The following is a 55,361-nucleotide window of genomic DNA, read 5'->3' on the forward strand; positions in this document are numbered from 1 at the left end:
CATACCGGGTCGCCGACGCCGCGGAAATTGTTTGTTGGTATTCAATCAATTCAGTTGGGTCGACGCCGCCGCGCTGTTGCACGGATGCCGCGGCGTCATATCTCAGCAGATTCGCGGCAGCTGTTCACCAGCCAACCAGTCGACGATGCGACCGCCGCCGAAGCCGGTGGTCATTTGCACGAAGTGCTGGTCGTCCTCCACCGTCTCCCCGATGATGGCCGCATCTACGCCAAGCGGGTGGGCCCGCATTGCTTCCACCAGTCCTTCAGCCGCCTCGACCGCCACGACGGCGACGAGCTTGCCCTCGTTGGCGACGTTCAGTGGGTCAAGCCCCAGGAGCTCGCAGGCGGCGGCTACCTGACGCTTGATCGGAATGCGATCCTCGACAATGCGGAAGCCGACGTCCGACTGGTGAGCCAACTCATTGAGGGTGGCGGCGAGTCCGCCGCGCGTCGGGTCGCGCATCAGCCTGAGGTGAGGACCGGCAGCCGCGACCATTGCCTCGACGAGACCGTTGAGTGCCGCGCTGTCCGACAGGATTTCCGTTTCGAACGTAAGGTTCTCGCGGCTCGACATGATGGCGACGCCATGATCGCCCATCGAGCCGGACACGATCACCTTGTCGCCGGGTCTTGCCTTGTCGCCTGACAATGAGAGACCGTCGGGCACCACGCCGACGCCGGCCGTCGAGATGAAAACGCCGTCCGCCTTGCCGCGCTCCACCACCTTGGTGTCGCCGGTCACGATCGTCACGCCGGCCGCCTTGGCCGCCGCGCCCATGGACTCGGCAATGCGTTTCAGATCGCCGAGCGGGAAGCCTTCCTCGATGATGTAGCTTGCCGACAGGTAGAGCGGCTTCGCGCCGGCCATGGCGAGATCGTTGACCGTACCGTGCACGGCGAGCGATCCGATGTCGCCCCCGGGGAAGAAGATCGGCGACACCACATAGCCATCGGTCGTCATCACCATGCGACCGCCGGTCGGGGTCGGAAAACTCGCCTGATCGTTGCCTTGATCGAGCAACTCATTGCCGAAGGCATCCTTGAATATCGAGGAAATCAGTTCGGCCATGGCTCGGCCGCCGGCACCGTGGCTCATGTCGACCCGCCCGTTCTTCAGGTCGAGTTTGCGGCGGAAGGTCTTGCTCATGCGCGTCTCCGGAGGTCCGCATCGCTCTGGCGAGTGCGGAAGCGGCCATAGGTCCAATGGGCGGCGCAGGCGCCTTCCGACGACACCATGCAGGCGCCCGTCGGCGTTTCCGGTGTGCAGACGGTACCGAACAGGCGACAGTCCGCCGGCTTTTTCTGACCGCGCAGAATGGCGCCGCACTCGCAAGCGGGATTGTCCTCGGCCGGCTGCGTCTCGATGGTGAAACGTTTCTCGGCATCGTAGAAGGCGAAGGCCTCGCGAAGCTTCAGTGCGCTTCTTGGCACAGCGCCGAGCCCTCGCCATTCGAAGCTGTCGCGCAGCTCGAACACCTCGTCGCACAGATCGATGGCGACCGGGTTGCCTTCCGTCCGGACAGCGCGGATGTACTGGTTCTCCACCTCGGCCCGCTGTTCGTTGACCTGACGCACCAGCATCAGGATGGCGTACATGACGTCGAGCGGCTCGAAGCCGGCGATGACCACCGGTTTGCGATAATCGCGGGCGAATATCTCGTAGGGTTCCATGCCGATGATGGTCGAGACGTGGGACGGTCCGACGAAGCCCTCAATGGCGATCGGCGGTTCGTCCGGCGTTGGCGGCATGTCGAGAATGGCGCGCATCGCGACCGGTGTCAGCACATGGTTGCAGAAGATGGAGAAGTTCTTGAGTCCCTTGGCCTCGGCCGCCTTCAGCGCCACGGCCGTCGGCGGCGTGGTCGTCTCGAAACCGATGGCGAAGAACACCACCTGCCGTTCGGGATTGACCTCGGCGATGCGGATGGCATCGAGCGAGGAATAGACCATGCGGATGTCGGCGCCCGCTGCCTTCGCCTTCATCAGGCTGAGGCCGCCCGAAGCCGGCACGCGCATCAGGTCGGCATAGGTGCAGAGCGTCACCTCCGGCCGCCTCGCGAGACGAATGGCGTCGTCGATGCGGCCGATCGGCAGCACGCAGACGGGACAGCCGGGACCATGGATCATGCGCACGTTCGCCGGCAGCAGATCCTCGATGCCGTAGCGGGAGATGGCATGCGTGTGACCGCCGCAGAACTCCATGAAGGCGTAGGAGCGGTCGGGCCGCACTTCGGCGGCGATGGCGGCGGCGATATCGCGCGCCTTGTCGCCGTCGCGATACTCATCGACATATTTCATCGAGCGCCTCCGGCGGCGAGCGGCACGCCGCGCGCTTCGTCCAGTAGATCCAGGGTGCGTCTTGCCTCATCCGGATCGACCTTGGACAACGCGTAGCCGACGTGGACGATGACATAATCGCCGACGGCGACGTTCTTCACCAGCGCGGTAGAGATGGTCATCGATACCCCGTCAAGACTGATCTTGGCCATGTTGTCGGGCAAGAGCTCGGTGACGAGGGCGGGAACGGCAAGGCACATGGGTCATGTCTCCGAGAAGGCTCGGCGGGCGAGGACGGCCTGCCCGAAGGAAAGGCCGCCATCGTTGGCCGGCAGGCGCCGGGCGAGGAGGGGGGTGAGGTTGGATTGGACGAGCGCCGCCGAAAGCCCTTCGGCCAAAACTCGGTTCATCAGACAGCCACCGCCGAGCGCAATCGCCGTGAGGCCTGTGGCGGTTGCACCATGGCGGGCGAGGGCGGCAAAACCTTCGATCAGAGTGCCGTGGAACAGCGATGCGCCGGTACGGGCATCGGGACGGGCGAGGGCAAAGTGGGCGAGCAATGGTGCGAAGGAGAGGACGCCATCGTCAAGAACGAAGCCACCAGAGAAAGCGACCGGCTGATCGACGAGCGCCTCCAGCTCCATCGCCGCCTGTCCTTCGTAATCTTGAACGGTGCGAACGCCGAGCAGCGCCGCCGCCGCATCGAACAGCCGCCCGAGCGAGGTCGTGGAGAGGCGGTCGGCGCCTGAGACGATACGCTCCGCAATGGGGCCGGCCAGCGTTCGGTCGGGAAAAAGCACTGGCGCGAGGTCGGCCCGTCCGAGAGCGGCGAGCGCACCAACCCCCATACGCCACGGCTCGCGAGCGGCTCGGTCGCCTCCCGGCAGCGGCAACGACGCCAGGTGCCCGATGCGCCGATGCTTCGCTCCGTCGACTGCGAGCAGTTCGCCGCCCCAGGCGCCACCGTCGTCGCCAAGGCCATGGCCGTCGAGGGCAAGGCCGAGCGCCGGACCGTCAAGCCCGACTTCGGCTGCCACCGCTGCCACATGTGCCGCATGGTGCTGTACGCGGACGACAGGCAAGCCGAACTCGTCGGCCATCTGGCTGGATCGATAGTCGGGGTGGAGGTCCGAGGCGATCAGCTCGGGTTGTACGCCGACGATATCGATGAGATGCGCGATGGTCTCGCGATAGAACTTCAGCGTTTCGGCGGTGTCGAGGTCGCCAACATGCTGCGAAACGAAGGCTTCGCGTCCGCGTGTAAGCGTCACGGTGGACTTCAGGTGCGCGCCGAGGGCCAGGGTTGCGGGGCCGTCTTCGGCGAATGCGATCGGTTCGGGAACGTAGCCACGCGCCCGGCGCAGGAATGACGGTGCGCCGGCAATGATCTGGGCAACGCTGTCGTCGGCACGCACGACGATGGCACGATCATGCGTGACGATCAGGTCGGCAATGCCGGCAAGACGTCGCATAGCGTCCTCGTCGTCCACCACCAGGGGCTCGCCGCCCGGGTTGGCCGAGGTGGCGACCAGAACGAAGTCGTTGGGGGTATGCGGATCGTGACCGGCGAAGTCATGGTTGGCGAGCGCGGCGAACAGCAGATGGTGTACCGGCGCATAGGCCAGCATGACCCCCACGCGGGATAGTCCAGGCGAGACGGCGGGCGCCAGTACTCCGGGTTTTGCCTGCATCAACACGATGGGTCGGGCAGTCGACGAACAGAGGTTCAGCTCCTCCGAAGACGCGTCGGCTACTTCCGAGATTGAAGCGGCGTTAGCGACCATCAACGCGAAGGGCTTGAACTCGCGGGCCTTCCGCGCCCGAAGCTCCGAGACAGCACCGGCGTTGCGACCGTCGCAGACCAGATGAAAGCCGCCGATTCCCTTCAGCGCCACGATGCACCCACTTCGTATTGCCGTGGCGATCTCGGCGATAGGGTGGCTCAGCTGCGGTCCGCAGGCGGGGCAGGCGACCGGCTCGGCATGGAAGCGCCGGTCGCGCACGTCCGTGTAGGCCTCCGCGCAGTCGGGACACATGGGGAAAGAGGCCATCGACGTCTGCCGACGGTCATAGGGCAGACGGCGGGTGATGGTGTAGCGCGGCCCGCAGTGGGTGCAGTTGACGAAGGGGTAGGAGAAATAGCGGCTCGTTGGGTCGAACAGTTCGGCAAGGCAGGCGTTGCAGGTGGCCGCGTCGGCCACGATACGCGTCATGGTCTCGCCGTCGAGGCTCTCCCTGATGACGAACTCGGTGTCGCCAGTCACCGGCATGTTCTCACGAAGGATCGTGTCGATGCGGGCGAGAGGTGGGGCTTCCGAGTTCAGGCGTCGCGCAAACTCCTCGACGCGTACGCCTTCCACTTCGATGGTGACGCCGTCCGCTCCGTTTCGGACATAACCGGTCAGGCCGCAATCCGTCGCGAGCCTATGTACGAAAGGCCGCATGCCCACGCCTTGCACGGCGCCATTCACCTTGAGGAAAAGGCGCGCCGCAGGGGCGAAGGTGTCGGGAGTGGGCACGACGGTCATCGTTTCGTCAGGCCCGAACGACGGCAGCGGCGCGGGAAAGCGCTGCGCGCGCCTCGACCCAGGCATAGAAGGCGGCCATGCCCTCTCCGGTTTCGGCGGAGACCACAAGCGTCTGGAGGTGCGGATTGACCGTGAGCGCCGCCGCGAGACACTTGCCGACGTCGAACTTCAGATGGGGCAGAAGGTCGGCCTTGTTGAGGAGCAGAAGATCGGCCACCGCGAACATGTCGGGATACTTCAGCGGCTTGTCCTCTCCTTCGGTAACCGAGAGCACCACTACCTTGTGCGCCTCCCCGAGGTCGAATCCGGCCGGACAGACAAGGTTGCCGACATTCTCGATGAACAGGAGCCCGCCGGGCTCTGCCTTGATGTCGTCGAGCGCGGCGCCAACCATGCTCGCTTCGAGATGGCATCCTTTGCCGGTGTTGATCTGGACGGCGCGGGCGCCGGTCGCCCGGATGCGTTCCGCGTCGTTCTCGGTCTGCTGGTCGCCTTCTATGACGGCGATCGGGAACTTTGCCTTCAGGTCTTCGATGGCACGTACCAAAAGGGTCGTTTTGCCCGAGCCAGGAGACGACATGAGGTTGAGCGCGAGCGTGCCGGTAGCCGCGAGGCGGGCACGGTTTTGCCGTGCGGCATCGTTGTTCTTGGCGAGGATGTCGCGCTCGATGCGGATTACCCGTTCGCTGTCGATGCCGGCTTGGTGCACGGCTGCAAGCGGTGCGGCATGAACATGATGAGAGTGCTCATGATCATGCGAGTGATCGTGGTCGTGAGAGTGGTGGTCGTGATGGTGATCATGGCCGTGAGAATGGGCATGATCGTGTAGGTGATCATGGTCGTGATGGTGATGTTCGTGGCCATGCTCATGATCGTGAGGATGATCGTGCGAGTGGCCATGGAGCTCCGCCGGCGTCTTGCCGTTGATCCTGTAGCCTGTGCCGCCTGAGCCGCAACCGCAATCCTTGCACATCACTCCACCTCCAGTTCGCGCAGCCTGAGCTCGTCGCCGCTGCTCATCTGCACGTGTCGGCGTCCGCATTCCGGACAGGCGCCGAAGCGTTCGGTCATCGGCACGGTCTTAGCACAATCGAGACACCAGCCACTGCCAGGAATGCGCTCGATGACCAGCCTTGCGTTCTCCGCAAGGGTACCGTGGCTGACGGCCGAAAAGCAGAAAGCCAGGGCGTCGGGGTCGACATAACCGAGCGCGCCCACCTCCAGAACCAGCGACCGGATACGCTGGGCACCATTTTTCTTCGCCTCGTCGACGGCGATCTCGACCACCGCCTCGCAAAGCGACATCTCATGCATCGGCGGCCCCTTCCGGGACGACATCGACAGCAACACAGGGAGAAAACTGCGCCGCCAGCCTCGCGATCGCTATTACGACATCGCCTTCCGGCCGGAATCCCACGACGGCGCGCGCAAACGGTCCGTCAGGATGGAAGTTCCATTCCGTGGGAGCGACGACGCGGGCGTCTCGGAGCCGTCCATCTCCTTGCACCACTACAGAATAATATAACCTGCCGCGTGGACTTTCCACTGAGGCGTATCCCGTATGGTTCTGCGTCCGATTTGCAGTAAGCCAGCCGCCGAAGTCTCCCTCGTTGCTGGCGCCGCCGAGAAGAATGCCGAGCGCTTCCTCCGCCTCGACGAGACGGGCGGCGTCCGTCGCGCCTCGAACCGAAGCAGACCAGCCGAGGCGGGCTGCCGGACCAGTTTCGGGGTGTCGGTCGGGGAGGGCGGGGAGGGATGGGAACTCGGCATCGGTTTCCAACGCGGCGATGACGGCGTCGTCGTCGGCTGATGTCAGCGCGTCCGGCAAGGCAGGGTGATCCGGTAACGTCGGCAACCAATCGGGTACGAGACCGAAGACCGCATTGATGGCGCGGATGTCGTCACCTGCTGTTCCTGTCCGCGCCGCCTTGCGAGCGGCCTCAAGGGCGTCGCGCACAATGGGGAAGGCTGCAACAGGCGCAAGACGAACCAACTCGCGCAGGTGCTCGGCAACCCGCTCCGCCGCCAACCGAACGCGCCAACGCTCCGTCATTTCCCTCGGAATCACGCGTTGCCCGGCCATCGCGGCGGCGAATGTCAGCGCGGCGGCGTGCGACACCCCGCAGACAGCGTTGACGAGACCAACCGCCTCGACCGCCTGCTCGATCGGTCGGCCTGCAAAGCGCGACGCCAGCGACAACGGTCGTGCCGAACGGATCGACGTCGCGGCAACCACGCCGTTCGCCATGGAAAAGCCAACCGTTACCTTGCCCGGATCGAAGCCGCTCATGATCCCGCGTCCGGCGTAGCGCGCCCGAAACCCAGAAGGCGTCGACGATCCAGGGGGATGGAGAGGGACTCGATTTCCGACGGCTCAACCTCGCGTAACAGCTCATCCATGGCGGCCAAGGCAACCTCTTCGGCTATCACCTGGTCATCGAACTCATCCATCGGCGAGAATAGCGAAGCGGTGCCATAGCGACCGCCGTCGTCCATTGATGCCACCACGAAGTCGACCTCGCCGGCCGGCAGCTCAAGCCGTAGCGTGACACCCTCTGGCGGCAACTTGATACCGCTGTCAGGTACGGCGACAATGGTCATGCACCAGGGCGTGACGACGACCGCGAAGCGGAAGCGGCCGAAGCGCCGGATCGGCGTCACCATGACGGCGAGCGCGGGATTGTGAACGGGAAGGGCCGACATGCGGTTGTCGGCCGCTCGCCAGAAGTCTCCGAGGCGGCAGACAAGTTTCTCGTCGTCGAGGTCGGACAGGAGCGCATCAGCGATCATCGTCGATCCTCATGAACCTGAGCTTGGATCCATCGCAGTTCGGGCAGTGCCAGTCCTCCGGCAATGCCTGAAAGGGTGTTCCGGGAGGCACCTGCGCCACGTCATCACCCTCGGCCGGATCATACACCGTCCAGCAGACGCCGCACTCCCAACGATCTTCCGGGGGAAAAGTCATTGGAAGTAAGCCTCGCCGATCTCGCGAAGACGAACGGCAGAGTCGCGAAAGTCCTCCACGGCCGCCTGCGCTGCGGTCGGCACATCTCCGATCTCGATGGTATCGAGCAGGATGGCGTCCATGGCATTGAAGAACTGCACCGACCAGACGTTGTGTATGGCCGTTGCCTGGACGCGACAGCTGCCATATCCGCGCGACACGATTTTTATCGGACCGGTTCCTAGCCGATCGACCAGGAGGTCCAGATCCTCCGCCAGCATCGGCATCAGCGTCAGGGAAATGACGTGGTTGGGCTCGCCCGGCCGGTAGGCTTCGGCCCGGTCGGCGATTTCCGCCAACACCGCCGGCGCATTCATCACCCCGGCCGGCAGGGTCCCGAGATCGAGGTTCGGCAGTGTCATCGCCGCGGCGCGGCGAACCGCCTGCGGCACGGCTGATACCTCAGCATAATCGGCGATCATCGTGTGATCGGCGCCCAGGAAACGGACGCGCCAGAGGCCGGCAAAGACGCTCTCAACAATCTCGGCCACTACTCCGTCCGGAAGCGCTACCGTGGCCGCTACTTCGCCCTCGCCGAGAATCTCATTGAGCAGCAGCTTTTCGTCGTCGTTCAGAGGAGCGAAGTCGAACAGCAGGCCTGGCGCCGCCGCGGTCTGCCGTTCGAGTGCGGCGGCCATGTCCGGAAGAAGACGTGCGACACTAGGGCAGCGGGCAATCAGTGCCTCGGCGTCGGACGTCGCCAGGAAGGCGAGGGTACCGGTACCCGTGGTTCGGCCAGTTGTCGGGAGATCCGTCGTCATGCCTCGTCCCTCCGGGCATTCGTAGTCATCACGATGCGGTTTGGAGCGGCAAATGCCGGGGCATCCTCCCTGAGCGCCGCTCCGAGGCGGTCGAGATATTCGCCCCAGTCGCGAATGCGAGGCAACACGTCGAGCACCGTTTGACCACGCAATACGACCAACGAGGGAAGGACCTCGACCCGACAGCGCGCCTTCAGTGCCGCTTCGGCCGAAGAGGCGATCACGCCCGCGCGGAAGCGACCTTGGAAGGCGGACAGCAGCTCCGGCAGCACCACGGCAACGTCTCCGCTGTCGCTCCGCTGGTTGGGATCGCCGGTAAAGAACAACAGCGTGTGCTCCGGTTCGCCGGTGGCGGGTGCCAAGAAGGCGTCGAACGTATCGGCGTCGATGGTCGGCAAGCCGTGGCGGCTTGAGAGTGCGGCGATCAATGCGGACATGACTTTGACCTCACAGCCCCTTCAATCGAGCGACGACGTAGCGACCGAGGCCACGTGCCTGACGCCATGGCGTCAGGAGGTAGTTCTCGGCTGCGATTCCAAGGTCGCTTTCACCTTCGGTGTTGCGAAGCGTCGAAATCGTGGGAAAAAGGTCGGCCAAGGACTCAAGACGAACCCGCGTCCCCTTGATCCGGTTGGAAACGTTGCCCCCGTGGACGACCTGAAGCCAGGCCGGGCGCCCTTCGAGTTGCCGCACCGGCGCCAGTCGGGCGATGTTGACGTGAATTTCGCCCCAAATGGTCCGGGCGTCGAGCGCCATTGGCTCCAGGAGCGAGGCGAAGGGATTTTTACGGTCGACGATCCGATAGAGACGCGGTGTGGTGCTGGCTGCCGAAAGGATCGCGCCATTTGGAAAGTTGAACACCTGGGCCGCGCCGGCTCGCGCCGCTTCGCGGAGCCGGGCGACATGGTCGACGGCCAGGATGTCGTCACTGTCGAGCCGAGTGGACAACAGCCAGTCGCTGTCGGCATATCGAGGCAGAACGCCGGGTATGATCTCCGGCATCATGAAGCGATCGGTGAACTCGGCGTGAAATGGGAAAACCTTCTGAAGATCGCCGATGACCTGCTTGAATTCGGCTGGCGTCTCTCGATCGAAAAAGATCACCCAGTCGAAATCCGTTTCCGTCTGCTGTGCGACGCTCGGCAGGCAATAGTCGCGGAACAGGCGAACCCGATCGGCCAACCATCCCGGTTGCGAGCGGAGGTAGAGTTCCCGGCCTGGCGAAGGCACATTGAAGCGTGTTAGGAAAACATGCTTGATCCTGGCACTCATACTGGCTCGTCCTCGGTGCTTTACGGATACTGGACGGGAAGACTTGCCCGGCCGGCGCCCCTTGCTATCGTATGATTCCTGAGCTGAGCGCTCTCATTTCCTGAGATGCGCTGGCAGTTCCGGTTCGCGATCCATGAGATCGGCGAAAAGATGCTCGAAGGGACGCCCCTCCGCCGCTGCCGCGAGACCGTCGAGCGCACGACCGATCGTCTCTGCCTCTGCGTCGTCAAGCACGCGGATGGCGCTGTCGAGGTGTATGAGCAATCGGGCTCCAGGCGCCTGCCTGCCGACCAGCAGCGTCGAAACCCGCCGCGTCTCACCGTGCCACTCGCAGAGAGCGGAAAAATCGTCGCCATCGACGACGGTCATTGGCAGACCAAGGCACATGGTTCGGCTCCCTCAGCCTGCGGCACGTGGCCGCTCATAGGCGGCCCGATCGATGTCGTTGGCAAGCAGGCCGCCCTCCGGAGGAAGGGAAACCGCGCGCCGAACTGGCGAAACGCCCCAGCCCGAGAGCATGTCGACCGCGAGAGCAATCGCCGGCTCGATGCTGGCGGCGACTGGAGCAGTCAATGGCCCGCCCCAATCTTCGAGGTCGAGCGGTTGGCAGCCGATCAGGGCGATGTCGCCGGGATAGTGCCCCATGAGATCTGCGGCGGAAAGAACTTCCTGAAAGCCGGTCTGATGCAGGCTCATCTTCTTGGCGCCGGTGAACTTCGGCACTTCATCGCCTCTCACCACCTTTAGCGTGCCGGGCTCAAGGCCATAATCGATGGCATCGAACACCAGCAGGCGCTCGGCCTCTGCCACATGATTGACGAGGTAGAGACCCTGCGTACCGCCGTCGAGCAAATCGACGCCATCGGCCATGGCGTAGAGCCGATGAAAGGCCTCGACGGCGCGTACGCCAAAGCCCTCGTCGGCCCATAGGATGTTGCCGATTCCCAGTACCAATACGGTCATGCCACTCAGCCCTCGCGCTCGTCGCGGAACTGCCGCTCGCCGGAGATCATGGTGGAGATCATGGTCTGGCGGCTCATGATGTCCTCTCGCACTGCGGCGTAGATATGGATCACGGCAAAAATGACGATGACCCACATGCCGAGATGATGCAGCGTGTGAACGTCCTGAGAGTTCGGCCAGATGTCGAATACCCAGCCGAAGACCTTGGCCTGCCAGCTGTCGCGACCGGTGCCTTCGGAGTAGAGCGCGAACCCGGTGATGATCATGCCAAGGTTGAACAGCGTGAACATCGCAAACATGGCCGTGTGGGCCAGCGGGTTGTGGCCAATATACTTGTAGGGTTCCTTTTCGAGGAACAGGTACCAGCGCGCCTCGCGGACGACGCCCTTCCACCACGCCTTCTCCCAGACCGGCAAATAGAAGATCTGGCGGGAGTATTTGTTGCCCCAGAAGGACCAGAGGATGCGGGCAAGGAAGGCGACGGTCAGCACCTGCCCGGCGGCGAAATGGGCGAAACGGATATAGCCGAACAGGAAGCTGCCAGAAGCTTCGCCCGGCATGGTCGGCGGTGGCGAACCTATGAAATAGCCGGTCACCGCCAGAATGGTGATGCAGAGGGCGTTGCCCCAATGCCACAGGCGCACCGGCGCCTCGTAGACATAGATGGACGGGCCGGCGACGATGACGTCGTCGGTGGCGTCCATCACGCCGGTGAGCATCTTCGCGTCATGTGCCATCGCGTTGCCCTCAGCGGACGGTGACGGTTGCCATGTCCTGGCCATCTTCGCTCATCACATGGGTCGAGCAGGCGAGGCATGGGTCGAAGGAGTGCAGCGTCCTCAGGATTTCAAGCGGCTTTTCGGGATCGGCCATCGGCGTGTCGAGCAGGGCCGCCTCGAAGGCGCCGATGTTCCCCTCGGGGTCGCGCGGCGAGCCGTTCCAGGTGGTGGGAACAACGGCCTGGTAGTTGTCGATCTTGCCGTCCTTGATCTTGATCCAATGGCCGAGCGCGCCACGAGGCGCTTCGGTAAAGCCGACGCCCTTCGCTTCCTTCGGCCAGGTGTCCGGCGTCCACTTGTCGGTGTTGGCGGTAGAAAGGTCGCCGGCTTTGATCGTGGCGACCAGCTTGTCCTGGAAGTAGCGCAGTTCGCGAGCCGCCCATTGGCACTCAAGCGCGCGCGCCGCCGTGCGGCCTAGGGTCGAGAACAGTGCGGTGAGCGGCAGGCCGAGGTCGGTGAGCAGCTTGTCGACCGGCTCCTTGAACTCGGCCTTTCCCTGGGCGTAACCGATGACATAGCGAGCGAGCGGACCCACTTCGACGGCGTGGCCCTTCCATCGGGGCGATTTGATGAAGGAGTATTTCGCTGCCTCGTCCAGCGCCTCGATGTTGGTCTTGGTCCCGCGTGCGTTGGGGCCGAGCTCGAAGTGCGGCTCGGTGACGCCGTCCCAGGGATGCAGACCCTTGGTCTCGTCGGGGTATTTGTACCAGGAGTGGGTGACGAACTCCTGCACCTCGTCCGGATTGCCAAGGTCGATCGGATGGATTTCGTCGAGCTTGCCGTTGAGAATGACGCCGCGCGGCAGCTTCAGCGAGGCTTCGGAATAGTCGTTGGCGTGCTCGGGGATGTCACCGTAGCTCATTACCGACGTCGACGACAGGCCTCCGCCGTGCAGCCAGTCCTTGTAGAAGGAACCAATGGCCTTGAGGTCCGGCAAGTAGACCTGTTCGGTGAAGGCGATCGCCTGATCGATGATCGATGAGACGAGGTTGAGCCGCTCCATGTTGATGGCGCCGACGGCACCTGTGCCGTCCACGTTGATCGGCGACGGAACGCCGCCCACCAGCCAGTTGGGGTGAGGGTTCTTGCCGCCGTAGATGGTGTGGATCTTGACGATTTCCTTCTGGAAATCGAGCGCTTCCAGGTAGTGGGCGACGGCCATCAGGTTGGCCTCGGGCGGCAGCTTGTAGGCGGCGTGCCCCCAGTAGCCGTTCTTGAACGGTCCGAGCTGCCCACTTTCCACGAACTTCTTGAGGCGCCCCTGCAGGTCGCGGAAATAGCCGGGCGAAGAAAGCGGCCAATCGGAAATCGATTGGGCAAGCGCGCTAGTCGCCTTGGGGTCGGCCGATAGCGCCGACACCACGTCCACCCAGTCGAGGGCGTGCAGATGGTAGAAGTGGACGAGGTGATCGTGCACCTGCAGCGTCAGCTGCATGATGTTGCGGATGGAGTTGGCGTTCTCGGGGATGGCGATGCCAAGCGCGTCTTCGACGGCCCGTACCGATGTCAGGGCATGCGTACCCGTGCAGACGCCACAGATGCGCTCCGTGAAGGCCCAGGCATCGCGTGGATCCCGGCCCTTCAGGATAACCTCGATGCCCCGCCACATGGTGCCGGTGGAAACCGCGTTGCGGATGACGTTGTCGGCGTCGACGTTCACCTCGACGCGCATGTGGCCCTCGATGCGCGTCACCGGATCGACGACGATGCGACGGCCGGCATTATCGAGCTTGAAGCCGTTGGGGGTTTCGATACCCATGGAAAAGTGTCCCGTTCGTGAGAGGGCCGGCGGGGCGCTGGGCGCCCACGCGCCGGGCTGTTACTGCTGATCGTTGCGACGATGGGGATCGTGCTTGCTGGTGAGGCGTTTCACAGCCGTCGCGGCCGTGTGGACGGCGACGCCGCCGATCACCGCACCGGCCGCCAGCATCCCGATCTGATCGGCGGTCGCCTCGACGCCGAACTGCCGGATGGTGGTCAGTCGGTCGTAGAACGAGCCCTTGTCCCAGAAGCCGTCTTCCGAGCAGCCGATGCAGCCGTGACCCGACTGGATGGGGAAGGAGACCCCACCGTTCCAGCGGACTGTCGAGCAGGCGTTGTAGGTGGTCGGGCCCTTGCAGCCCACCTTGTAGAGGCAGTAGCCCTTGCGGGCGCTCTCGTCGTCCCAGCTTTCCACGAACTGGCCGGCATCGAAATGCGGCCGGCGGTAGCATTTGTCGTGAATGCGCTGCGAATAGAACATCTTCGGCCGCCCCTGGCGGTCGAGCTCGGGCATTTTCCCGAAAGTCAGGATGTAGCTGATGACACCGGTCATCACCTCCGCGATCGGCGGACAGCCGGGCACCTTGATGATCGGCTTGTCGCGGATCACCTTGTCGATCGGCACCGCCTGTGTCGGATTGGGCTTGGCCGCCTGCACGCAGCCCCAGGACGCACAGGCGCCCCAGGCGATTACCGCCATGGCGTCGCCGGCCATCTCCTTCAGCTTCTCGACAAACGGGCGGCCGCCGTCGATGCAGTACATGCCGTCTTCGTTGAGGGGCGGGTTGCCTTCCACGGCCAGGATATAGCCGCCTTTGTATTTCTCGCGGGTTTCCTGAAGGATCGCGTCGGCCTGATGTCCGGCAGCTGCCATCAGCGTGTCGTCATAGTCGAGCGAGATCATCGACAGGATGACGTCCTTGGCCAGCGGGTGCGCGGACCGAATGAAGCTTTCCGAGCAACAGGTGCATTCGAGGCCGTGCATCCAGATGACCGGTATGCGCGGCTTGGTCTCCAGCGCATGCGCCATCTGGGAGGCTGCTACCGGGCCAAGCCCGAGGCTGGCTGCGGTCAGATTGCAGAACTTGACAAAGCTCCGCCGCGTGATCCCCTGCCTCCGGATCACGTCGTAAAAGGTCTCGGTCGCCGAACCCATGCTGTTCCCCCGAAAAGCGAACCAATGCGCACGAACGGCCGCTCAAGCTCTGGAAAAGACAGCTTGCATCGCGACTCGAGAACATTAGCAATCGCTCACGCAGCCTAGTCTTCAGTTCAGAATCGGTCCAGATCACAAATCGTAGTGATGGCAACGCGAGCCGGGTTTTCGTCGTTGGAATAAAGAGATAGTCTGGGTGCGGTGAGAAGGGGTAGGTGTCTTCGCGTATGAGGCCATACCCGCCATCGGCTCTAGAAAGACGAGCCGAGTGCAACCAAGAGGTAGAGCGATGCCCATTACCGTCTATGGAATCAAGAACTGCGACACCATGAAAAAGGCGTTTGCCTGGCTCGATCAGCACGGCATCGCCTACAGCTTCCACGACTACAAAAAGGCAGGCATCGCTGCCGACAAGGTCTCGGACTGGATGTCGCGTGCCGGGGGATGGGAGCACGTCGTCAACAAGAGCGGGCTCACGTTTCGCGGGCTGCCGGAAACCACCAAGGCTAGCCTCGACGATGAGCGCGCCATCGCCTTGATGGTCGAGAAGCCGACCATGATCCGCCGCCCGATCATCGAGGCCGATGGTGGCAAGCTGATCATCGGCTTTTCGGAAGAGTCCTTTACGGCGAGCTTCGACCCGTCCAACCCTACGCCGTAAGGAGCAAACCGGCAGTCACGTGCCGCAGAATGTCGCCATCACGCGGTCTTCCGGGCGCGGCGGAACGGCCAGATCGGCATCCTCGGGGCGTTCTTCGAAGGGGTTGGTCACCGCCTGAAGCAGGCGGACATAGGCCGAGCCATCATTCCTGTCGATGATCGCATCGAGCGCCTTCTCCACTTGATGGTTGCGCGGAATGAGCGCCGGGTTGATCGCCTGCATGCCCGCCGCGGACTCGGTCGGGGACCGACTGCCCGCTGCAAGGCGCGCCCTCCAGGCCGTCAGCCAGGGTTCGATATCGGCTTCCTCGCCGAACAACGACAGGAATGCCCCGGTGTCCGCATCGTGGGCGATCAGATCGGCAAGGCGGCGAAAGGCAAGGGTGAAGTCGGCCTTTCCCGCCTGCATCTGCGAGAGCAGCCCCGTAACCAGCTCGCGATCTCCCTTGCGTTCTTCGACAAGGCCAATCTTTGCGAGAAAGCGTTCGAAATAGGCTGCCTCGAACTGGCCGGCGAAATCGCTCAGGCGCTCCACGACAATCTCGACTGCCTTGTCCCGATCATCGGAGAGAAGCGGCAACAGGCACTCTCCGAGCCGGGCGAGGTTCCATTGCGCGATTTGCGCTTGCCGCCCATAGGCATAGCGCCCTTGCCTGTCGATTGAGCTTAGCGCCAGGTCTGGTTCGTAGGCGTCCAGGAAAGCGCATGGACCGTAATCTATGGTCTCGCCGGAGATCGCCATGTTGTCGGTGTTCATCACGCCGTGGATGAACCCGACCGACAGCCAAAGCGCGATCAGACAGGCTTGCCTGTGAACGACCCTTTCAAAGAGCGCGGCGTAAGGCGCTTCGCTTCCTGCAATGTCGGGATAAAGTCGTTCGATGACGTAATCGGCAAGGCGGCGGGCGCCGTCCACGTCGGAGCGATGGGCAAAATACTGGAAGGTTCCAACCCGGACATGACTGGCTGCGACACGCGTCAGCACGGCGCCAGGCATCGGTCTCTCGCGCAAGACCGTTTCGCCCGTGGCGACCGCGGCCAAAGACCGTGTCGTGGGGATGCCGAACGCGGCCATCGCCTCGCTGATCAGGTACTCCCTGAGAACCGGCCCCACCGCTGCTTTCCCGTCGCCGCGTCGCGAGAAGACCGTGCGACCGGAGCCCTTCAGTTGCAAGTCCAGACGTCGGCCATCGCTGGCGATCAGTTCGCCGAGCAGGACGGCCCTTCCATCACCGAGCGCCGGTACGAAATGGCCGAACTGATGGCCCGCATAGGCGAGGGCGATCGGATCGGCTCCCTCCGGTACGGACGCGCCCGACAACGCGGCGACACCATCGGGCGCTGCAAGCGCCTTGGCATCGAGGCCGAGCTCCGCTGCGAGAGTCGTGTTAAGCACCAGCAACCCCGGTGACGGGGCGGGCTCTGGACGTACGCGCTCGTAAAAGCGGGACGGCAGTCGGGCGTAACTGTTGTCGAAGACGATGGCGAGCGGCAAGAACGGCTCCTCGAATCCTAACCGTCGCTGACGGCCTTGGTAACGTGGGGCGGACCCGGCAACTGGCCGGCTCATGGGCATTCTACGTAGAGTTCCGAGCGGCGCACTGCAAGGGGTAGCGGTGTTTCCAACTGTTCGGCGGGCGATGGGGTGGACAACAAGAGAGTGAAATAAAATCAGATTGTTAGGAAAAAAATGTCAACCAAAGTGTCTGAAAATCTTGCAGATCCTGGGTTCATTTTTAGGTTTAGAAAATACAATCAATATATTGAATTCATTATATAAATACTTTGTAAGTGTGTCCTGCATGGAAGGCTTTGGTCTTCTTGCCCCAGCGCGGTGCTCCGGCAAACTCTCTCACCAGATCATCGGCGACCGATTCTGTTCTCAGCAGAAATGCTCCTGACTGGACTTCCAAAAAGAGGCTGGGCGGGAATCGCCGCTCTATGGTTGGGTATGTCCTGATGCAGACCGTCGATCAGACTTAAGGCTCGGGTCCGAAAGGTTACGCGATTGCGCAAAGCCACGGTCTTGGGGTAGCGACTGCTGTGTTGAATCCGCAACACGACCATCAAACTCGCGAAAACAGAAATCGTTAGGCATAAATTGCCCCTATTCAGCCATAAACGAACCTGACCTTGTCGCTGTAAAACAAGCGTGGGAAAGCGCGAACGGCAGCCCTTGCCGAGTGTCTTTGTCCTACGGAGGTTCGTGGATGGTGCGGTGCTTCGGCATCGCTGGCCGGAAAGCGGGCGGGGCGGAACGCCGAGAGTGAACATGTCGGGTGTCTGTGTCAGAAACGTCTGCAAGGTTTCCGTCGCCCTGGTATCGGGGGTGATGCTCGGCTCGCAGGCCTTGGCCTTCGATCCGCAGTCCGCCGCAAGGCAGGATGCGTGTTGCGATGCCGCTACAATGTCCACGCTTCGCGAGGCGACCCGGGCTTATTACTCGGGCGACAAGCGCGAGGCGGTTACCGGCCTTCTCGCCGCCGCCCAAAGTGGCCATCCCGCCGCGCAGTGGAAGCTTGGCCGCATGTACGCCAAGGGTGACGGTGTCGCCGAAGACGACATGAAGGCCTTCGAGTTCTTCAGCCAGTTGATTTCGGCTCACGGCGAAGACTCCCCGTCCTCCCCGGATGCGCCCTTCGTCTCAAGCGCCTTCGTCGAGGTGGGCTCCTACTATCTGACGGGCATAGCCGACACGGCCATCGTGCCCAACGTCAATCGTGCCCGCGAGATCTTCACATATGCCGCGTCCTATTTCGGTGACGCGCTGGCTCAGCTGAAGCTCGGATCCATGTATCTCGACGGTGTCGGCGTGGATCAGGATCCTCGTCAGGCCGCCAGATGGTTCTTGCTTGCCGCGCGCAAGGGGCAGGTGGACGCTCAGGCCAAGCTCGGCGAAATGCTGGTCAAGGGCGACCAGATCGAGCCTAATCCGGTGCATGGCCTGATGTGGCTGACCATTGCCCTGAAACGCGCCGAACTCATGCATCACGACGATACCGCGATCCGTGCCGCGCATGAAGAGGCCTTCTCGCTGGCGAGCGAGGATGAGCGCCGCAAGGCCATTGCGCTAGCCGATCAGTGGCTGATGGACAACGACTCTGCCTTCGCGCAGGCCTATTCCGCTCCGTCGGAGCGCCCCATCGAAGCCTCCGCAACACGCTGAGCCACCGGCTCTTCGCGCGTTTTTCGTATGGCTCCCGTCGGTCATCCGGCAGCGCAGCCGTCTTTGGCCGAGCCGCCCTTTCTCGTCGGTGTGCCATCTTTCCCTTTGCTTCAGATCCTGAGTTCGACGACGACCGGGACATGGTCCGATGGTTTGTCCCAATCGCGAACTTCGTCCTCGATCTCAACGCCCGCGATCCGATCGGCCGCCTGGGGAGAAGCCAGGATATGGTCGATTCTTATTCCCCAGTTTCTTTGGCGGGCGCCAGCCTGATAGTCCCAGAACGTATAGCGGCCGTCCCGGTCGTCAACGGCGCGTAGGGCATCCGTCCAGCCGAGGTTGGTGATCGCTCTGAAAGCAGCGCGACTCTCGGGCAGGAACAGTGCATCTCCGGCCCAGACCGCCGGGTCGTGGCAATCGCGAGGCTCGGGGATGATGTTGTAGTCTCCGCAGAGAAGGGTGCGTTCCTCAAGTGCTAGAAGTCCGGCAGCGTGACGCCGGAGGCGCTCCATCCAGGCGAGCTTGTAGACATACTTGTCGGTGTCAGGCGGATTGCCGTTCGGAAGGTAGATGGACGCTACGCGCAAACTGCCTTCTGGCACGGACACCACCGCCTCGACATAGCGCGACTGCGGGTCACCGTCGTCTCCGGGCAGTCCGCGCCGAACCTCATCGAGTGGCAGGAGAGACAGGAGGGCGACACCGTTGAACCCCTTCTGACCGTGAATGGCAAGATTGTAGCCAAGCCGCTCGAATGCCTCGGCGGGAAAGGCCTCGTCGACGCACTTTATCTCCTGGAGGCAGACGATATCGGGTCTGCTCTTCTCCAACCATTTCGTCGCGGTCTCGATACGCGCCCGAACGCCGTTGATGTTCCAAGTGGCAACGCGCATGCAAACTCCTCCGTCCGTCGTTTCGACGCGGCCGACTCCCTCGCTTCATCGTTAGGACCCATCTCATACGGTTGGGAACGTTACAAGAACTATTGTATTTTGATCTAGGTTAAGGGCATGCTTGACACATGAACAAAGATAGAACATTATGAGCTCTAACGCGGAACATGGAGGCGGGGATGACTGTGATAAGTGCCAGGGTTTCCATCGGCGAAATCGACTGTGTGGTTGGGATTCGATACAATCAATCGTTGTTTATTGGGAACAAAAAGGGTTCAATTTCGCCGCCCGGCTCGGTTTTGTCCGGGTTTTCGCGGGAAGAGGTGCCGACGGTTCGCGATTTCACGCTGTCACCACGAGAGCGCCTTGCCTCGGCGATCGCTTCTGCGACAATCGTTCGTGATGTGGCAGCGCTCGGAGCTCTCGTGCTGTTCGGTACCATGCTTATCCTGGTACTGAGTTCCGCCGACATGCTGGTTTGAGGCTTCGGACGGGTCGGCAGTTGTCCACAAGCGGTCCTGCTCGCCTCGAAAAGGCTCCGAACGCCCGCCCGGATGGAGTAGCCTATCGTCTTAATCGATCGGCTGCGGCGGTCGACCTCCAACCGGAACTTGACGATGATCGGCGACGTCGGATTCATTCACCTGCGCGTGCATAGCGCCTATTCGTTGCTCGAAGGGGCGCTTCCGCTTGTCAAGGCACTCAAGTTGGCCTTGGCCGACAATCAGCCGGCACTTGCCATTACCGATACCGGCAATCTTTTCTGCGCGCTGGAGTTTTCCGAGAAGGCCATCGAGAAGGGGCTGCAGCCGATCATCGGCTGCCAGATGGCTGTTGATTTCGGTGACGACAGTCCCGACCGCCGTCGCCCGGGTGGATTGCCGCAGGCCTTGCCATCCATTGTCTTGATCGCAGCGACGTCGGAGGGCTTTGCCAACCTGACGGTTCTGATGTCGCGTTCCTTCTTGGAGTCGGAGCCGGGCGCACCCGCCAATCTTCCGATCGACCGGCTCGAGGGGCTGACCGGCGGCATCATCGCGTTGACGGGCGGCCCCGGCGGACCGGTGGACAAGGCCATCGCCGCCGGCCTGATGCCTCAGGCCGAAAGCCGGCTCGCTCGACTGGAAGAGTTGTTCGGCGACCACCTTTATGTCGAGCTGCAGCGACATGGCACGCCTGAAGAGATCATGGTCGAGCCGCAACTCGTCGAGCTCGCCTATGCCCGCGGTCTGCCTCTCGTTGCCACCAATGAGTGCTATTTCCCATCGCGTGCCGACTATGAGGCGCACGACGCCCTGATTGCCATTTCCGAAGGGCGCATGGTCGCCGAGGATGATCGCCGGCGTTTGACTGAGGAGCACTATTTCAAGTCGCGCGCCGAAATGCAGACGCTGTTCGCCGATCTGCCGGAAGCGCTGGAGAACACCATTGAGATCGCCCGCCGTTGCACGGTCCGGGCCCCGAAGCGCAAGCCTCTTTTGCCTCGCTTCGCTGGTGCCGATGTCGATGACGTTGCTGCGGCCGAAGCGGCCGAGGTGGCCGAGCTGGAGCGTCAGGCCTGGGAAGGACTCGCCAGACGCATCGAAAGCCATGGCCTCGCGCCTGGACTGACGCTGGAGGACTATCACAAGCGCCTGGAGTTCGAACTCGGCATCATCACTCGCATGAAGTTTCCTGGCTACTTCTTGATCGTGGCGGACTTCATCAAATGGGCCAAGGAGCACGGAATCCCTGTCGGACCAGGACGAGGTTCGGGCGCCGGTTCGTTGGTCGCCTTCTCGCTCACCATCACCGACCTCGACCCCCTTCGGTTCGCCCTTCTTTTCGAGCGCTTCCTCAATCCCGAGCGCGTGTCGATGCCGGACTTCGACATCGACTTCTGCCAGGACCGCCGCGAAGAGGTGATCCGCTACGTTCAGAGAAAGTATGGCCGCGCTCAGGTGGCCCAGATCATCACCTTCGGTTCGCTGCAGGCGCGCGCCGTGCTGCGTGACGTCGGTCGCGTTTTGCAGATGTCCTATGGTCAGGTCGACAAGCTCTGCAAGTTGGTGCCGCAAAATCCCGCCCACCCGGTGACGCTGGTACAAGCGCTTGAGGACGAGCCAAGGCTCAAGGAGGCGCGCGAGGACCCGGTCGTTGATCGCCTGATCGACATTTCGATCAAGCTGGAGGGGCTTTACCGGCATGCGTCGACGCACGCCGCCGGCATTGTCATCGGCGACCGCCCTCTCGACCAGCTGGTGCCGCTCTATCGAGACCCGCGCTCGGACATGCCGGTCACCCAGTACAACATGAAGTGGGTGGAAAGTACCGGCCTCATCAAGTTCGACTTCCTCGGCCTCAAGACGCTGACGGTCCTGAGGCGTGCCGTCGATCTCATCGAGCGCAAGGGCGTGAAGATCGATCTGTCGGCGCTGCCGCTCGACGATCCGAAGACCTACGAGTTGCTGACCCATGGCGAGACGGTCGGCGTGTTCCAGCTGGAAAGCATGGGCATGCGCAAGGCCATCTCAGATATCAAGCCGGACCGCTTCGAGGACATCATCGCGCTCGTCGCGCTCTATCGTCCGGGTCCCATGGCCAACATTCCCGTTTATGGCGCTCGCAAGTTCGGCCTCGAGAAGCCCGATTATCTCCATGATTCCATCGAGCCCGTGCTGAAGGAAACCTACGGCATCATCGTCTATCAGGAACAGGTGATGCAGATCGCCCAGATCCTTTCGGGCTATTCGCTCGGCGAAGCCGACCTGTTGCGCCGCGCCATGGGCAAGAAGATCAAGGCGGAGATGGACAAGCAGCGGGTTCGCTTCGTTGATGGTGCCGTGGAGCGCGGTATCGACAAGGCACTCGCCGATACCATCTTCGATCTGTTGGCAAAGTTCGCCGACTACGGCTTCAACAAGAGCCATGCCGCCGCCTACGCGCTGGTTGCCTACCAGACGGCCTATCTCAAGGCCAACCATCCCGTCGAGTTCATGGCGGCGTCGATGACGCTCGAACTGACCAACACCGACAAGCTCAATGATTTCCGCCGCGAGGCAATCCGGCTCGGCATCACTGTGGAGCCGCCGTCCGTCAACCGGTCCGATGTGGTGTTCGAGGTGGATGGCAAGCACATTCTGTACGCGCTTGCTGCCGTCAAGGGCGTCGGCCAGGCTGCGGTTGAGCATATTGTCGAGCAGCGGGGTGACAAGCCCTTCCGATCGATCTCCGATTTTGCCAGTCGCATCAACCCCAAGGCGATGAACAAGCGCATCCTTGAGGCGCTCACCTCGGCCGGCGCCTTCGATTGTCTGGAGCCGAACAGGAACCGGGTGTTCCAGGGGCTCGATTCCGTAATGGCCACCGCCGCCCATAGGCTTGAACAGCAGCAAAGCGGACAGAACGAGCTTTTTGGTGGCGGAGGAGAGCCGGAGCCGGTCCGTTTGCCTTCGGTTCCCAACTGGCTGCCTGAAGAGAAGCTACAGCGCGAGCATACGGCCATCGGTTTCTACCTGTCCGCCCATCCGCTCGACGCCTACGAGGCGCTGCTCGGCCGTCTGAGGGTGCAGACGTGGGCTCAGTTCTCGTCGTCGGTCAAGCGGGGTGCATCGGCCGGGCGGCTCGCCGGCACCATCGTTGCCAAGCAGGAACGCAAGACTCGCACTGGCAACAAGATGGGCATCATCGGCATTTCCGATCCCACCGGCCAGTATGAGGCGGTCATTTTCTCGGAGGGGCTAGCCCATTTCCGCAGCTTGCTGGAGCCAGGTCAGTCCGTGATCTTGCTGGTCAATGCCGAGGATAAGCCCGAGGGCATCTCGGTACGTATCGACTCCGTGGAGCCCCTCGACCAGGCGGCTGGCAAGCTGCAGAACGCGCTTCGCATTTTCCTTCGCGGCGCGGAGCCGCTGCCGGCTCTCCGTGATGTGCTGAAACCAGGCGGGGAGGGGGATGTGTCGCTGATCGTTCTGGGTGACGGTGGGCGCGGGGAGGTGGAGGTGAAGCTGCCGGGCGGATACCGGGTGTCGCCTCAGCTTGCAGGCGCGCTTCGGGCCGTCGATGGTATTGTCGACGTGGAGCTGGCGTAAGCTCCGGCTTTCGGAGGCCTGCCTAGCGGTTGTCGAGGTCCCTGCGTACGGCGGCGAATACGGCTCGGAACATGTCTGGCGTCAACACACCCGTGTTGGTGTTGTAGCGGGAGCAGTGATAGCTGTCGTAAAGGCGAATCCCGGGCAGGCATTCAAGCGCGTGCACCGCGCCGTGGGCGAACTTGTGACGAACAAGCGGCACCCCGAGCGTCTTCAGCAACTGGTCATGGGCGATCTTGCCCAGGGCGATGATCGCCGACAGTCGCGAGAAGCTGGTCAGTGTTGCGGCAAAAAAACGCCGGCAATTGTTGACCTCGTCATTCGTCGGCTTGTTCTCCGGCGGCACGCAGCGCACGGAGTTGCTGATGGCGGCGTCGACCAGCTCGAAACCATCATTGGGGTCGGCGCGGTAAACGCCTTTCGCAAAGCCGAACTCACCCATCGTTTCGTAAAGAAGGTCGCCGGCGTAATCGCCGGTAAAGGCGCGTCCCGTGCGGTTGGCCCCGCGGAGGCCGGGTGCGAGGCCGGCAATGAGCAGGCGAGCGTCAGAGGTTCCGAAGGTCGGCACTGGCGCGTTATGCCAATCCGGATGTGCCTTTCGCTGGGCTTCTCGAAAAGCGACGAGACGAGGGCAGAGGTCACAGTCCCTGTCGGGCTCGACCGGATGTCCCAGGAAATCGACAAGAGCCTGTCGCTTTGACATGCAACTTTCCTACGGCTTCTGGGGGAGGGCAGCAGACGTATGGCGCCTTCAAACCGGCGAAGGCAATCGCGTTCCGAAGTGCCAGTGGTCGTGGGGGGGGCTTGCAGAGAACCCGATCTGTTGCGATCTGTTCTCGTCGGACAAGCCACAAATTTGTCTGGAGTAGCCGGTGAGAAGCCGGCTACTCCAGATCGATGTCAGGCTTCGTCGGTCGCGTTGGGGCGGTCGGCTGTGCGCGCCGGACGCTCGGTCGGATCGCGGCTGATGCGCGCCGAGAGATTGGCAAGGTCAATGAAGTGGTCAGCCTGACGACGCAACTCGTCGGCAACCATCGCCGGCTGCGTCTGAAGCGTCGAGACGACCGACACCTTGCGTCCCTTGCGCTGGATGGCCTCCACCAGCGAACGGAAATCGCCATCGCCGGAGAACAGAACGATGTGGTCGACATGCTCGGAGAGCTCCATGGCATCGACCGCGAGCTCGATGTCCATTGAGCCCTTGACCTTGCGCCGGCCGGTGGAGTCGAAAAACTCCTTGGTCGGCTTGGTCACAACCTTGTATCCATTGTAATCGAGCCAGTCGATCAATGGGCGAATAGAGGAGTATTCTTGGTCTTCAGCGAGTGCAGTGTAATACAGCGCCCTCAGGAGATAGCCTTTAGCGCTGAATTCCTTTAGCAACCTACGATAGTCAATATCAAATCCGAGAGCCTTGGCAGTCGCGTAAAGATTTGCACCATCGATGAAGAGGGCTATTTTTTCGCGTTCGTCAAACATTAGTTTTTGCTTACCTCACAACCGGCGGTCGTTTATAACTCTTCGTTCTGCTGAGCTATTATCGTGCGTTCGAAGAAATTTATCACAGAGCGCGATCAGCGTGTATCGTTTCGGTCTGCTTGAATTCGCACATTAGCTCGCCTGTTAGCAAGTTTCCGCCAAACAACCAAGTTAAAATGGGTTCATTCGGGGGATTCCCACGGAAATTGGCAGAAAATGCCGCCCGTTCGACCAAGGGAGGATGCATTGGCAGGCCGGTTTTGTAACGAGAAAGATTGGATCACCGGATTTTGAGGTTGTCGTGAATGCTCGCTGCGAGAGTTGGCGGTGGATGTTGGCGCGCATCTCCGCTTGCTTTTCGTCTTCCCTCCGCATATCTACTCCTTGAGTTCGGCAGCATTATCTCGCGCCTCGCGAGGAGGTGCTGCTGGTGGCGAGATCGCGCTATCTGGACGCTTGCCGGACGGGATGCCGTTCGTGCGAGCGAATTTCGTTTCTAGATCTGGAGTTGGACTATGGCACGCGTCACGGTCGAAGATTGCATCGACAAGGTGGACAACCGCTTCGAGCTGGTGCTGTTGGCCAGCCATCGCGCCCGCATGATATCGTCCGGCTCTCCCTTGACGGTCGACCGCGACAACGACAAGAACCCGGTCGTCGCTCTGCGTGAGGTCGCGGAATCGTCCGTTTCTCCGCAGGACCTCAAAGAAGACCTGATCCATTCGCTTCAGAAGTATGTCGAGGTGGACGAGCCAGAGCAGGAGCCGGTGGCCGGTTTGCTCGGTGCGCCCGGCGACGCAGCGGACGACGACGAGATCGTCTTCGATCAGATGTCCGAGGAAGACCTGCTGCGGGGGCTCGAAAGCATGGTTCCGCCCGAGAAGGTCGAAGAGATCTGATTGCCTCTCACGGCGATTTTTCGCGGGCGGACCGGCTTCGGTTCGCCCGTTTTCGTTTGTCGGCAACGGATTGAAAAGGCTCGCGGCGCTTTTCCTCCGATGCTTGCGCGAATGAGCTACTTTCCGGGTTGGTGTTGCTATAGCTTTGTTTCGACGCTGGTCCGAAGGCCGGATTCGGGCGCCCGGCGGGAGAGAGGAGTGACCGTCCCCGATGATGCGGCAGTATGAACTCGTCGAAAGGGTGCAGCGTTACAATCCCAATTGCGACGAGGGTCTGCTCAACCGCGCCTACGTCTATGCGATGCAGAAGCACGGCACGCAGAAACGCGACTCGGGCGACCCCTACTTCTCCCATCCGCTCGAAGTTGCGGCTATCCTGACCGACCTCAAGGTGGATGACGCAACCATCGTCATCGCGCTTCTGCACGACACGATCGAGGACACTGACGCTACCCGGCAGGAGATCGACCAGCTGTTCGGCGTCGAGATCGGTCAACTCGTCGAAGGCCTTACAAAGCTCCAGAAGCTGGACCTCGTATCAAAGCGCACGGCGCAGGCGGAAAACCTCAGAAAACTGCTGCTCGCCATTGCCGAGGACCTGCGCGTCCTGCTGGTCAAGCTTGCCGATCGTCTTCACAACATGCGGACGCTGCATTTCGCACCGGAGGGAAAGCGCGGGCGCATCGCCGAGGAGACGATGGAGATCTATGCGCCGCTCGCCGGCCGCATGGGCATGCAGGACATGCGCGACGAGCTTGAGGACATCGCCTTCAAGACGCTGCATCCCGACGCATTCAGCGCCATCCAGGCTCGCCTCGACGAGATGGAGGCGTTGCAGAAAGACCTTATCGCCGACATCGAACGGGAACTTCGCGAGAACCTCGAGGCGCGCGGCATCGCGGCTACCGTCAAAGGGCGCCGCAAGCAGCCTTACTCGATCTTTCGAAAGATGATCGACAAGCAGCTTGGCTTCGAGCAACTCAGCGATATCTATGGGTTCCGCGTTCTCGTGGACGATGTCGACACGTGTTACCGGGCGCTGGGTGTCGTTCATCAGTTGTGGCGAACCGTGCCCGGTCGCTTCAAGGACTATATCTCGACGCCGAAGCCAAACGGCTACAAGTCGCTGCATACCACGGTGGTCGGTCCTCACCGCCAGCGCGTCGAACTCCAGTTCCGCACGCACGACATGCAGCAGGTGAACGAGTACGGCATTGCCGCCCACGCCCTTTACAAGGACAAGATCAGCGAAGGCGGGCATCTGCCGCAGCTTGCGGACGACACGGCGGCCTACGCTTGGCTGCGCCAAACCGTCGAGGCGCTGTCGGAGGGCGCAAGCCCCGAGGAGTTCCTGGAAAACACCAAGCTGGAACTGTTCCAGGACCAGGTGTTCTGCTTCACGCCGAAGGGCCTGCTGATCGCCTTGCCGCGGGGCGCGACCCCGATTGATTTCGCCTATGCCGTTCATACCAACATTGGCAACACTTGCGTCGGCTGCAAGATCAACGGCCGCATCACTCCCTTGGTTACCGAACTGAAGAACGGCGACGAGGTGGAGATCATCCGTTCCAAGGCGCAGGTGCCTCCTCCCACCTGGGAAACCATTGCCATCACCGGCAAGGCGCGAGCCTCCATTCGACGCGCGACGCGCGAGGCGACGCGCAAGCAGTTCGCCGCGCTCGGCCGGCAGGTGCTGGAAAGCGTTTTCTCGCGCGAGGGGCGCGAGCTCACCGACGCTTTGCTCGAACAGGCTTTGCCTCGGCTCTCGCAGCCTACGGTGCCGGATCTGCTTGCCGCCGTGGGGCGCGCCGAGGTGCCGTCGACCGATGTGCTCAAGGCATGCTTTCCGGACTATCGAGAAGAAAGGGCGGCACGGCAGACGGCCGCGCAGCGGCAGGAGGGCGGCTGGTTCTCCTTTGCCGCTCAGGCCGGCATCAAGTTTCACGGCGATTCCGACTCGATCCGTGCCCATGGCCTGCCGATCCGCACTGTGGCCGCGGACTTGCCGGTACGCTTCGCTCCCAATGGCGGCGCCGTGCCGGGCGACCGCATCGTGGGCATTGTCGAACCGGATGTCGGGATCACCATCTATCCGATCCAGTCCCCGGCGCTTGTGGCCTTTGAAGACAAGCCTGACCGCTGGCTGGACGTGCGTTGGGATATCGACAGCGAAGACCCGATCCGATTTCCGGCGCGTATCTGTATTCAGTCGTTCAACGAACCCGGCTCTCTCGCCCGTATCGCCAAGGCGATCTCCGATAGCGACGGCAATATCGACAACATCGCAATGGCGCGCCGCACTCCCGACTTCCACGAGATCGTGGTCGACCTTGAGGTCTGGGATATCAAGCATCTGACCCAGATTCTCAATGAGTTGCGCGTCTTGAACAATGTCAGCAAGGTCGACCGCGTCAACGGATAGCTCATGATCATCGGAATAGGATCGGACCTCATCGACATCCGCCGCGTCGAAAAGACGCTTGAGCGCTTCGGCGAGCGTTTCGTCCGGCGAGTCTTTACCGACATCGAACGCGAGCGGTCGGACCGTCGGGCCAACCGAGCCGCCTCATATGCCAAGCGCTTTGCCGCGAAGGAGGCCTGTTCCAAGGCCCTGGGTACCGGCATTCGCATGGGCGTCAACTGGCGCGAGATGGGGGTTGTCAATCTTCCAACCGGTCAACCAACCATGCGTCTCGAGGGCTCGGCGGCGACGCGGCTGGCGGCGCTGACGCCGAGAGGACTGGTTCCCCGCATCGACGTGACCATTACCGACGACTATCCTCTGGCTCAGGCCTTTGTGGTGATTTCGGCTTGGCCATCCGATTGGCCGACCAATGGCGGCGGGTAACGCGCCACATTTCGGCTCGCTTTTCGGCTTTTCGTTGCGTCACCGGTGCCGCTCCGATAAAAGGCCCCGAGGTCCGGGCCGCCGCGGATCGGTCGCTTTGACGCCGACACGGGACACCAGACGAGACTCCGATTGAAGGGCAGCCATATGTCGGCGACCAAACAGCGTGCGGAATCCAAGGACGGTATTTGGGAAACGGTCAAAGTGATCGTCGAGGCACTGCTTCTTGCGCTTGTTGTGCGCACCTTCCTGTTTCAGCCCTTCTCGATCCCGTCAGGGTCGATGATGCACACCTTGCTCATCGGGGACTACCTGTTCGTCTCGAAATACTCCTATGGCTACAGCAAGTACTCCTTCCCGTTCGGTCTCGGCCCCTTCGAGGGACGAATCTGGGCAAGCGCGCCCAAGGCCGGAGACATCGTCGTCTTCAAGCTGCCGGCGGACCACTCGACCGACTATATCAAGCGCGTCATCGGGCTGCCGGGCGACAAGATTCAGATGAAGGGCGGCGTTCTCTTCATCAACGGGCAGCCCGTGAAGCGGGAGAACACCGGCGAGTTCGTGGAGAAAGGGCCCTTCGGCAACGAGATCAAGGCGCAGATCTGGCGCGAGACACTGCCGAATGGCGTCTCCTACGACACGCTCGACATGGGTACCACCGCTGGTGACGACACGCGCGAGTTCGAGGTGCCGCCGGGCCACTACTTCATGATGGGTGACAACCGCGACAACTCCGCCGACAGTCGCATCGACGGGTCTGGCGTGGGCTATGTTCCGTTCGACCATCTGGTTGGCAAGGCGCAGATCATCTTCTTCTCCATCGACCAAAGCGCCAAGCCCTGGATGTTCTGGACCTGGCCCTCGACGGTGCGCGTCGATCGCATGCTTTCCATGCTGAACTGATCAATGAACAATCATCAGGCACAAGTCCTGGAGGCGCTCGAAGGGCGCCTCCAGTATCGTTTCAAGGATCGCACCGGTCTCCTGCGGGCGCTCACGCATCGTAGTGCTGTCCCGGGCGATCAGGTCGCCCATGAGAGCTATCAACGCCACGAGTTCCTGGGTGATCGCGTACTGGCGCTGGTGGTGGCGGAAATGCTGTTTTCCGCTTATCCGCGCGAAGAGGAGGGCGATCTCGCCCGCCGGCTGAATCAGCTGGTTCGCCGCGAGACCTGCGCCGAGGTGGCTACCGATCTTGATCTGGGGTCGGTCGTGCGGCTCGGAGCCGGCGAACGCCAGTCGGGGGGGCGCCGGAAGGAGGCGATCCTGGGTGATGTCGCCGAGGCGGTGATCGCAGCTATCTACCTCGACGGTGGCTTTGATGCCGCAAAGGATTTCGTGCTTCGCAACTGGAAGCCGCGCATGGAAAGCCTGAGTGGCCCCCTTCGCGACTCGAAGACGCTCCTTCAGGAGTGGGCGCAGGGGCGGGGACAGGGGCTTCCAAGCTATTCCATCGTCGAGCGCTCCGGCCCCGACCATGCGCCGACCTTTCGCGTTCTGGTCACTATCGACGGCGAAGCCGCTGGCGAGGGGCAGGGCAAGTCGAAGCGTGACGCTGAGCAAGCCGCTGCTGCCGAAGCGCTCGCCAATCGGGTCGTCTAGGCCGGATCTCGGCTTCCATCGTTCTTCATTCCGAGCAAGGGCCTCGGAACGGAAAGGGCGGGCAGGGCATTCGTCGAGAGACGTCCCATCCAGACCAATCCGACCTTTCATCTGCTATCCAGTTCACAAGGAATGACATAATCTTGTCCACCCTTCCGCCTCCGGAGAGAGACGCGATGACCGATGAAGTCGTCCAGTCAGCCGATGCCCCCACGCGTGCGGGCTTTGTTGCGTTGATCGGCGCCCCCAATGCCGGCAAGTCGACGCTGCTCAATCGTTTGGTTGGCGCAAAGGTGTCGATCGTCAGCCACAAGGTGCAGACGACACGAGCCATCATGCGCGGTATCGCCATGCACGGCTCGTCGCAGGTGGTTTTCGTTGATACGCCAGGTATTTTCTCGCCGAAGCGCCGGCTCGATCGAGCCATGGTCGACACCGCCTGGTCCGGTGCTGCCGATGCCGATGTCGTCTGTCTTCTCATCGATGCCAAGCGGGGGCTTGCCGAGGAGGTTACGCAGGTTGTCGACAAGCTGGGCGAGCTGCGCCATCCCAAAGTGTTGATTTTGAACAAGATCGACACCGTAAAGCGAGAAAACCTCCTGGCCTTGGCAGCCGACCTCAACGCCCGTGTCGGATTCGAGGCGACCTTCATGGTCTCGGCGCTGAATGGTTCTGGGACTGACGATCTTCTCGCTCACCTGGCGACACGCGTGCCGGAAGGGCCCTGGCTCTATCCGGAAGATCAGCTCTCCGATCTGCCGATGCGCATGCTGGCCGCCGAGATCACGCGTGAGAAGGTGTTCATGCGTCTCCACGACGAGCTGCCCTATTCCTCGACGGTCGAGACCGATCAGTGGAAGGACCAGAAGGACGGTTCCGCACGCATCGAGCAGACCATTTTCGTGGAGCGCGAGAGCCAAAAGAAGATCGTCCTCGGCAAGGGCGGCGAAACCGTCAAGGCCATCTCGATGGCCGCTCGCAAGGAACTGACCGAGATTCTGGAGCGGCCCGTCCACCTCTTCATTTATGTCAAGGTGCGTGAAAACTGGGCCGAAGACCCAGAGCGGTATCGCGAGATGGGTTTGAACTACCCTCGGCACTGAACGAAAAACCGGGGAGGGTATGCTATTGCGCCCGACCCGTCTTTCTCACCTCGCAGCTTCGCGTTCACCAAGTCGCGATTGTCCTCTCTTGTCTCGGGCGGGCTGAAAACCCGCGCTTGGCTGTCCGTGCGGACAGTCCATGGCCGGTCGGACAAGTCTCGCTTTGGCGGGGTTTGGGCTGTAGCTGCATTGCGGGCGAGTTGACATCGGTGTCACAACCTGGTTTTCTGGTACAACTGACAGCGATGTCAGGCTGGCTTGAGGGAGGCGGCTTTGGTTACGCTCAAGGATGTTGCCCGAGAAGCTGGTGTCTCGCCGAAGACCGTGTCGCGCGTCGTGAATGATGATCCGGCGGTCAATGCGAAGACTCGTGAGGCCGTTGCCGAGATCATCCAGCGGATGCATTACGTTCCGGACCATGCGGCGCGCATGATGCGGATGTCCCACTCTTCGGTCGTTGGCGTCATGACGGACGCAGTGGCAACCACGCCTTACTCGGTCGATATCATTCGCGGCGCCCAGTCTGGGTTGTGGGAACAGACGCGAACCATGCTGATCGCCAACACGGATGGTGATCCGAAGCAGGAGCACGAGTACTGGCAGGTCTTCAGGGCTCACAAGGTAGCTGGCGCCGTCTATGCCACGACCTATCACAGGCCCGTCGACCTTGGCGCTCCCGATTTCGAGAGGGGTATTGTGCTCGCCAACTGCTATTCGGCTAGGCGAAGCCACTCTTCGGTCGTCCCGGACGACGAGGGCGGCGGCTACACGCAGGCGCGCCATCTGATCGAGCTTGGCCATCGGCGTATTGGTATCGTGTCGCTCAGCCCGGTCTTGCGCGCTACGGTACTGAGGGGGGCTGGCTATCGCACCGCGTTTGCCGAGGGCGGTCTCTTCTACGATCCCTCCCTGGAGGTCCCGGGGTTCGTCACTCGGCCGGATGGCGGGGAAGATCTCGTCGCCTATGACGCGGCACTCGGTTTGCTGCAGCGCTCTGACAGGCCGACCGCCATCATCTGTGGCAACGACCAGATCGCCGTGCAGGTCTATGCAGCCGCTGCTGCGCTCGGATTGTCCGTGCCTGAAGATCTGTCAGTCATGGGGTTCGATGACATGACCATCATCACCCGCACGCTGAAGCCCATGCTGACGTCCGTGGCGCTTCCCTACTTCGAGATTGGGCGCACCGCCGTCGACTTGCTCGCCCGGATCAATGGAGAATCCGAGGGCCCGATTCCTCCGCAGGTGCTGGTGCCCTGTCCCCTTGTCGAGCGGCACTCCTGCCGGCCGATCTAGCGATCGGGGCGCTTCGGTCATTTGACTGGACGACTGGCTTGGCGTGCGGCTTCGACAACGCCTTCGTGGAAGATGGACTGTACCCTGGTGAAGGCCGCCCGCACCTCTTCCGTTGCCTGCGCCAGCGCTTTGGGGTCGGGCGGATTTGCTGCGGCGAGATCGAACATGTGTTCGCGCGCTGTGCGCAGATCGGCGATCGCCAACCTCAACTCACCGGCGTGATCGACGATTTCCCTGCGGACCAGGCGACCGAACTCCGGCTCGAACCGCCGTGTGGCCAGTTCGGCGAACGAGGCCCGCCCCAGGCGATCTCCGGCGATGTGGCTGACGGCGTAGACGTTGCCGAGCAGCGACAGGCCAAGCAGTCCACCAACCAGCAGAAGAAGATGTCGCGAGGCAGTCATGGCAGGACTTCCAAACTATAGGCATCGCCGGTAATGACGGCGACCAGATTGAGGTCTTCGGCGCGCCCGAAGCCCCCCTCGTAACCGGTCTTGAAGCCCATGGACGCCGCCAGTGCGACGACCAGCGCACCTGCCGGGATCGCTTGCCTCCAGTATCCTCTCGGAGTGAGAGGCTTGTTGGAGGCCTTGGCCGCCGCCATGATCCGCCCGACCAGCGCGGTCTCGAGAGGTATCCCCGTTGCTTGGTGAACGGCACGATCCACCGCCAGGGCCTCCGTCAGCAAGTCGCGGCTTTTCGCGTCCACGGCGAGCAGACGCTTGGCGGCTTCGGCTTCCGTTGCTGGCCAGCGATCTAGATCGCCCCCTTGAATCATCAGCTTGTTTTCGAACTCAGTCCGATCCATCGGTTGGCTCCCTCATCGCGGCCCGAACGCCTTTCCGAGCGCGGGCAATCAGTTGTTCTGCCGCGGAGCGCGTTGTCCCGAGAAGTGCGGCTATTTCCTCGGCCGTGCGGTCACCGACCGTGGCCAGCATCAGTGCCATCCTCTGTCGTGGAGGGAGTGACGCGATGATGTCTTCCACGCTCCTCAGCATTTCGATGCCGGCGAGAGCGCGGTCCGCCGAGATATCGTCCGATGGAACGTCCTCCGCTTCGTCGATGGTGCTCCACGGCCATCGGAAGCGTTGGCGGCGAATGTCGATGCAACGGTTGACGAGGATGCGGTAGAGCCAGGTGGAGAGAGCTGCCCTGGACGGATCATAGCGGCCGGCATGGCGCCAAAGTGCGATCAGAGAATCCTGTACGGCGTCATCGGCCGCGCTCGAGTCAAGAAACTGGCCGGCGATCGCTCTGAGCTTCGGACCATGGCGGTCGACGAGCCGGCGGAAGGCCCGCTCGTCTCTGGCCGCCACGGCCTGCATCAGGTCCTCGTCCGATTGTTCCACGACGCTCCCCAAATGCCAGAGCGCATCAACGCATGGCGCGTGCTGCCTCAACTCCGGTCAGGAACTCGGCCTTCGAAATCCTGCCATCTCCATCCTTGTCGAGCCGGGCTGCGAGGCCGCCTCGAGCGTCCACGAACTCCTCGCGGGTTAGCTTACCGTCCCCATCCGCATCAAGAGCCTCAAAGCGGATCGCCATCGCGCCTTCCAACGCTTCGGCCTTGCGGAACAACCGGTTGCTCGCCTCGGTCTGCTCGGTCGCCGTAACGGCGCCATCTCCGTTGACGTCGAGCCGTTTGAACCTCTGGAGACGCGCTTGACGCAGTTCTGCCGCATCCAGCTGACCGTCGCCGTTGGCGTCCAGACGCGTAAACGCGATGTCGGCAATGCGATCGCTGGCCAAAACGGCAGGTACAGTCATGACCACAAGGATGCCTGCAATGAGAGACGTGTTCAATGTTCGCATCATCGATGCTCCGTCTGGTTGGAACTGTCCCTTTTACGTCGGGAAGAAGCCGCGGCTGACGCCGCGTCCCACAGAAAAACGCAACGTGAAAAATGCCCCGTCGGCGTCAGTCGCTCTGGGTGGGCAACGTAACAGCGTCATTCCGAGAGCTGGCGAACAAGGCCGCTCGGACGACTGCATTAACGGAGTCCACACATGTATCGCGCACTCACGACCATAGCGGCCGGCGTCGCCGGCGTCCTGCTCGTCACCGGCGCCAACGCCCAGACCTCGGTCACCACCACGGCACTCAACCTCAGAACCGGTCCGGCCACGGCCTATCCGATAATCGCCACGGTTCCTGCTCGTCAGGCCGTTACCGTTTTCGGTTGTACGGCTGGTCCCGGGTGGTGTGATGTCGGATGGGCTGGCTATCGGGGCTGGCTGGCCGCGGCCTACCTGGGGCCGGTTGCCGCCTATCCGGTGGTCGTTTACGACCCTGTTGGATATCACAACGCCTATTACGTCGGTCAGCCCTACTATGGCGTTGGTCCGGGATTGCCGCCTCGAATGGCCGCTCGGCGTGACGCACGGATAGACTACCGGGTTCATCGACGTATGGATCGGCGTTGGGATCGCTGGACTGGCGATTGAGCTGCCAAGCCCAGTCGGCAGGGAAGGGAGGATGTGTTTATTGTTCAGCAAAGAAAGACAATGTGGCTACAAGAGGCCAGCTTGTATCTAGATTTTAGGTTTTCTAGATTCCGGTAGAACATAGCCGCGCTATGCACGGTAGGGACGTCAAGCCTCGCGGTGATGCTGCGACGCGCGACCTCCGGAAGGAAAACTTGATCATGGCTGGTCTCGGTCACCACTTTGCCGATCTTCCCACGACTCCCCGTATGCCGACGCTTTTCGTGGGCCATGGCAGCCCAATGAACGCCATTGAGGACAACCCATATAGCCGTGGTTGGCGCGAGCTCGGCACTCGGCTGCCTGTGCCCAAGGCGATCCTGGTGGTATCCGCCCACTGGATGACGCGTGGTGTCACGCTGGTGCACGTCAAGGATCATCCCGCAACCATCCACGATTTTGGCGGTTTTCCCGAGGAGCTTTTTGCCCAGCGCTATCCGGCGCCGGGGGCGCCGGGCTATGCCGAGGCAACAATAGACCTCGTGAAGAACCACCATATCGAGCCGGATGAGCGTTGGGGCCTGGATCACGGTGCCTGGTCGGTGCTGATCCAGATGTTCCCGAAGGCGGACATCCCTGTGTTTCAGCTCTCGATCGACCTCAGTCGTTCGCCCGAGGAGCATTTCTCACTCGCCGAGGAACTCAAGGCCTTGCGCGGACGCGGCGTGATGATCATCGGCTCCGGCAACCTCGTCCACAATCTCCGGACCATCGCCTGGGGAGGCGGGCCGGCTTACGATTGGGCCGAGGCGTTTGACGCCCGCATGGCCGAAGCAATTGCCAAGGGTGACTACAAGTCGGTCGTCGAGGCGCCGAAGCTGGGGCGCATTGCCCAACTGTCACACCCGACTTTCGAGCACTTCTTTCCGGCTCTCTATCCCCTGGCAGTTGCAGACAAGGCCGACGAGCTCAGCTTTTTCAACGAGGGCATCGACCTTGGTTCAATCTCCATGCGGTCGTTCATGCTGGCGTGACGTCTTTACGTCGCGGACGTTCCACGAAGCAGCAAGCGAGAAATGAAACGCTGAAGCCATCGGCCCGACCGGCTACGAGAACTCGTCGCGCGCAGCGATCATCAAGCTGGCTTTTCATGCCATTATGTCGTTCTCCGATACTCAGATAGGAGAGGCGACCGATGATCGAGACGAAGCGATTGCTGCTACGGCAGCCTGGCTCGGAAGACCTAGCGGCCTGGACAGCGTTTCTCGCCGACGCCGAAGTTACGCGTTTTATCGGGGGTCCCCAAGATGCGGCCGGAGCATGGCGGAATCTCTGTCTCTTCGCCGGTGCGTGGACGGTTCGAGGATACAGCAACTTCTCGGTGATCGAGAAAGCAACCGGTCGCTGGATAGGTCGCGCAGGTGCCTGGAATCCTCCAGGTTGGCCCGGCAAAGAGATCGGCTGGGCATTTCGTCGTGACGTGTGGGGCAAGGGATACGCGACCGAGGCCGCGACTCGTTGCCTAGACTGGGCCTTCCAAGAGCTTGGCTGGAAGGAAGCGATCCACGTCATTCACCCAGAAAACGCAGCGTCGATCGCTGTTGCAAGACGGATTGGCGCAGTCCTGCGGGCATCTGAGACGGCGCCAGAAAAGCTGATCTACGTCAGCAGCAGGGGCGCCATTGCACCAAAAGCCGGCGCAACCACATAGCCCACGCTTCCGGTGTTGCCGAAGCGCCCAGCGTGCGGTTCGCAGTCGCTCATGAGGGGGATTCCCGTAGGGCGATACCCAGGCTTTGCAGCCCGAAGGTAACAATCCAGGATTCGCATAATAGATATTATGGAACTTATCTATGCCGGCAAAACCGGCAACTCGCCCGGTTTCGGCAGCTCTCTGCCAAGCCGCGCCATCTGCACGATGTCTCGGTACTCATCGCCGAAACGAGCCGCGGCGCGCATTATGCCCTCGTGAACGAACCCACGCCTCTCATAGAGCGCTATCGCTCGGAGGTTATCGGAGAACACCGTGAGTTCGATCCGACTGAAATCCAGTCGCTCGGCGGCGGCGATGGTCACATCGAGCAATGCTTTGCCCAACCCTTTGCCGCGCCACTCCGGCAGAAGCCCGATTCCGAGCCGGCCAACATGGGCCTCGATCTCGAATGAACTGCGGCAAATGTCGCACCAGCCGACCAGCTTTCCGCCGACATCGGCCGCGAGATGCGGGTTTCCCGCTCCGATGCTTTCGCGCAGAAACTCTATCGTGCTGTCCAGAGGCGGTGCATCGATGAATCTGAGATAGCGACGCTCGCGTGCGACAAACCCGACCACTCGATTGAACTCGACGGCATCGTCGACCGACATGGGGCGAACGAGAGGCTGTTCATCAGACATGGCATTTATCGCTAACAGAATTGTTTAATTTCAATAGATTATAGGCTTTCTTTGAGATGAGCAAGAAACTACGGTAGGCAGCTTTCTGGCTTTGGAACTCGGAGACATCCATGGTGCCGAACATCAGGATCTTTGTCCTCGTCATCGCCGTGCCCCTCGTTGCGCAGGCCGCAGTTCTGTATTTCATGGGGCAGCCGCCGATCTGCGCTTGTGGCACGGTGCGTCTTTGGGCCGGTACCGTTCTCAGCCAGGAGAACTCGCAACAACTTACCGACTGGTACACCCCTTCGCATGTCATTCATGGCATGTTGTTCTTCGCCCTCGGTCGCCTTGTTTTTCGAGGGCACTGGTCCCCGATCCTTGGACTGAGCCTGGCGCTCGGCATCGAAGTCGCTTGGGAGCTCATCGAGAACTCGCCGCCAGTGATCGATCGTTATCGCGAGCAGGCCTTGGCGCAGGGCTACTCCGGTGACAGCATCCTGAACTCGCTATCCGATACCTTGGCCATGATGATCGGGTTCTGGATGGCGGCTCGTCTGCCCGTGCGCGCAAGCATTGCACTCGCGCTCGCGGCCGAGTTGTTCACAGGCGTGATGATCCGCGACAATCTGACGCTCAACGTCGTTCAGCTACTCGCACCGAGCAAGGCGATCTCTGCATGGCAGGCGGAGGGAGGCGTTTACGGCGCCCCCGCGCAGAAGTGAAGCGCCCATTTCACAGCGCTCCGGGAAATGCCTCCGACAATACCCCGAACGCCTCGCGCCAATGGCGGATGCGTGGATAGCCGGTAACGTTCACGTTGTGCGGTGACGAAAAGACGATCCCCTGCCCACAGAACCGCAGGAAATGGCGGGCGTTATCGTCGATCAGGCAATCGGCTGCGATGATGCTCTTGTCGCCGCAGAAGACGATGTTGAGCGGGTCGACGAACGGAAAATGCCGTCGCAGCCAGAGAAACTTCGGGCCGAGCGAGTTGGGGAACTCCATGGCCGCCGAGGTGACGAACAACTCGCAACGAGATGCAATCGACGAGAGCGCCGCCTGACTGCCCTCGATGACCGGCAGTTCGGCAAAGAAGGATCCGTCCTGCATGGCGCCTCTGAGCGCTTCGGCAACGTCCGTCTCGATCACGTCGAAAATCTGCCGGCCTCGCAGGGTCTCGGGCTCCCACCTTGGACCATGTCTCTCGATCAGCCAGCCCAGCATGGCGCCGTATGTGTCGGCGATGACTTCGTCCATGTCGACGGCGACGCGAATACGCTTCACGATCCCTCCTCCCTGGTGACCTATCGTATGAATCGAATCAATTTATGCTCGGCAGGCTCGGACACGCAAGTTCGGCTTAAAGTTTCTTCCGCGATGTTCTATTGAGCGGCCAGCAGGCAGCCGCTCCGCGGCCCCGTCCGTCAAGGAGGCACTGATGGCCCTCGACCGCGTTCTCGCCGACGCTTTTGTTCCCGAGCTTCCGAATTACTACAAAGGCAAGGTGCGCGAGAATTATGACCTGCCGGATGGCAGCCGCATCATCATCGCCACCGATCGTATCAGCGCCTTCGACCGTGTGCTGGCGGCCATTCCTTTCAAGGGACAGGTCCTGACGCAGACCGCGCGTTTCTGGTTCGAGGCGACTGGCGACATCTGCCCCAATCACGTTATCGCCTACCCCGACCCGAATGTCGTGGTCGGCCGGAGGCTCGACATTCTGCCGGTTGAGGTAATCGTGCGTGGATATCTTGCCGGCACCACCAGCACTTCGGTGCTGACCAAATACCGCGCTGGCGAGCGTCACATGTATGGACTGACTCTGCCCGACGGCCTCTATGATAACGAGAAACTCCCTTCCCCGATCCTGACGCCCACCAGCAAGGCCTTCGATGGTGGTCACGACGAACCGCTGAGCGGAGAGGAGATCGTGTCCAAGAAGCTCTTGACTCCCGAGCAATGGGCCACGGTGTCCGACTATGCGCTGAAGCTGTACGCGCGCGGTGCCGAAGTTGCCGCCGAGCATGGCCTCATTCTGGCCGACACCAAGTACGAGTTCGGCCTCGACGGAGTTGGCACGATCATCCTGGCCGACGAGATCCACACGCCCGATTCGAGCCGTTACTGGATCGCCGCCTCTTATGCAGAGGATTTCGCCGCGGGGCGCCGCCCGAAGAGCTTCGACAAGGACTTCATTCGTGCCTGGGTGGGGGAGCGTTGTGATCCTTACAAGGATCCCATCCCCGAAATCCCCGAAAGCCTGATTGCAGAGACGTCGAAGGTTTATATCGACGCCTTCGAGGCGATTACTGGCGAGACGTTCGTGGCCGACCTTTCCGGTGAAACACCTCTCGAGCGGGTGCGATCAAATCTGGCCCCGTATTTCACCCGGTAGCCTCAGGGAGCCACGACGACCGTCGGAAGGCTGGCCACTTGGCAACCTCCTGTGAACCAATCTCGAGATATGCTGCTGTCAAAGCTGACAAATACGGCTTGGGCAGCCGTATCGACACCGGGGTTGGGGCAAGAAATGGGGCAGATCGCCAGCGGGGCCGCGCCGCTCGATGACAATCCGGGCCTGAAGAGGGCGCTGGACACACTGGAGAAACTGACTTCGGCGCTTCGCAAGCCCGAACCGGTCCGTGCTGTCGCAACCGAAAACCCCGTGCACGTCCTGCAGGCGACCACGGAAGCGGCGTTTTCGCCTGTGCAGTCCGACGAGGAGACGCCGCCTGCCCCAAGTCGGAGAGCAAAGGCGGCTGCGTCCGCCACGCCAACGCTTCTGTCGATGAAGCAGGCTTCCACCATGACCACGCTTTCGGTGTCGTCGATCAAGCGCATGATGGCCGCCGGCACCTTTCCCAAGCCGGTAAGGCTTGGCGAAAGCCGTATCGCTTTCGTCGATTCCGAAATCCATGCCTGGGTGCGCGCCCGCATCGCCGAACGCGGCTGAGTTCAAGTCTCTCGAACCTCCTTCGACACGGCATCCGCAGCCTTGCGGACCAACACGGCCAGCGTTTCGTAACGCTCTGGCGTGATCATGTCTGCCTGACCGACCGTGGCGATGGCAGCCACCACACGATTGCGAACATCGAACACCGGCGCAGCGATGCACGACACGTCGTCGAGGGCTTCGCGATCGTCCAAGGCCCAACCGCGCCGTCGTATAAGCTCGAGTTCTCGGCGCATGGCGTCCGGAGATGCTATGGAGCGTGCTGTGGCCTTGGTCCAGTCGAGATCGGCAAGCAGTCGCTTGCTATCCGCTTCGTCGAGAAAAGCCAGTAGCGCCTTGCCTGTCGCTGCCCTGTTCAGAGGCCAGCGCAAGCTTTCGTTCCCCGAGCAACGGCAGGCATCGCCGCCGGGACGCGCACAGGCCAGAACCACGGCCTCCCGTCCTTCGAAGGTTGCAATCTCGCAGCGGAATCCCGACTGTCCGGCCAGCAGCTCCAAATGCTTGAGCGAGAGGCTGTCGATGGTTCGCTGCCGGATTCCGAGTGTCCCAAGCTCACAGATCTTTGGCCCCAGCACGAAGCGACCATCGGACTGAAGTTGGACGGCGCTGACGTCGGCCAGTGCCTTCAGAAGCTGGTGCGTTGTGCTCTTGGGAAGGTCGAGCGTCTTCTGAATTGCAGAAAAAGTCAGTTTGCCACGACGCCCGATCAAGTCGAGAATCATCACTGCCTTCCGAAGTGACGGAACGGCAACCGCGCGGCGCGGCGCGGCTGTGTCTTTACCCTCTTCACGGACCATTGCCCGCCCTCATAGAAATGTCATCGGTGACAAGCTTACGACGTGGGGGAAAACCGGCCATCCGTGGCGACACGTGGATATGTACAAAAAGTCGCATCCGTTGCATGAGAGTACCTGATGCCGATGGGAAATTCGCTTGCGCCTACGAACGACTCCTTGCACAAACCACCACAGACGGTGGCCGTTCCACTTCTTGCCGTCTTGTCTTTTTCCTTCCTGCCAGGGGTTCGAACGGTCCGGTGGAATCGTCGGTCGCAGCCCCGGAGCCGCTTATGCCAACCCTTCCTGATGCGTCTGGAGAGGCGCAGCCGCCCCGGAACTCGGAACGGACGTTGCTTGCCATCCTGCTGGTTGTCGGATCGACGATCTTTTTTGCCGGCGGAGACGTTGGGGCCAAGTTGATGAAGGAAACGGCGCCGGCGCAGCTCGCGACCTGGTTTCGTTACTTCGTGTTTTTTCTCGTCGCGCTACCATGGGCCTTGTCTTCTCGCGGCTTGTCGGTTTTTCGGCCGGCAAGCTATCGCTTGCAGATTGGACGTGGCCTTGCCGCCGTGGCCTCGACCAGTTTCTTCATCCTGGGGTTGGCCTATCTCGACGTTCCCTCCAACACGGCGATCCACTTCATCTCGCCCATCATCGTGATGGTGCTATCCGTCTTCGTTCTTGGGGAAACGGTTGGGGTTCGTCGGTGGTTGGCCGCGGTGATCGGGTTTGCGGGTGTGTTGTTTATCGTCCGGCCTGGTACCGACAGCTTTCAGCTTGCGGCGCTTTTCCCGCTCGGATCGGCGACGGCTTGGGCATTGGGCGCGCTCTTCACGCGCCTCATGAAAAGTGAGCCGACGGAAGTCACGTTCATGTGGACGGGCATGATCGGCCTTGGCGTATCGACGCTTTTGGTCCTGCCGGTGTTCCATATCCCAACCGGCCGAGAGCTCGCATACGGGATCGGTGGCTCTTTGAGCTTTACGATAGCCCACATGTTGTTTATTTCGGGACTGAAGCTGGCGCCGCTTTCGCTGCTGGCGCCAATTACCTACGTGCAGTTGGTGTCGGCCGGCATTCTGTCCTATTTTTTCTTCGGCGACTTTCCGAGCTACCACACGTTGCTTGGATCGGCATTGATCGCTGGATCGGGCCTTTACTCCGCCCATCGCGAGCGGATCCGGAAGAGAATGCCTGCGATGCCGACACCCCCTGTGCAATAGAGGGGGCTCCGCCCGAATCTGCGACGGCGGCGCCAGAGACGCCGGTGGCCACAACTCGCAGACGCAAGTCTTGCCGGGCTCTCGCTAGACAGTACGGTGAGACTGACTTTCTGAGTAGAGCACAAAAAAACGGCGCCCTCGTGAGGCGCCGATTTCGTTTGTATAGTTGGCCGATCAGAGTGTGCGATCGATAGCCGAGCTACGGGGTGTTCCGCCCGTTCCTTCCCAAGCTTCGATCATCGCCTGCATTCGCATGGCGAATTCCTGGGTATTCTGGACCGCCGCGGCATTGCCGGGTGAGTCGGCAGGCTGTTCCGTCGCCTTGCTTTGGTCCGACATGAGCACCTCGAAGCCGGACACTTGGTCAAGAGGACTGGCCTTGACGGTGTTCTCCTTGGTCAAGGAGCTGGCCGATGGCGCCCTTGCGCCCCGCCCTTCGGACTTGTCTGTTGCCGTATCGACAGAGTTGCCATCGGTCTTCTCGGCGACCTTGACGGCCTTCTCCGCACTGAGATCTGTGGTCGTCGATTGGTTCTGCTCGGTCGGCGTTCTCGGCACCGGCGAGGTCACACCGGTGAGGACCGGTTTTACGCTCCCGATATCCATGATCTGTCCTTTCGCGCCGGATAGCGGATGATCCGGATCATCGAAAGAAGTGTATCCGAAGCACCTGAAAGGAGTGTTCTTGATATCGCTAAATTTTTAACGATGTGCATGAAAGCTGTCGCCGCTGTCTATCTGGCAGCGGCCGCCCCATTTGTTGGGCGACAGCCACTAAACCAGAAGAGATGTTAATAGCCTCTCAACAGCATGCCTGTGACACCCTTCATGGCGCAGGATGGATGAATGGCCAGGGAGACGCTTCGCAATCTGGCGATATCGCGACGTGGACGAGCACAGTTCGCTCGGCTGCGAGCGCATCGGGCAGCACGGCGGCCAACTCGGCGGGCGACGACACCGAGTGTGCCTCGATGCCGAATGCCGCGGCCAACTTGAGGAAGTCGGGATTCTGTAGTTCCGAGGCGATGAAGCGCCCCTCGAAGCGGGTCCTCTGGTCCCGGCGGACATTGCCATAGGCGCCATTGTCGAACACAACTGCCACGACACCTATGCCCTCCTGCGCCGCTGTCGCCAACTCCTGCACGCCAAACATGAACCCACCGTCGCCGCAGACGGCTATCACCTTGCGATCGGGATTGGCGACCTTGACGCCGAGAGCCGTTGGAAACCCGTAGCCGAGTGTGCCCTGATATCCCTCGCTGACATAGGTTCGAGGCAGTCGGGCGTCCCATGCGAAATAGGAGGCAAAGCCAACCTGGCAAAGCTCGGTCAGGAAGAAGCCGTCGTCAGGTAGCGCCGCTCGAATTGCCTTGAGATAGTCGACCTCGGGCTGAACTCGGGCGATCTCGGCTTCGACGGACTCCTTGGTGGCTCTGATCTCGCTGCGGATGGCGGCGCCGTCGCGCTTGGAGGCCTCCATCCCCAGGCGACGGATCGCCGCGATCAGCGCTTGGGTTCCGACCTTGGAATCGGCGATTATGGAAGCGTCGGCTTTGAGGCGGACCATTTCCTCGGGATCGATGTCGATCCGGACGAGCTTGCGCCCGCCGGGTAAGCGCTCGTGATAGGTCATCATGCCGGTCCAGCGCATGGTCGGCAGTTCCAACCGAGTGCCGATACCCAGCACAACATCGGTTTCCGGATAGAGGCGATGGGCGACGGCCGATGACAGGCCGAGTGGTTCGCTTTCCGACACGATGCCCCGACCGCCACGCAAGGCCGTCACGGGGGCATCGAGAAGGGTGGCGAGCGCCCTCACCTCCTCAGCGGCATGCTGGGCGCCGCTGCCCGTCATGATCATCGGTCGACGAGCCGCGACGAGCAGCCGTGCCGCCGCTTCGACCGCCGCTGACTCCGGCTCCGTCGGCGAAGGCAGAATCGCGGCGCCAAGAAGCTCCGTCACCGCCGTCGCAGCCATGCTGTCCCAAGCCATTTCGAGAGCAACCGGACCAGGGCGACCGGTCAGCATCTCTTGAAAAGCCTGGTTGACGAGCGTCGGCGCATCCTCGACGCGCTCGATCCGTGCCGACCATTTGGTCATGCGTCGCAGAAGGCCAAGTTGGTCGGGGACTTCGTGGAGATGTCCACGCCCCCTCCCCTCGAAGGTCGAAGGAACATTGCCGGTGATCATCAGGACCGGAGTGCAACAGCCGAGTGCGGTAATGAGAGCCGCGCCAGCATTCAGAATGCCCGGCCCGGGAACCACGGAAAACACGCCGGGACGACCGGTGGAGCGGGCGTAACCGAAGGCCATGTAGCCCGAGGCCTGCTCGTGGCGGGCGCTGTAGGTGCGGATCTGGTCCGTCGACAGCGCAAGCGCATCGAAAAGGGGGTAGGTCTGCGCTCCTGGCAGGCCGAAAACGGTGTCAACGCCATTGGCGATAAGCGCGTCAACGATCGCGCGACCGCCGGAGACGGCGTCACGGACTTGCGGCATGGTCTTCCTCCCGAAAGAGTCACTGGGTCAGTCGACGGGGTGTCCCACGGCCTTGAGCGCCGTCACAAAGGCCGGGATGTCTCGGATGTTGAGGCCTGCGACATTGATCCGACCGGACCCCGCCATGTAAACGGCGTGGTCCTTTCTGAGGGTCAGAACCTGTTCGGGGCTGAGCGCCAAAGTCGAGAACATGCCGGTTTGAGTTTCGTGCGGCTTTAGCCCTGGGCCGACAGCGGCCAGTGCGCTACGCACGCCCCGAACACGAGTGCCCATGCGCTCGATCTCTTCGCGCCAGACGCGTGTCAGTTCAGGATCTTCGAGAATGGTGCGGACGATGGCCGCGCCGTGGTCCGGAGGCATCGACCAGGATACCCGGCTGAAGGCGGCGAGATTGGACATCACCACCGAAGCCGTCTTCTCGTCGCGCGCCTTGACATAGAGCGCGCCGACGCGCTCGCGGTAGAGGCCGAAGTTCTTGTCGCAGGAGTAGGCGACCATCACCTCGTCGAGGTTGTCGGTCAGAAGGCGCACGCCATAGGCGTCACCTTCGAGCCCCTTGCCAAGGCCGTGATAGGCGAAGTCGATCAGCGGCACCACGCCGGTCTCCTGCAGCGCCTTCAATACCGTCCGCCAATCCTCCGGCTCAAGCTCGCCACCTGTCGGGTTGTGGCAGCAACCGTGAAGCAGAACGATGTCGCCGGCGGAGGCCCCCTCAATCGCCGCCACAAGCGAGGCGACGTTCACCGTCTGTGTCTTCACGTCGAAGTAGGGGTGTGACACCGCCTTGAGATGCGTGGCGTTGAGAATCTGAAGATGATTCGGCCAGGTTGGGGCGCCATAGAGGATCTTGGCGTCGGGACGCGCCAGTGCCACCAGATCCGCGGCGAGCCGCACGGCGCCGGTGCCCCCGGGTGTCTGGATGCCGGCGACGCGACCGCCCGGATCCTTGCCGAAGACGATCGGCTTGAGCAGATCGGTGTAGGCCGGGTCGCCCTCCGGCCCGAGATAGGCCTTTGTGGCTCTTGTATCGAGAAGGACTTTCTCGGCCGCCTTTACCGCGGCCATGATCGGCGTGACACCATTGTCGTCGCGGTAGACTCCGACGCCTAGGTCGAGCTTCTGAGGACGGGGGTCGGCCCGGTAGAGTCCGATGAGGGCGAGCAAGGCGTCGGCGGGCTGTTCGGGAAGGGTGTCAAACATTCTTGGGCCTATCCGGCTAACGGTGAATAGCTCCACCTTATCGGGGTTCGGTGGAAATATCTCTGCGATTTCCTGAAAGGCAATTGCTCGGGGCGAGGATTTTCAGCATTATACCGCCCGTTCGCGCATGTTTTTTGCGTCATCGCTTTCGGAGTTCCCCGCCTTGGAAGAGTTGGATGTGTTCGATCTGCGTCTTCTTGCCGCCATCCAGACGAAAGGCGACATGACCCAGGCGGAACTGTCGGAAATCGTGCACCTCTCCCCTACCCAGTGTGCCCGTCGTCTGCAGCGCCTCAGGAGCGACGGCTATGTTCGCGACATCGTGGCGATCCTCGACCCGGAAAAACTGGGCATCAACATCATCGCTCACACGCTGGTTGGGCTTCGCAACCACGACGACGAAACGGGTAAGGCGTTCCGGGCCTTCGTCGATGCCGCCGACGAGGTGGTGGAGTGCTGGTCGCAGACAGGCGACGCCGACTACCTTCTGAAGATCATGGTGAAGGATCTGGGTGAGCTGGCTAGTCTCATCGAGCGTCTGATCACAGCTGTCGGAGGATTCGCTTCGCTCCGTTCCTTCGTGGCCTTGAAGGCCATCAAGCGCACGACGACGGTGCCCATCCGCGCCTAAGGTCCACCCTGCTCCCGCGCTTTGCATTCTGTTTCTCAATCTTGGCGTTACCCTGCTCGAGCGCTTGCGGGGTGATTTGGCGCGTGCTTTTGCCCGCGTTTCCAGCTCCAAGCCTGACGTCCCGAAAACAATGTGGCAGCTTTCGTTTTGTGTTCATTTGATTTCGTATATTTGCTAGCATCGCAACCAACTGAAAGCGTCGACGAAAAAGGCGCGATTTGCGGAGACGGCGATGGCGAACGTGGACATCCTGGTAATCGGTGGCGGCATCAACGGCTGCGGCATTGCCCGCGATGCCGCTGGGCGCGGTTACTCCGTGCTGCTTGCCGAGATGAAGGATCTCGCCTCCGGCACCTCGTCCGCCTCGACAAAGCTGATCCATGGTGGTCTCCGTTACCTTGAGCATTACGAATTTCGCCTGGTTCGGGAGGCACTGACGGAACGTGAAGTGCTTTGGGCGATGGCGCCTCACATCATATGGCCTTTGCGTTTTGTCCTGCCTCATCACGCCGGTCTCAGGCCTGCCTGGCTGCTCCGGTTGGGTCTTTTTCTTTACGATCATCTCGGAGGACGCCGACGCTTACCGGCCACTCGACCGCTGAATCTTCGCACGGACGCCGTGGGAAGGCCTCTGAAAGCCGGATACGGTCGCGGATTCGAATACTCCGACTGCTGGGTACAGGATTCCCGCCTCGTCGTGCTGAATGCTGCCGATGCCGCGGCCCGTGGCGCCACCATTCTCACCCGCACCCGCGTCACGTCGGTCGCTCGCGCCGAGGATCGTTGGATCGTGACGCTCAGAGATGTGGAAACCGGCAACGAGACGACGGTGACCGCCGGTCTGCTGGTCAATGCCGCCGGGCCGTGGATCGACGAGGTCCTGCGGTCGGCCGCCGGCATGCCGGAAGCCCGCCACGTCCGCCTGGTTCAGGGCTCTCACATCGTCATTCGGAAACTCTACGATCACGACCGCGCCTACATCTTCCAGAATGCCGACGGGCGCATCATCTTCGCGATTCCCTACGAGGGCGACTTCACCCTGATCGGTACCACCGACCGAGATTATTCTGGCGACCCGGCCGACGTGAAGATCTCGGCCGAGGAGATATCCTATCTCACGGCTGCCGCCTCGGAGTATTTCGAGAAGCCGATTGCCGAGGCCGATATCGTCTGGACCTATTCCGGCATTCGCCCGCTCTACGACGATGGCGCCTCGAAGGCACAAGAGGCGACGCGCGACTACGTGCTGAAGCTTGCCGGTGCGGAGAACGAGCCAAAGCTGCTCAATGTGTTTGGAGGCAAGATCACCACCTACCGCCGTCTTGCCGAAAGCGCGCTGGCTCTGATCGAGGACGTAGTTGGGGCACGAGGCGCTCCCTGGACGAAAGGGGCAACTCTGCCGGGCGGCAACGTGCCCTCTGGCGACATCGTCGCCTACCAGGGGCATATTGTCGCCAACCGCCCCGGCATCGATCCCTGCCTGATCGAACGCTTGGTCCATACCTATGGTACCAGGACCGAGGAGATCCTTGCCGGAGCCGCCGTCACTGCCGATCTCGGACGCGATTTCGGCGCCGGCCTCACGGAGGCAGAGGTAAGGTATCTCGTCCGCCATGAGTGGGTGAGAAGTGCGGAGGATATCTTGTGGCGGCGCACCAAGCTCGGGCTCCGCATGGCCGAGACTGCTCCGGCGGAGATCGACGCCTTCATCGCCAATCTGCACTGAACCGGGGGAGAAGCAACGGGGCGGCGCTTGCACCGCCTCGGTAAGCATCTACAACTCAAGCAAACCAAGGGACGGGAGGAGACCGACCATGGCCGCATTTGTACTCGCGATCGATCAGGGCACCACGTCGACGCGGGCCATCGTCTTCGACGAGGAATACTGTGTCAAAGGCGTGGGAAAGCAGGAGTTCCCGCAGCATTTTCCGGACTCGGGCTGGGTGGAGCATGAGCCGGAGGATATCTGGCATACCACGCTTGAGACCATGCAGTATGCCCTCGCCCGGGCGGCCGTTTCGCCGCAGGACATCGCGGCCATTGGCATCACCAACCAGCGTGAGACAACGCTGATCTGGGATCGCGACACCGGCAAACCGATCCATCGCGCCATCGTCTGGCAGGATCGCCGTACATCGGATCGGTGCGCCGCTTTGAGGGGTGATGGTGCCGAGGACATGGTACGTGAGAAGACCGGCCTGTTGCTCGACCCCTATTTCTCCGGCACCAAGATTGCATGGTTGCTTGACAACGTCGAGGGCGCCCGAGCGGCGGCCGAGGCCGGGCGGTTGGCGTTCGGCACCGTCGACACCTTCCTGCTCTGGCGGCTGACCGGTGGTCGGGTTCATGCGACGGACGCCACCAATGCATCCCGCACCCTCCTCTACGATATTGCCGCCGGCGACTGGGACGACGATCTCCTGCGCCTCTTCGGTGTGCCGCGTGCTGTCTTGCCCGACGTGCGTGACAGCGCCGCCGACTTCGGCGAAACCGATCCCGATCTTTTTGGCGTCGCCATCCCCATTCGAGGCATTGCCGGTGATCAGCATGCCGCTACGGTCGGTCAGTCTTGCTTTTCGCCGGGCATGTTGAAGTCGACCTACGGCACCGGTTGTTTTGCTTTGCTCAACACGGGCAGCGAAATCGTCAGGTCTTCCAACCGGCTCCTCTCGACCATTGCCTATCGCCTCGATGGGCAGGTCACCTATGCCTTGGAAGGTTCGATCTTCATGGCCGGCGCCACTGTACAGTGGCTTCGTGATGGGCTCCGCTTCTTCGAGCGGTCGGACCAGGCTGGGGCCTTGGCTGACCACGCCGATCCCAGTCAGAACGTTTATCTGGTGCCGGCCTTCACCGGACTCGGGGCTCCCTGGTGGGACGCCGAGGCGCGCGGTGCTCTTTATGGCATGACGCGCAACACTGGTCCGGCCGAGTTTGCCCGCGCGGCGCTGGAGGCGGTCTGCTATCAAACGCACGACTTGCTTGAAGCAATGCGCCGCGACTGGACGGGGACGTCGGAGACCGTGCTTCGCGTTGATGGGGGGATGGTGGCGAGCGACTGGACCATGCAGCGCCTGGCCGATCTGCTGAACGCGCCGGTCGACAGGCCGCTGGTCCTGGAAACGACCGCTCTTGGCGCAGCATGGCTGGCCGGACACAAGGCGGGGGTCTGGCCGGACATGCAAGGCTTCTCGACAAGCTGGAAACGCAACCGACGCTTCACTCCGCAGATGGACGATGCCACGCGGAAGAAAAAACTTGCCGGATGGGCGGACGCCGTGAGGCGAACCTTGACGACCTGACGGTGTTCCGACCCGCCCGTTCCGGAAAGACGCGGCGGGTCGGATTGTGATGGCGCCTGGTGCTTGCCGCTCTCTGCCTAAATCTTGCTCAATTCCTTATAGTATTTTCGCGGAGTCAAAGATGGGATTGAGTGTCAACACGAACGGAGAGAGCGTTCTTTCTTTCGGGTTGAGACCATTTCGGTGAGAGTTCGACTTGGCTGGATCGCGCCAGGGCAATCACATCCACGTAGTTTTGATCCATGTCATCGCCAGAACTAGCCTTGGGGCTAATCATGATGCATCGGATAGCGTGAACGTGGAGGTTAGAATGATCGACAAATCGTCCTCCAAGACGGGCGGTGACGGTTGCGACTGCGATCGGGAGCCGGAACTCATGCGCCGGATGGCGGTGACGCTTGATTCCGACCAGTTCTTGCAAGGCATCGAGCGCAAGCTGGCCGCCGATCGATGCCACGAGTGCACCGAACTCGAAGCCTGCAAGGTGTGGCTGGACATCACGGCAATTCGCGGCGCCGTGCATCCACCCAAGTTCTGCCGGAATGCCGATCTCTTCGAAGAGATAAGCAACGACGCCGCCAGCTCGTCCTTCTGAGCGGTCTTGCAAAAGCAGTCTGTCGGAATCAGGCGGCGCTAGCTTCGTCTCCATCCTCATCGTCGACCGAAACGGTCAGCGAGGCGAAGCTGTCGGACACTTCGACTGGCTTGTCGGTGCGAGCGCCGAGGCCGGACTTGGAGCGTTCGAGCGATTTCAGAGCAAACTCGCGGAAGGCCTTCACCGGGATTGGCGGCGAGTAGATGTAGCCTTGCGCCTGGACCACGCCGATCGATTTCAGATGTTCGACCTGGTCGGGGCGTTCGACGCCCTCGGCAACGATCCCGAGTCCGAGCTGATGGCCGAGTTCGACAAGGGTGTCGACGATCGTCTGGGACGAGTGGTCGGTTCCAATGTGATCGATGAACATCTTGTCGATCTTGATGATATCGACACCCAGCTTTTGAAGGTAGGCTAGGCCACCATGCCCGGTGCCAACGTCGTCGAGCGCCACCGAGGCGCCAAGCGCCTGGATTCGGCCGATGATGGCGCGCGACAATGCCAAGTCCTTGAGCGGGTGCTGTTCGGTGACCTCGAAGCAGAGCTGTTCGTAGCGAATCTTCGAGTTGCCGTAGATCCTCTTGATGTCGTCCATGATCTCAAGGTCGTTGAAGTGCATGGCCGTGAGGTTGATCGCCAGCTTGAGGCCGGGATTCTTGTCGTAGATGTCGGCGACGTCGACCACCGTCTGGGTCATGAGCTGGCGGGTTATGTCGCGAATGGCTCCGGTCGCTTCGGCATAGGGCAGGAACTGGCCTGGTGCCACCATCGTTCCGTCGGGACGCAGCCAGCGGACGAGCACCTCGCAACCGCGGATCTCGCCTGTCATCAGATCGAAGACCGGCTGGTAGTAGGGAATGAACTCGTGATTGTCGACGGCGCGGGAGAAGCTGTCGCCGTCGGATTGGCGCCACATCGACCAGGTCACGATGATGAACACGCCGAGGCCGGCGAGCGTCGACAGGATGATGGTGATGGCCCGGAGACCGGCGATCGATTTCTGGGCTGCGGTCTCGTCCACCGCGACCCGGACCTTGATCGGGTAGCGTTCCGAAGAAATCGTCGACACCAGCGCCGCCGACTGGTCACTCTCCGTCCACTTGCCGGAAAACCTGCTCCACTCCGAACCGTCGTCGAGATAGACAGTCGTAACGCTGGCGTCCTCGAAATAGCTGGCGCCGGCTTCGATATCGAGCGATCGCGTCGCGAGACGAGCCACCAGACGCAGCCGGTCGTCCACACGCAAGGTCACCACGGCTTGCCGTCTGTCCTTGCCATCGCTCAACACTGACAACATGACCGAGGGGTCGCCCTTCTCTGCCACCGGTAGCCGGGCAGGAGCGGCGAGTGCGCCCATCGGTTCTCCGCATATCAGCGTACCAGCCTCGTCGGTCAAGCCGATCTGCACGATAAAGTCGGAGTTGAAGGCGGTCATTCCGAACATGGTGCGATCGGCAAGGCCGCAGGTGATGTGCCCGCTGCTCCTGAGATCGGCAAGGACTCTGAGCGCTTCGGCAACGGTCGTCTCAGCGCGCACCAGATAGCGCGCGGCCATGGAATCGGCTTCGGTCTGTCCGACCGAAAGGGCGTGCTGGGAAAGAACGTAGTCCGCGGCGGCAATCGGAACGGTCGTGACGACCGCCGATACAGCAAGAAGCCTGAGCCATTTCAACCACCTGAACTTCACATCGCATCCATTCGGTCTTTAGCCCAGCCGCGCGGCGACCCCACATTCTTGCGCGTGGAAACAGAGAACGCCGTTTCAATAATTCATCTTGTTTGGGTCGGATGAAGAAATGGTTTCCCAAACCGATCGGGCCCTCCTTTTCTTTGGAGAGAATGAGTTCACCGGCGTGGTCGCCAAAATTGGTCGGAGGCATGGCTTGTGCGTCGACCGTCATTTAGCCACAATGCCAGTCTCGAAAAGCGTGCCTTATCTCTCTTTTCCGATAAAGACTTATTGGGAGTATGAAATGACGATTTCCAGTCGCTGGTCCCTTACCGTGGCTGTCGTTGCATTGACCGCAGGCCTCGCAGGGCCCGCCTTTTCGGCGGCGACGCCCGAGCAGGTGACCGCGGCCCTGACCAAACTCCTGTCGGAAGACAAGGGAGCGACCTTCGCGCTGGGAGAGCCGACCCAGTCGGATGCCGGGGTCGTCTACAACAACGTCTCGATCAAGTCTTCCGATGGTGGGGAGACCAAGATTGAAGTACTGACCTTTGCCAACCCGACCGTTGAAGGCGATACGCTCAGCGCTGATTCCCTGTTGGCCGAGAACGTCAGCGGTACCGACAAGGGCGACAAGTTCACCGCCTCCTCTCTTGAGCTCACCGCTCCCGTCTTTACCGGCAAGGAGGAAGGCAACCGGGTGGATGCTGTCTCCATCATGGGGATTTCGATCGCCCAGGACGGCAAGGCGCCCGTCATGATCGACAGCGCCAACGTCGATCTCTCCGACTTTGCCTCCGATGTGCCGCATGCCATCGACATTTCTGTCGAGGGGATCGACGTCGATCCGATGGCCATGGACGAGGGCGGGCAAATGGGCGCTCAGCTGAAGGCCATGGGATACGACAAGCTGACCTTGGGATTCTACGGCTCCGGTTCGCTCGACGAAGCGACTGGCGACCTCGTCCTGAACGAGATCACCATCGATGGAACCGACCTTGGCACGGTAACGCTGGCCGGAACCTTCGGTGGCCTTACTGCCGATGTCATCAAGGATCTCAAGCAGCCCAACCCGCCACAGAGCGTTTTCGGCAAGGTCACGCTGAAGCAGGCTTCGGTCTACTATGGCGATGCGTCTCTTGCCGGTCGGATCATTGCCGAGCAGGCCAAGCAGATGGGACAGGAGCCGGCTGCTTTCGTGGGGCAGATCACTGGTGCCCTGCCCCTGCTCCTGTCGTCGATTGGCAATCAGCCTTTCCAGGACAAGCTGGCCCAGGGCGTGACCACCTTCCTGAAGGACCCCAAGAACCTGACGATCACAGCCAAGCCGGCAACGCCGATTGCGCTGATGGAGCTCCTGTCCACCTCGCAGACCGCTCCGCAGACGCTGCCTGACGTTCTCAAGGCCGATGTGATCGCCAATCAGCCGGAAGCCGAAGACGACGAGACGGGTGATGGCGCCGACGTGAACTGATAGGGGACCGGCCCGTCCTGCGGGCCTGACAACCCTATTCAAGGCCTGCGTCGGCAGGGCTACTTGTCCTTGTCGCTAGCAAAAGACAGGCCGGCCAGCCGGCCCCAGATATTGCGCATCCGGGAGGATCGTCAATGAGAACCAGCGCTTCGCTTGGTGCGGCTTTGGCGCTTGCCGCCTTTGCCTGCCCCTCGTTTGTCCATGCAGAGACGTCCAGGGAAGCCCTTGTACGGCAATGGCTTGCCTCTGCGTCTTTCGGGATCCCGGTATCCGTTGGCAAAAGCAGCTTCGATCCCGCGACTCAGACCGTAACGTTGTCTGACGTGAACATCGGCGACATCGATGATGATCTGATTGCCGTTCATTTCGACGAGTTGTCTGTTGAAGATCCTCGCCTCACCCCGGGTGAGGCTTTCGCTGCCCACGCCGTTCGAGCCACGAACTATAAAGTCGATCTCCACTTTGACGTCGGCAAGTGGTTTCCGGGCCTGGTCGGGCTGGAGTCGGGCACAGGCGGGGAAACCGGGAAGGCCGATGTGTCGCCGGCCCCGAAACAGAAGCCCGTCAAGAAAATGCAAGAAAGCCGCGACACCGACCAGACGGGTGATGAAGCGTCCGTGCCCGAAGCCAATGCCGGTGAAGAGAAGACGCCGCCTCCGGTGGTGGATTATTCGGTGTCCGCCGAGTCTTGTCTTATTGAAAGGTTTGTTTTCCCGCTGCCGCCGGAGAGTTTGCCGTCTGGACGTCCGATCTACGAGAATATGTTCCGCTATGCTGACTGGATGATGGGAATCCGGGCCGACTGGGCCGAGATGAACAGCGTCAGGATCGAGACGAGCGGAATGAAGGAAGGCGACTCCATTTCGACGTACTCGTTGTCATACCTGTCGGGAATGCACGATGGTCGTGTCGAAAGGGCCGGCCTCAACTCGGCCGAACAAAAGCCGAAAGATGACGCGTCGCCCTTCAAGTCGATGACCATCGACAGCACCTATGTTATCGGCGCGGACTTTGGCAAGGCGCTTGAAGCGCTCGACCCGTCCAGGTACGTCGATGGAATCGGTGATGGCAAGGAGCGTGTTGTTTACTCGCAGTATGGCGTCAACAATCTTGTCCTGACGTTCGAGAATGCGACTGCGAGCATCGGCAACATCGAGGCAAACAATGTTTACCTCCGCCAGACCAGCCAACCGGTGATAAAGCAGATCTTTGAAGCGCTCGATGATATCAAGCAGGTTGAGGCCGATCCAATCCGGTTTATCTCTACTATCCTGCCAAACTATACGCAGCTGATGGGCGTGGATTTCGTCCGGGCCAGCAAGCTTGAAGTCAAGACCAGCGACGACAGCGTGGATGTTGCGATCAACAGTTTTGACGGCAACGACATCAGTGGCAACGGCATCGGCGCGTTCACGTTGCGCGACATCAGCGCCACGGCCAAGGAGACCTCCTCGAAGCTTGGCATTTCTCTTCTGACCTTCCAGGATATCCGATTTGGCTCGCTTTCCGCTCTTCTCAAGCTGGGACAGAGTGCGTCCGAGGGCGTCCAGCCGTCCGGAGAGGCGATGCGTGACGCCATCGTCAATGGCGGCACATCCGTCGGCTTCGCCGAGCTTAGCGCACTGTCGGTCGAGTCGCCGTTCGGCTCCGTGGGGCTCGACTCGCTTGCTCTGACAAGCGGGAACTATATTGGCACCCTGCCCCAACGCAGTGATGCCA

56 protein-coding genes (1 of these 56 only partly in view) are annotated in these 55,361 nt (G+C 61.7%); 24 read left to right on the forward strand and 32 right to left on the reverse strand.

Annotated features, from left to right (window positions below; all coding sequences use genetic code 11):
• Positions 1-102: 102 nt before the first annotated feature.
• From hypE to M4J40_RS00860, 17 genes are all read right to left on the reverse strand, one after another.
• Complete coding sequence (gene hypE, locus M4J40_RS00780) at positions 103-1,149, reverse strand: hydrogenase expression/formation protein HypE (protein WP_251751303.1); 1,047 nt, start codon at positions 1,147-1,149, stop codon at positions 103-105.
• Positions 1,146-2,300 (reverse strand): hydrogenase formation protein HypD, encoded by a 1,155-nt coding sequence (hypD, locus tag M4J40_RS00785; RefSeq protein ID WP_251751305.1) that lies wholly within the window; start codon positions 2,298-2,300, stop codon positions 1,146-1,148. Before hypD ends, hypE begins: the two co-directional genes overlap by 4 nt.
• Positions 2,297-2,539 (reverse strand): HypC/HybG/HupF family hydrogenase formation chaperone, encoded by a 243-nt coding sequence (locus tag M4J40_RS00790; protein WP_251751306.1) that lies wholly within the window; start codon positions 2,537-2,539, stop codon positions 2,297-2,299. The genes hypD and M4J40_RS00790 overlap by 4 nt, the downstream gene beginning before the upstream one ends.
• A gap of 3 nt (positions 2,540-2,542) precedes the next feature.
• The gene (gene hypF / locus M4J40_RS00795; RefSeq protein WP_251751307.1) at positions 2,543-4,807 is read right to left on the reverse strand and encodes a carbamoyltransferase HypF; all 2,265 of its coding nucleotides are present in this window, start codon (positions 4,805-4,807) and stop codon (positions 2,543-2,545) included.
• A gap of 7 nt (positions 4,808-4,814) precedes the next feature.
• Complete coding sequence (gene hypB / locus M4J40_RS00800; RefSeq protein WP_251751310.1) at positions 4,815-5,780, reverse strand: hydrogenase nickel incorporation protein HypB; 966 nt, start codon at positions 5,778-5,780, stop codon at positions 4,815-4,817.
• Complete coding sequence (gene hypA, locus M4J40_RS00805; RefSeq protein WP_251751311.1) at positions 5,780-6,121, reverse strand: hydrogenase maturation nickel metallochaperone HypA; 342 nt, start codon at positions 6,119-6,121, stop codon at positions 5,780-5,782. The genes hypB and hypA overlap by 1 nt, the downstream gene beginning before the upstream one ends.
• Entirely contained in the window at positions 6,114-7,097 is a 984-nt protein-coding gene (locus M4J40_RS00810) for a hypothetical protein (RefSeq protein WP_251751312.1), read from the reverse strand. The genes hypA and M4J40_RS00810 overlap by 8 nt, the downstream gene beginning before the upstream one ends.
• Positions 7,094-7,597 carry a [NiFe]-hydrogenase assembly chaperone HybE gene (gene hybE / locus M4J40_RS00815; protein ID WP_251751313.1) on the reverse strand — a complete coding sequence of 168 codons (504 nt, stop codon included), beginning with the start codon at positions 7,595-7,597 and terminating at the stop codon, positions 7,094-7,096. The genes M4J40_RS00810 and hybE overlap by 4 nt, the downstream gene beginning before the upstream one ends.
• Positions 7,587-7,772, reverse strand: a complete 186-nt coding sequence (locus M4J40_RS00820; RefSeq protein WP_251751314.1) for a rubredoxin — start codon at positions 7,770-7,772, stop codon at positions 7,587-7,589. The genes hybE and M4J40_RS00820 overlap by 11 nt, the downstream gene beginning before the upstream one ends.
• Entirely contained in the window at positions 7,769-8,572 is an 804-nt protein-coding gene (locus M4J40_RS00825; protein WP_251751315.1) for a hydrogenase expression/formation protein, read from the reverse strand. Before M4J40_RS00825 ends, M4J40_RS00820 begins: the two co-directional genes overlap by 4 nt.
• Positions 8,569-9,009 (reverse strand): hydrogenase accessory protein, encoded by a 441-nt coding sequence (locus M4J40_RS00830; protein WP_251751316.1) that lies wholly within the window; start codon positions 9,007-9,009, stop codon positions 8,569-8,571. The genes M4J40_RS00825 and M4J40_RS00830 overlap by 4 nt, the downstream gene beginning before the upstream one ends.
• A gap of 10 nt (positions 9,010-9,019) precedes the next feature.
• Complete coding sequence (locus tag M4J40_RS00835; RefSeq protein ID WP_251751317.1) at positions 9,020-9,844, reverse strand: glycosyltransferase; 825 nt, start codon at positions 9,842-9,844, stop codon at positions 9,020-9,022.
• Between the two features lie 93 nt (positions 9,845-9,937).
• On the reverse strand, positions 9,938-10,231 hold the full coding sequence (gene hypC, locus M4J40_RS00840; protein ID WP_251751318.1) for a HypC/HybG/HupF family hydrogenase formation chaperone: 294 nt from the start codon (positions 10,229-10,231) through the stop codon (positions 9,938-9,940).
• Positions 10,232-10,243: 12 nt separating this feature from the next.
• Positions 10,244-10,807: a HyaD/HybD family hydrogenase maturation endopeptidase gene (locus M4J40_RS00845; RefSeq protein WP_251751319.1), complete on the reverse strand. Its 564-nt coding sequence runs from the start codon at positions 10,805-10,807 to the stop codon at positions 10,244-10,246.
• Between the two features lie 5 nt (positions 10,808-10,812).
• Positions 10,813-11,526 (reverse strand): Ni/Fe-hydrogenase, b-type cytochrome subunit, encoded by a 714-nt coding sequence (cybH, locus tag M4J40_RS00850; protein ID WP_251751642.1) that lies wholly within the window; start codon positions 11,524-11,526, stop codon positions 10,813-10,815.
• 28 nt (positions 11,527-11,554) lie between these two features.
• Entirely contained in the window at positions 11,555-13,345 is a 1,791-nt protein-coding gene (locus M4J40_RS00855; protein ID WP_251751320.1) for a nickel-dependent hydrogenase large subunit, read from the reverse strand.
• Between the two features lie 60 nt (positions 13,346-13,405).
• A complete protein-coding gene (locus tag M4J40_RS00860; RefSeq protein WP_251751322.1) occupies positions 13,406-14,503 on the reverse strand; it encodes a hydrogenase small subunit in 1,098 nt (365 codons plus the stop codon).
• 289 nt (positions 14,504-14,792) lie between these two features.
• Between M4J40_RS00860 and M4J40_RS00865 the strand changes: the two genes are divergently transcribed.
• Positions 14,793-15,164, forward strand: coding sequence for an arsenate reductase (locus M4J40_RS00865; RefSeq protein WP_251751324.1), 372 nt, complete (start codon positions 14,793-14,795; stop codon positions 15,162-15,164).
• A 15-nt stretch (positions 15,165-15,179) separates the two neighbouring features.
• Here M4J40_RS00865 and M4J40_RS00870 read toward each other — a convergent pair whose 3' ends face one another.
• Positions 15,180-16,658, reverse strand: a complete 1,479-nt coding sequence (locus M4J40_RS00870) for a YdiU family protein (RefSeq protein WP_251751326.1) — start codon at positions 16,656-16,658, stop codon at positions 15,180-15,182.
• 777 nt (positions 16,659-17,435) lie between these two features.
• Between M4J40_RS00870 and M4J40_RS00875 the strand changes: the two genes are divergently transcribed.
• Entirely contained in the window at positions 17,436-18,329 is an 894-nt protein-coding gene (locus M4J40_RS00875) for a tetratricopeptide repeat protein (protein WP_251751327.1), read from the forward strand.
• 110 nt (positions 18,330-18,439) lie between these two features.
• On the opposite strand, the gene xth is transcribed toward M4J40_RS00875, so the two are convergent.
• Entirely contained in the window at positions 18,440-19,222 is a 783-nt protein-coding gene (xth, locus tag M4J40_RS00880; protein WP_251751328.1) for an exodeoxyribonuclease III, read from the reverse strand.
• 179 nt (positions 19,223-19,401) lie between these two features.
• Here xth and M4J40_RS00885 point away from each other — a divergent pair, with 179 nt between their 5' ends.
• Together M4J40_RS00885 and dnaE are read left to right on the forward strand one after the other, a co-directional pair.
• Positions 19,402-19,704: a hypothetical protein gene (locus M4J40_RS00885; RefSeq protein WP_251751329.1), complete on the forward strand. Its 303-nt coding sequence runs from the start codon at positions 19,402-19,404 to the stop codon at positions 19,702-19,704.
• A gap of 135 nt (positions 19,705-19,839) precedes the next feature.
• Positions 19,840-23,292 (forward strand): DNA polymerase III subunit alpha, encoded by a 3,453-nt coding sequence (gene dnaE, locus M4J40_RS00890; RefSeq protein WP_251751330.1) that lies wholly within the window; start codon positions 19,840-19,842, stop codon positions 23,290-23,292.
• Between the two features lie 22 nt (positions 23,293-23,314).
• Here the strand turns inward: dnaE and M4J40_RS00895 are convergent, their stop codons facing one another.
• Both M4J40_RS00895 and M4J40_RS00900 read right to left on the reverse strand, forming a co-directional pair.
• Positions 23,315-23,995, reverse strand: a complete 681-nt coding sequence (locus M4J40_RS00895) for a uracil-DNA glycosylase (RefSeq protein WP_251751331.1) — start codon at positions 23,993-23,995, stop codon at positions 23,315-23,317.
• A gap of 197 nt (positions 23,996-24,192) precedes the next feature.
• The gene (locus M4J40_RS00900) at positions 24,193-24,771 is read right to left on the reverse strand and encodes an NYN domain-containing protein (RefSeq protein ID WP_251751332.1); all 579 of its coding nucleotides are present in this window, start codon (positions 24,769-24,771) and stop codon (positions 24,193-24,195) included.
• Between the two features lie 515 nt (positions 24,772-25,286).
• Here M4J40_RS00900 and rpoZ point away from each other — a divergent pair.
• The 7 genes from rpoZ (at position 25,287) to M4J40_RS00935 (ending at position 32,519) form a co-directional block, all read left to right on the forward strand.
• Positions 25,287-25,670, forward strand: a complete 384-nt coding sequence (rpoZ, locus tag M4J40_RS00905) for a DNA-directed RNA polymerase subunit omega (protein WP_251751333.1) — start codon at positions 25,287-25,289, stop codon at positions 25,668-25,670.
• Positions 25,671-25,881: 211 nt separating this feature from the next.
• Positions 25,882-28,092, forward strand: a complete 2,211-nt coding sequence (locus M4J40_RS00910) for a bifunctional (p)ppGpp synthetase/guanosine-3',5'-bis(diphosphate) 3'-pyrophosphohydrolase (RefSeq protein WP_251751335.1) — start codon at positions 25,882-25,884, stop codon at positions 28,090-28,092.
• 3 nt (positions 28,093-28,095) lie between these two features.
• Complete coding sequence (gene acpS / locus M4J40_RS00915) at positions 28,096-28,518, forward strand: holo-ACP synthase (RefSeq protein WP_251751337.1); 423 nt, start codon at positions 28,096-28,098, stop codon at positions 28,516-28,518.
• A gap of 147 nt (positions 28,519-28,665) precedes the next feature.
• Positions 28,666-29,421, forward strand: coding sequence for a signal peptidase I (gene lepB / locus M4J40_RS00920; RefSeq protein WP_251751338.1), 756 nt, complete (start codon positions 28,666-28,668; stop codon positions 29,419-29,421).
• 3 nt (positions 29,422-29,424) lie between these two features.
• Positions 29,425-30,120, forward strand: a complete 696-nt coding sequence (gene rnc / locus M4J40_RS00925) for a ribonuclease III (RefSeq protein ID WP_251751340.1) — start codon at positions 29,425-29,427, stop codon at positions 30,118-30,120.
• A gap of 176 nt (positions 30,121-30,296) precedes the next feature.
• Positions 30,297-31,223, forward strand: coding sequence for a GTPase Era (era, locus tag M4J40_RS00930; protein ID WP_251751342.1), 927 nt, complete (start codon positions 30,297-30,299; stop codon positions 31,221-31,223).
• Between the two features lie 273 nt (positions 31,224-31,496).
• Positions 31,497-32,519 (forward strand): LacI family DNA-binding transcriptional regulator, encoded by a 1,023-nt coding sequence (locus M4J40_RS00935; protein ID WP_251751344.1) that lies wholly within the window; start codon positions 31,497-31,499, stop codon positions 32,517-32,519.
• A gap of 17 nt (positions 32,520-32,536) precedes the next feature.
• On the opposite strand, the gene M4J40_RS00940 is transcribed toward M4J40_RS00935, so the two are convergent.
• Genes M4J40_RS00940 through M4J40_RS00955 form a run of 4 tightly spaced genes read right to left on the reverse strand, consistent with a single transcriptional unit; the run spans position 32,537 to position 34,334 of the window.
• Complete coding sequence (locus M4J40_RS00940) at positions 32,537-32,923, reverse strand: periplasmic heavy metal sensor (RefSeq protein ID WP_251751346.1); 387 nt, start codon at positions 32,921-32,923, stop codon at positions 32,537-32,539.
• Positions 32,920-33,327: a hypothetical protein gene (locus M4J40_RS00945; protein WP_251751347.1), complete on the reverse strand. Its 408-nt coding sequence runs from the start codon at positions 33,325-33,327 to the stop codon at positions 32,920-32,922. The genes M4J40_RS00940 and M4J40_RS00945 overlap by 4 nt, the downstream gene beginning before the upstream one ends.
• Positions 33,314-33,868, reverse strand: a complete 555-nt coding sequence (locus M4J40_RS00950) for an RNA polymerase sigma factor (protein ID WP_251751349.1) — start codon at positions 33,866-33,868, stop codon at positions 33,314-33,316. Before M4J40_RS00950 ends, M4J40_RS00945 begins: the two co-directional genes overlap by 14 nt.
• Positions 33,869-33,893: 25 nt before the next feature.
• Entirely contained in the window at positions 33,894-34,334 is a 441-nt protein-coding gene (locus M4J40_RS00955) for an EF-hand domain-containing protein (protein WP_251751351.1), read from the reverse strand.
• Positions 34,335-34,526: 192 nt separating this feature from the next.
• Between M4J40_RS00955 and M4J40_RS00960 the strand changes: the two genes are divergently transcribed.
• The 3 genes from M4J40_RS00960 to M4J40_RS00970 all read left to right on the forward strand — a co-directional run bounded on the left by M4J40_RS00960 (position 34,527) and on the right by M4J40_RS00970 (position 36,654).
• On the forward strand, positions 34,527-34,964 hold the full coding sequence (locus tag M4J40_RS00960; RefSeq protein ID WP_251751353.1) for an SH3 domain-containing protein: 438 nt from the start codon (positions 34,527-34,529) through the stop codon (positions 34,962-34,964).
• 200 nt (positions 34,965-35,164) lie between these two features.
• A complete protein-coding gene (gene ygiD, locus M4J40_RS00965) occupies positions 35,165-35,977 on the forward strand; it encodes a 4,5-DOPA dioxygenase extradiol (protein WP_251751355.1) in 813 nt (270 codons plus the stop codon).
• A gap of 161 nt (positions 35,978-36,138) precedes the next feature.
• Positions 36,139-36,654 carry a GNAT family N-acetyltransferase gene (locus M4J40_RS00970; RefSeq protein WP_251751356.1) on the forward strand — a complete coding sequence of 172 codons (516 nt, stop codon included), beginning with the start codon at positions 36,139-36,141 and terminating at the stop codon, positions 36,652-36,654.
• Positions 36,655-36,794: 140 nt separating this feature from the next.
• On the opposite strand, the gene M4J40_RS00975 is transcribed toward M4J40_RS00970, so the two are convergent.
• Positions 36,795-37,337, reverse strand: coding sequence for a GNAT family N-acetyltransferase (locus tag M4J40_RS00975; RefSeq protein WP_251751357.1), 543 nt, complete (start codon positions 37,335-37,337; stop codon positions 36,795-36,797).
• Positions 37,338-37,447: 110 nt separating this feature from the next.
• Here M4J40_RS00975 and M4J40_RS00980 point away from each other — a divergent pair, with 110 nt between their 5' ends.
• Entirely contained in the window at positions 37,448-38,041 is a 594-nt protein-coding gene (locus M4J40_RS00980) for a DUF2585 family protein (RefSeq protein WP_251751358.1), read from the forward strand.
• Between the two features lie 10 nt (positions 38,042-38,051).
• Here the strand turns inward: M4J40_RS00980 and M4J40_RS00985 are convergent, their stop codons facing one another.
• On the reverse strand, positions 38,052-38,603 hold the full coding sequence (locus tag M4J40_RS00985) for a 5' nucleotidase, NT5C type (RefSeq protein WP_251751359.1): 552 nt from the start codon (positions 38,601-38,603) through the stop codon (positions 38,052-38,054).
• A gap of 154 nt (positions 38,604-38,757) precedes the next feature.
• Here M4J40_RS00985 and M4J40_RS00990 point away from each other — a divergent pair, with 154 nt between their 5' ends.
• Together M4J40_RS00990 and M4J40_RS00995 are read left to right on the forward strand one after the other, a co-directional pair.
• Complete coding sequence (locus M4J40_RS00990; protein WP_251751361.1) at positions 38,758-39,714, forward strand: phosphoribosylaminoimidazolesuccinocarboxamide synthase; 957 nt, start codon at positions 38,758-38,760, stop codon at positions 39,712-39,714.
• 135 nt (positions 39,715-39,849) lie between these two features.
• Positions 39,850-40,272, forward strand: coding sequence for an AlpA family transcriptional regulator (locus M4J40_RS00995; protein WP_251751362.1), 423 nt, complete (start codon positions 39,850-39,852; stop codon positions 40,270-40,272).
• A 2-nt stretch (positions 40,273-40,274) separates the two neighbouring features.
• Here M4J40_RS00995 and M4J40_RS01000 read toward each other — a convergent pair whose 3' ends face one another.
• A complete protein-coding gene (locus tag M4J40_RS01000) occupies positions 40,275-41,069 on the reverse strand; it encodes an IclR family transcriptional regulator (protein WP_257235006.1) in 795 nt (264 codons plus the stop codon).
• A gap of 332 nt (positions 41,070-41,401) precedes the next feature.
• Here M4J40_RS01000 and M4J40_RS01005 point away from each other — a divergent pair, with 332 nt between their 5' ends.
• The gene (locus M4J40_RS01005) at positions 41,402-42,274 is read left to right on the forward strand and encodes a DMT family transporter (RefSeq protein ID WP_251751365.1); all 873 of its coding nucleotides are present in this window, start codon (positions 41,402-41,404) and stop codon (positions 42,272-42,274) included.
• A gap of 174 nt (positions 42,275-42,448) precedes the next feature.
• Here M4J40_RS01005 and M4J40_RS01010 read toward each other — a convergent pair whose 3' ends face one another.
• From M4J40_RS01010 to M4J40_RS01020, 3 genes are all read right to left on the reverse strand, one after another.
• Entirely contained in the window at positions 42,449-42,880 is a 432-nt protein-coding gene (locus tag M4J40_RS01010; RefSeq protein ID WP_251751367.1) for a hypothetical protein, read from the reverse strand.
• Between the two features lie 220 nt (positions 42,881-43,100).
• Positions 43,101-44,771 carry a thiamine pyrophosphate-dependent enzyme gene (locus M4J40_RS01015; protein WP_251751368.1) on the reverse strand — a complete coding sequence of 557 codons (1,671 nt, stop codon included), beginning with the start codon at positions 44,769-44,771 and terminating at the stop codon, positions 43,101-43,103.
• A 27-nt stretch (positions 44,772-44,798) separates the two neighbouring features.
• On the reverse strand, positions 44,799-45,971 hold the full coding sequence (locus M4J40_RS01020; RefSeq protein WP_251751370.1) for an amino acid aminotransferase: 1,173 nt from the start codon (positions 45,969-45,971) through the stop codon (positions 44,799-44,801).
• Between the two features lie 163 nt (positions 45,972-46,134).
• Here M4J40_RS01020 and M4J40_RS01025 point away from each other — a divergent pair, with 163 nt between their 5' ends.
• The 4 genes from M4J40_RS01025 (at position 46,135) to M4J40_RS01040 (ending at position 50,499) form a co-directional block, all read left to right on the forward strand.
• Positions 46,135-46,602: an Lrp/AsnC family transcriptional regulator gene (locus M4J40_RS01025; RefSeq protein ID WP_251751372.1), complete on the forward strand. Its 468-nt coding sequence runs from the start codon at positions 46,135-46,137 to the stop codon at positions 46,600-46,602.
• 232 nt (positions 46,603-46,834) lie between these two features.
• The gene (glpD, locus tag M4J40_RS01030) at positions 46,835-48,328 is read left to right on the forward strand and encodes a glycerol-3-phosphate dehydrogenase (RefSeq protein ID WP_251751373.1); all 1,494 of its coding nucleotides are present in this window, start codon (positions 46,835-46,837) and stop codon (positions 48,326-48,328) included.
• Between the two features lie 88 nt (positions 48,329-48,416).
• Positions 48,417-49,904, forward strand: coding sequence for a glycerol kinase GlpK (gene glpK, locus M4J40_RS01035; protein ID WP_251751375.1), 1,488 nt, complete (start codon positions 48,417-48,419; stop codon positions 49,902-49,904).
• 310 nt (positions 49,905-50,214) lie between these two features.
• Positions 50,215-50,499: a DUF6455 family protein gene (locus tag M4J40_RS01040; RefSeq protein WP_251751377.1), complete on the forward strand. Its 285-nt coding sequence runs from the start codon at positions 50,215-50,217 to the stop codon at positions 50,497-50,499.
• Between the two features lie 28 nt (positions 50,500-50,527).
• On the opposite strand, the gene M4J40_RS01045 is transcribed toward M4J40_RS01040, so the two are convergent.
• Positions 50,528-52,186 carry an EAL domain-containing protein gene (locus M4J40_RS01045; protein WP_251751379.1) on the reverse strand — a complete coding sequence of 553 codons (1,659 nt, stop codon included), beginning with the start codon at positions 52,184-52,186 and terminating at the stop codon, positions 50,528-50,530.
• A gap of 286 nt (positions 52,187-52,472) precedes the next feature.
• On the opposite strand from M4J40_RS01045, the gene M4J40_RS01050 reads away from it, so the two are divergent.
• Together M4J40_RS01050 and M4J40_RS01055 are read left to right on the forward strand one after the other, a co-directional pair.
• A complete protein-coding gene (locus tag M4J40_RS01050) occupies positions 52,473-53,642 on the forward strand; it encodes a hypothetical protein (RefSeq protein ID WP_251751381.1) in 1,170 nt (389 codons plus the stop codon).
• A gap of 134 nt (positions 53,643-53,776) precedes the next feature.
• Positions 53,777-55,361, forward strand: the 5' portion of a protein-coding gene (locus M4J40_RS01055) for a hypothetical protein (protein ID WP_251751383.1). Its footprint extends 593 nt past the window's final position; the window shows 1,585 of its 2,178 coding nt (coding positions 1-1,585); its start codon is at positions 53,777-53,779; its stop codon lies beyond the right edge, outside the window.

The organism is Pleomorphomonas sp. JP5, assembly GCF_023721815.1.
In the GTDB taxonomy this organism is placed as follows: domain Bacteria; phylum Pseudomonadota; class Alphaproteobacteria; order Rhizobiales; family Pleomorphomonadaceae; genus Pleomorphomonas.

What these genes read in the sequence shown, in the direction of transcription:
- cybH (WP_251751642.1), bottom strand. Translation starts at nt 11,526, where the DNA reads ATGCTCACCGGCGTGATGGACGCCACCGACGACGTCATCGTCGCCGGC.
- M4J40_RS00830 (WP_251751316.1), bottom strand. Translation starts at nt 9,009, where the DNA reads ATGTCCGCATTGATCGCCGCACTCTCAAGCCGCCACGGCTTGCCGACC.
- M4J40_RS00820 (WP_251751314.1), bottom strand. Translation starts at nt 7,772, where the DNA reads ATGACTTTTCCCCCGGAAGATCGTTGGGAGTGCGGCGTCTGCTGGACG.
- hypE (WP_251751303.1), bottom strand. Translation starts at nt 1,149, where the DNA reads ATGAGCAAGACCTTCCGCCGCAAACTCGACCTGAAGAACGGGCGGGTC.
- M4J40_RS00975 (WP_251751357.1), bottom strand. Translation starts at nt 37,337, where the DNA reads ATGTCTGATGAACAGCCTCTCGTTCGCCCCATGTCGGTCGACGATGCC.
- era (WP_251751342.1), top strand. Translation starts at nt 30,297, where the DNA reads ATGACCGATGAAGTCGTCCAGTCAGCCGATGCCCCCACGCGTGCGGGC.
- M4J40_RS00835 (WP_251751317.1), bottom strand. Translation starts at nt 9,844, where the DNA reads ATGAGTGCCAGGATCAAGCATGTTTTCCTAACACGCTTCAATGTGCCT.
- M4J40_RS00790 (WP_251751306.1), bottom strand. Translation starts at nt 2,539, where the DNA reads ATGTGCCTTGCCGTTCCCGCCCTCGTCACCGAGCTCTTGCCCGACAAC.
- acpS (WP_251751337.1), top strand. Translation starts at nt 28,096, where the DNA reads ATGATCATCGGAATAGGATCGGACCTCATCGACATCCGCCGCGTCGAA.
- xth (WP_251751328.1), bottom strand. Translation starts at nt 19,222, where the DNA reads ATGCGCGTTGCCACTTGGAACATCAACGGCGTTCGGGCGCGTATCGAG.
- M4J40_RS00945 (WP_251751347.1), bottom strand. Translation starts at nt 33,327, where the DNA reads ATGGATCGGACTGAGTTCGAAAACAAGCTGATGATTCAAGGGGGCGAT.
- rpoZ (WP_251751333.1), top strand. Translation starts at nt 25,287, where the DNA reads ATGGCACGCGTCACGGTCGAAGATTGCATCGACAAGGTGGACAACCGC.
- M4J40_RS00845 (WP_251751319.1), bottom strand. Translation starts at nt 10,807, where the DNA reads ATGACCGTATTGGTACTGGGAATCGGCAACATCCTATGGGCCGACGAG.
- M4J40_RS00900 (WP_251751332.1), bottom strand. Translation starts at nt 24,771, where the DNA reads ATGTTTGACGAACGCGAAAAAATAGCCCTCTTCATCGATGGTGCAAAT.
- M4J40_RS00980 (WP_251751358.1), top strand. Translation starts at nt 37,448, where the DNA reads ATGGTGCCGAACATCAGGATCTTTGTCCTCGTCATCGCCGTGCCCCTC.
- M4J40_RS00825 (WP_251751315.1), bottom strand. Translation starts at nt 8,572, where the DNA reads ATGACGACGGATCTCCCGACAACTGGCCGAACCACGGGTACCGGTACC.
- M4J40_RS00940 (WP_251751346.1), bottom strand. Translation starts at nt 32,923, where the DNA reads ATGACTGCCTCGCGACATCTTCTTCTGCTGGTTGGTGGACTGCTTGGC.
- M4J40_RS01015 (WP_251751368.1), bottom strand. Translation starts at nt 44,771, where the DNA reads ATGCCGCAAGTCCGTGACGCCGTCTCCGGCGGTCGCGCGATCGTTGAC.
- M4J40_RS00990 (WP_251751361.1), top strand. Translation starts at nt 38,758, where the DNA reads ATGGCCCTCGACCGCGTTCTCGCCGACGCTTTTGTTCCCGAGCTTCCG.
- M4J40_RS00895 (WP_251751331.1), bottom strand. Translation starts at nt 23,995, where the DNA reads ATGTCAAAGCGACAGGCTCTTGTCGATTTCCTGGGACATCCGGTCGAG.
- M4J40_RS00855 (WP_251751320.1), bottom strand. Translation starts at nt 13,345, where the DNA reads ATGGGTATCGAAACCCCCAACGGCTTCAAGCTCGATAATGCCGGCCGT.
- M4J40_RS00995 (WP_251751362.1), top strand. Translation starts at nt 39,850, where the DNA reads ATGGGGCAGATCGCCAGCGGGGCCGCGCCGCTCGATGACAATCCGGGC.
- ygiD (WP_251751355.1), top strand. Translation starts at nt 35,165, where the DNA reads ATGGCTGGTCTCGGTCACCACTTTGCCGATCTTCCCACGACTCCCCGT.
- dnaE (WP_251751330.1), top strand. Translation starts at nt 19,840, where the DNA reads ATGATCGGCGACGTCGGATTCATTCACCTGCGCGTGCATAGCGCCTAT.
- M4J40_RS00810 (WP_251751312.1), bottom strand. Translation starts at nt 7,097, where the DNA reads ATGAGCGGCTTCGATCCGGGCAAGGTAACGGTTGGCTTTTCCATGGCG.
- M4J40_RS00875 (WP_251751327.1), top strand. Translation starts at nt 17,436, where the DNA reads ATGTCGGGTGTCTGTGTCAGAAACGTCTGCAAGGTTTCCGTCGCCCTG.
- hypF (WP_251751307.1), bottom strand. Translation starts at nt 4,807, where the DNA reads ATGACCGTCGTGCCCACTCCCGACACCTTCGCCCCTGCGGCGCGCCTT.
- lepB (WP_251751338.1), top strand. Translation starts at nt 28,666, where the DNA reads ATGTCGGCGACCAAACAGCGTGCGGAATCCAAGGACGGTATTTGGGAA.
- hypC (WP_251751318.1), bottom strand. Translation starts at nt 10,231, where the DNA reads ATGTGCCTTGGTCTGCCAATGACCGTCGTCGATGGCGACGATTTTTCC.
- glpK (WP_251751375.1), top strand. Translation starts at nt 48,417, where the DNA reads ATGGCCGCATTTGTACTCGCGATCGATCAGGGCACCACGTCGACGCGG.
- M4J40_RS00955 (WP_251751351.1), bottom strand. Translation starts at nt 34,334, where the DNA reads ATGATGCGAACATTGAACACGTCTCTCATTGCAGGCATCCTTGTGGTC.
- M4J40_RS01010 (WP_251751367.1), bottom strand. Translation starts at nt 42,880, where the DNA reads ATGGATATCGGGAGCGTAAAACCGGTCCTCACCGGTGTGACCTCGCCG.
- M4J40_RS01000 (WP_257235006.1), bottom strand. Translation starts at nt 41,069, where the DNA reads ATGGTCCGTGAAGAGGGTAAAGACACAGCCGCGCCGCGCCGCGCGGTT.
- M4J40_RS01020 (WP_251751370.1), bottom strand. Translation starts at nt 45,971, where the DNA reads ATGTTTGACACCCTTCCCGAACAGCCCGCCGACGCCTTGCTCGCCCTC.
- M4J40_RS00865 (WP_251751324.1), top strand. Translation starts at nt 14,793, where the DNA reads ATGCCCATTACCGTCTATGGAATCAAGAACTGCGACACCATGAAAAAG.
- hypD (WP_251751305.1), bottom strand. Translation starts at nt 2,300, where the DNA reads ATGAAATATGTCGATGAGTATCGCGACGGCGACAAGGCGCGCGATATC.
- glpD (WP_251751373.1), top strand. Translation starts at nt 46,835, where the DNA reads ATGGCGAACGTGGACATCCTGGTAATCGGTGGCGGCATCAACGGCTGC.
- M4J40_RS00885 (WP_251751329.1), top strand. Translation starts at nt 19,402, where the DNA reads ATGACTGTGATAAGTGCCAGGGTTTCCATCGGCGAAATCGACTGTGTG.
- M4J40_RS01040 (WP_251751377.1), top strand. Translation starts at nt 50,215, where the DNA reads ATGATCGACAAATCGTCCTCCAAGACGGGCGGTGACGGTTGCGACTGC.
- rnc (WP_251751340.1), top strand. Translation starts at nt 29,425, where the DNA reads ATGAACAATCATCAGGCACAAGTCCTGGAGGCGCTCGAAGGGCGCCTC.
- hypA (WP_251751311.1), bottom strand. Translation starts at nt 6,121, where the DNA reads ATGCATGAGATGTCGCTTTGCGAGGCGGTGGTCGAGATCGCCGTCGAC.
- hybE (WP_251751313.1), bottom strand. Translation starts at nt 7,597, where the DNA reads ATGATCGCTGATGCGCTCCTGTCCGACCTCGACGACGAGAAACTTGTC.
- hypB (WP_251751310.1), bottom strand. Translation starts at nt 5,780, where the DNA reads ATGTGCAAGGATTGCGGTTGCGGCTCAGGCGGCACAGGCTACAGGATC.
- M4J40_RS00970 (WP_251751356.1), top strand. Translation starts at nt 36,139, where the DNA reads ATGATCGAGACGAAGCGATTGCTGCTACGGCAGCCTGGCTCGGAAGAC.
- M4J40_RS00960 (WP_251751353.1), top strand. Translation starts at nt 34,527, where the DNA reads ATGTATCGCGCACTCACGACCATAGCGGCCGGCGTCGCCGGCGTCCTG.
- M4J40_RS01050 (WP_251751381.1), top strand. Translation starts at nt 52,473, where the DNA reads ATGACGATTTCCAGTCGCTGGTCCCTTACCGTGGCTGTCGTTGCATTG.
- M4J40_RS00860 (WP_251751322.1), bottom strand. Translation starts at nt 14,503, where the DNA reads ATGGGTTCGGCGACCGAGACCTTTTACGACGTGATCCGGAGGCAGGGG.
- M4J40_RS00910 (WP_251751335.1), top strand. Translation starts at nt 25,882, where the DNA reads ATGATGCGGCAGTATGAACTCGTCGAAAGGGTGCAGCGTTACAATCCC.